Genomic DNA, 56,987 nt, shown 5'->3' with positions numbered 1-56,987 from the left:
GTCGTGCTCACGGTGGCCGAGCTCGAGCAGTAGGGCGCAGCCCGTGGAGCTGCCGCCGATGGGCCCAGCCCGCCCAGTTCGCTGCTGATCGCCGAGTTCGGTTGGTGCACCCGACGAGCTCGACGTTCTGCAACGAACTCGGCGCTCTCGCTCATGAGTCCACAGAGCGAGAAGCATCGTTGAAACGATTGCGCGCATAGGCACGCAGGTCTAGTTTTTTATGCGCAGAGATCACAAGGCGACGGGGCGCCTGATGGACGCACCGTCGCGGACCACCGATGATCGCGCGATGTCGCGCGAAGGAGGACACATGTCCGCAGGATCTGTTCAGCGCAGCAACGGCGTCAACCGCCGCCACTTCGTCCTGGGAGGCGCTGCGCTCGCGAGCACCGCGCTCGCGGGGTTGCAGGCGTTCCGGCCCGCCCACGCGGCTCCCCCGGCCGGCCCACGCCCCGCGATGCCACCGCAGCCCGACGCCGTGGTGGGCAACACCGTGCCCGCCTTCCCCGGCTGCGAGGGCGCCGGCAAGTTCACCACGGGCGGCCGCGGCCACGAGGTCGTGGAGGTGACCACGCTCGCCGACTCCGGCCCAGGATCGCTCCGTGAGGCGCTCTCGGCAGGAAACCGCACGGTCGTCTTCCGCGTCGGCGGCACGATCGAGCTGGAGTCCGGGCTCGACGTCACCGGTGACAACACCACGATCGCGGGCCAGACCGCACCCGGCGGGGGGATCGCGATCACCCGGAACGAGTTCAAGATCAAGGCCAACAACGTGATCGTCCGGTATCTGCGCATCCGCGCGGGTGACGGCTCGCAACCGGGAGGCATCGACACCTTCGGCGGGCGGGCGTTGCGTAACATCGTCGTCGACCACTGCTCGGTGGGGTGGGGCATCGACGAGTGCTTCTCGCTCTACGGCAACTACGACGTGACCGTGAGCAACTGCATCATCCACGAAGGCCTGTCGATGTCCGAGCACCTCAAGGGCCTGCATGGCTTCGGTGGCCTCTGGGGCGGCCAGAACATCACCTACTACGGCAACCTGCTGATCCACCAGGGCGCCCGCAACCCGCGGTTCAGCTTCACCGAGGACATGGAGATGCGGGTCGACCACCGCAACAACGTCGTCTACAACCACGGCTTCAGCTCGCTCTACGGTGCCGAGTGGTGCGAGGGCATCAACGTCGTCGGCAACTACTACAAGCCCGGCCCTGCGACCCTGGCCACGATCGCGCCGCACATCATCGAGCCCTACCGCGGTGGCTCCTGGTACCTGGCCGGCAACGCCGTCGAGGGCTATCCGGACATCACCGCGGACAACACGCTGGGCATCAGCTATCAGGTCGTCGGGCAGGCAGCCGACCCCTCGGTCACGCCGCAGGCGGGCGGCGTCGTCAACACGGCCGGCGGCGGCATCAACCTGCTCGACGAGCCGGCCACGATGACGCAGCCGCTGCCCAGCACGATGACGGCCGAGGAGGCATACGAGCACGTGCTGGCCAACGTGGGCGCCTCGCTGCCCCGCTACGACTCGGTGGACACGCGCCTGCTCGCCGAGCTGCGGGCCGGCACCGGCCGGCTGATCAACAGTCAGTCCGAGGTCGGCGGATACCCCGTGCTCGACGGCGGTGAGCCGCCTCGCGACAGCGACCACGACGGCATCCCCGACACCTGGGAGCGGGCCAACGGCCTCAAGCACAACGACCCCGCCGACGGCGCGCTGATCCGTGAGGACGGCTACAGCAACCTCGAGCACTACCTGGAGTCGATCGTCAGCAACGTGAGCGGGTACCCCTCGGTCACGATGACCGGGCCGGACCCCGACACCGTGCTGTCCGGCCCGGGCACCGAGCAGGCGATCACGGTGACCGCCGAGGCCACCGCCCCCGAGGGTGCCGAGATCACGGCCGTGCAGTTCTTCGCGGACGACACCATGATCGGGGAGGTCATCGCACCGCCCTACCAGGTCACCTGGTCGGCGCCGGTGGGCACCTGGTACCTCTCGGCCCTCGCGATCGACAGCCAGGGAGCCAAGACCCACGCGACCTCGGCTCCGGTGCATGTCAGTCGCACCTCAGACGTCGGCCCCTGGGTGTCCGCGGACATCGGCTCGGTGCCGCTGGCGGGCGCTGCCTTCCGCGACGGAACCACGGGCGACCTCACGATCACAGGCTCGGGGAAGATTCGCGGCCGCACGGACGCGTTCCACTACCTGTACCAGCCGATCCATGCCCCGGCGGACAACGCCGTCGAGATCATCGGGCGGATCGACGACGTGAGCCGGCCCTGGGAGGGCGTCTTCGCCGGGTTCATGTTCCGCGAGTCGCTCGATGAGAACTCCCGCTACTTCGCGGGCGGTCTGCAGGTCATGGGTGACGGCCTCAAGGGACACGTCACCCGTATCCAGTCGCACGGCCCCGGGCCCAGCATCGGCTCCTACCCCTACGACGCGGACGAGCTCCTCGACATCGAACCGCAGTGGTTCAGGCTGATCAGGCGCGGCCTCGAGTTCGAGTGCCACCTCAGCGGCGACTCGTTGCAGTGGACCCGGATCGGCTACGAGCGGATCCCCATGGGCGACGACATCTACGTCGGGCTGGTCATCGACGGGAACAAGGAGAGCAACGCGATCGCGCACCACACCACGGCCACGTTCCACAACGTGAAGATCAACAAGTGATCCACACGGTCTGAGTCTCCGACGGCGTCGCTCTCGCTCACGCGGGAGCGGCGCCTCGGTGCGTCAGGGAAGCTCGAAGTCGGTGCGCAGCACGATCACGATGTCGCCGTCGGCAGCGGACGCGCTCTCCACCAGGTTCGAGATGCCGAGCAGCTCGCCGACGGCCTCAGCCTCGTCGAGCTGCTCGGCGTTGTCGTAGAACAGCGTCGTGCCCGAGGGCTGGGACCGGTTGTAGTCGGCAGCGTTCGCGTCTTCCCAGCCCTCCTCAGTCAGGACGGTGACGGTGTCGGCGGCAAGTCCGCCGACACCGGAACCGTTCAGCACCCAGATCCCGACCGCATAGTCGAGATCCGCTGTCGGCTCCTCGGAGGTCTCGTCCTCCGTGGTGGGCTCCGGCGTGGTGGGCTCCTCGTCGGTGCTGGGCTCCTCGCTGGTCGCCTCGTCCGTGGGCGCCTGGGTGGTGGTCTCAGCACCCGTGGGCGGCTCGTCCCCGCCGTCGCCGCCGGAGATGGCGCGAACCGCGACGAACGCGAGCGTGGGCGCGAGGATCAGGACGATGATGAAGGGCAGCAGCTGGCGCCACCGCGGCAACGGTGCCCGGTGCACGCCCTGCGGCGTCCGGTCTGCCCCGAGCTCGTCGAACTCGTCCTCGGGGTACGGGTAGTCGTCCCTGCTCACATCCGAAGGCTAACCGGAACTACAGGTCGGAGCCGAGACGGCGTGCCGAGCGCTCCCGCTGGCGTGCGCTGCGCATGCGTCGCAGCCGCTTGACCAGCATCGGCTCGGCGGAGAGCGCCTCCGGGCTGTCGATGAGGGAGTTGAGGATCTGGTAGTACCGCGTGGCGTTGAGGTCGAAGAGCTCGCGAATCGCGGTCTCCTTCGCACCGGCGTACTTCCACCACTGCCGCTCGAACGCGAGGATCTGGGCGTCCCGCTCACTGAGCCCAGCGGTCTGCTCCGAGACCTCGTGCGCTACGGGTGCTGCCGCCATCGCTGTCCTCCTAGCTCCGATCGCGTTCTTGGCATCGTAACGGGCAAACGACATCCATGTCATTCGCTGCGTGTCGCGCTCGGGGTGTCGTGCGTCCGCCGACGCGTGCCAGGCTGTCGGGATGAGCACCACGACGCCTCGACCGCTCGCCGACATCGTGGATCCCGGCTGGGCGGCAGCGCTCGCCGACGTCGAGCCAGAGGTCCACGCCATGGGTGAGTTCCTCCGCGCCGAGATCGCTGCCGGCCATGGCTACCTGCCCGCGGGCCCGGACGTGCTCCGCGCATTCACGCGCCCGCTGGCGGACGTGCGGGTGCTGATCGTGGGCCAGGACCCCTACCCCACCCCCGGGCACGCGATGGGGCTGAGCTTCTCGGTCAAGCCCGACGTCACCCCGCTCCCCCGCTCGCTCGCCAACATCTACACCGAGCTCGTCGCGGACCTGGGCGTCGAGCGTCCCAGCAACGGCGACCTCAGCGCGTGGGCCGACGCCGGCGTGCTGCTCCTCAACCGGTCCCTCACCGTGCGGCCGGGCAAGCCCGCCTCCCACCGCGGCAAGGGCTGGGAGCGGATCACCGACGCCGCCATCGCCGCCCTCGTGGCCCGCAGCAGCCCGCTGGTCGCGATCCTGTGGGGCCGGGACGCGCAGTCGCTGCAACCGGCGCTCGGCGACACCCCCGTGATCGCCTCCCCCCACCCTTCACCGCTGTCCGCCCACGGCGGCTTCTTCGGCTCCCGTCCGTTCTCGCGCGCCAACGAGCTGCTGGTGCGGCAGGGCGCGGCACCCGTGGACTGGCGGCTCCCGTGACCCCTCGCTGGTCGAGCTACGTCGCCGTCGGGGACTCGTTCACGGAGGGTCTGTGGGACCCCCGTGGTGACGATCTCGAGGACCTGGTGGGCTGGGCCGACCGTGTGGCCACCTCGATATCCCGACGGCGGATCGAGGCCGGTGAGGACCCGTTGCGTTATGCGAACCTCGCCATCCGCGGGCGCCGACTGTCACGGATCGTCGCCGAGCAGCTGCCCCCGGCGCTGGCGATGCAACCGGACCTGATCTCGATCGTCGGTGGCGGCATCGACGTGCTCCGCCTGGGCGCCGACCCCGACCAGCTCGCCGTGATCCTCGAGGAGGCTGTCGTGCGCGCCCGAACCGCGGGTTGCGATGTACTGCTGGCCACCTGCATGGACACGCGCGACGGCGGCCCCTTGCTCGGCGCGATCCGCCCGCGGATGGCGCTGTACTCCGCGCACATCTGGGCGATCGCGCGCCGGCACGACTGCTATGTGCTCGACCAGTGGGGCCTGACGGCGCTGCAGGACATGCGCATGTGGTCCGAGGACCGCATCCATCTCTCGCCCGAGGGACACCATCGCCTCTCGCAGTCCGCGCTCGTGGGCCTCGGCCTGGATCCGGACGACCCGCACTGGGACGAGCCGCTGGCCACGGCCGACGCGCGTACCCGGCTCGACCGCCTGCGCGAGCACCGCGACTGGCTCCGGCGCGACGTTGCTCCGTGGTTGGGCCGCGGGATCCGCGGCACCTCCACGGGTGAGGGCCGCAGCGCCAAACGCCCCGCCCTCACCGAGGTCGAGCTCGGGGTCTCGGACTCGACCGCACCCGCCGAGCCGTGACCCGCAGGCTCAGCCGGTCCTGGTGTCGAGGACCAGCACCATGTCGGTGTTGCCCTGGGCGCCCACGGGCGGCGTGAAGCTCAGCGTGCCCTCATTGGCGATCGTCGTGGCCGGTGTGAAGTCACCGGTGACCGGGTCCATCCACCGCACCCGGAGCTCACCGCCCGGTAGCACGCCGCTCAGCAGCTCGTACGGACGCTCGGTGAAGCGGTACGCGAACAGGTAGTCCTGCCCGCGGGTCACGATCAGCCGGTCCTTCTGGAATCCCGGGTCTCCCACGATGACGGTCTGGTCGGGGATGCGCTCGAGGTAGGGGTAGTCCAGCAGCAGCCGGTGCAGGTGCTGCAGGTCGTTCGATCCTGGTGCGTCGATGCCCTCGCGCCAGGTCATCGTGATGCCGTAGGCCGGCTGGTACTCCGGCTTGTAGACCTGGATGACGGCGTTCTGGCCGTAGGTGTGGCCGGCGGCACCGGCGAACACGGCCCAGTACGCGAAGCGCCGCGAGTCGTCGTGCCCCCAGTACCCGTGCACGGGGTCGTGCAGGCCGCGCGGCAGGTCCTCGTAGCACGGCTCGCCGTCGACCGTTGGCTTCGCGGGCCAGCGCTGGTAGTCCTGCTCGACGTAGCGCCAGCTGTCAGGCCCCTTCCAACCGGTCGGGTCCTCGCCCCAGGTCTGCTCGTAGTCGCGGTGACCGGACTGGATCATGTTGAAGTCCAGCCACGGCGCGTGGTGGAACCACGTGGACGACTGGCAGCGGCCGAACGGGTGGTACGTGATGAGCCTGCTGGGCTCGCCCGCCCGCAGCGCGGCGCCCGCACGCTGCCAGGCCTCCATCTCCTGGGTGCCGTGGACGTCACCACCGTTGAGCCAGATGATGTTGGGATGGGCGCTGACGCGGCGCGCGAGCCACCCCGCGTACGTCTCCACGTCGGCCGGGCTGAAGGCGCCGCCCTTGAGGTTGCTGCCCCAGATCGGCACCAGCGCGAGGTAGAGACCCGCCTCGGCGGCCAGCGTCAGCACGACGTCGAGATGGTCCCAGAACGAGTCGGTGCCGCTCTCGTCGGGCTGGGTGAGGTCCTCGTCGATGAAGGGCAGCCGGCCTGCGAGGGTGGCTGTCCGGAGGCTGTGGATCACCATCACCTGCGCGATGTTGAAGCCCTTGGACTTGCGGTCCGCGAAGTACTCCTTCACCTCCTCGAGCGTGAGCCGGCTCAGCACCAGCCAGGCCGTGTCTGCCTGCCAGAAGAACGGCGTCCCATCCTCGTGCTGGAAGAAATGGCCGCCCTCGGCGACCTCGAGGGGACCGTGCTCCCACGGCTTGCCGGTACTCATCTCTCGTCCTCTCATGCGGTCTCGGTGTCCGCGAATCTCAGCAGCTGCCACAGCGGGTGCGCGATCACCCACGAGGGGTTCCACGTGTTGCTGAAGCCGCGGTTCTGCCAGTTGGTGACGTAGAAGGCCTCGGCCTGCTCGCCGACGACGTCGAACTCCCACTCGCCCGGGGCGGTGCAGATCCCCTGCCCCATCGCCGAGGTGACGTTGCGCCCCCAGTGCTGCAGCCGTTCGTCCCCGGTGAGCCGGCCCAGCCGCCACATGTCGTAGCTCGGGAAGAACACGTCGAGGTGGTGGTTCTGCACGCTCACGCCGGGCCACCCGATCGCGCTGAAGCCGCGCTCGCGCAGCGACGCCCCGCGATCCTGCACCGGGTTCCAGTGGTACACCCAGGTGAGCAGCCAGTCCGCCGTCACGAGCGCTCGCTGCAGGTACTCGCCGTCACCGGTCAGGTCGTGCAGGGCCATCAGCAGCTCGAGGTAGGCGAGGCCGCCCTCCTTGTCCTCGCAGGCGGCATCGAGGGTCGACCGCGCGAACGGCATGTCGAAGTCGACGCCGAAGAGCCGGTGGTACGCCTCCGCCATCTCGATCGCACGCGCCCGCAGCCGCGGCTCGTCGAGCACCTCAGCGGCCTTCACGACAGCCTGCGCCGCCGGGATGCCGGCGGCGCACACCAGGTCATCGGCGGGCTCGCCGGCCTCCGTCCACCCCAACGGCACGATGCCCGAGGGCAACGTGGTCGCCGAGATGAAGTCCGCGGCCTCGCGCAGCGCGGCCAGCCACGTCTGCGGCACCGGCTTGCTGTAGCGGCGGTAGAGCGTGATCAGGTCGGCGAGGTCGGACATGGTCTCGCCGTGCGCACGCGCCGAGATGATGTGACGCCCGTACAGGTTCTGCCCCTGCCAGCGCCGGTCGTCGTGCACGTAGGAGTTGTGACGCATGCCGGGCACGTTCGTGCCCGAGCCGTTCACGTAGTGCTCGACGACGGCGTGCGCCCGGTCCACCCGGTGCCGCTCGCCCCGTTGCAGACCCACCGAGGCCTCGCACCACGCGAGCCGGAGGCACTGCCCGGTCCAGCCGTAGAGGAAGTCGACCGCCGGCCGCCCGGGATGCCACCGCGGCATACCCCATGCCGGGAACTTCTGGTAGCCGACCACCTCGCCCTCGGTGAAGGCCCGCGCGTCGATCGCAGCGAGCCGCAGGTCGATGTGGCGCTGGTCCTCGAGCGGCCCGCGGATGACGGCGTCCCCACCCTCCCCGAACAGCTCCGCACCGATCCGGACGAGCTCGCGGAAGCCCTGCCCCAGCGGCATCGATCCCGCGACGATCACGAACCGTTGCCGGATGCTCTCGCCGGGCTCGAGCGTGCGGTAGCCCGACGCTGTCGGCTCGGTCCGCGCCTTGTCGACGTAGGTGATGTCAGCCTCGCCGTCGAACATCGTGACCCCGCTGAGCGCCAGCGCCCGCGAGGTCCCGTTCTCGGTGACCGCACCGAGCGAGCCGTAGCGCGCGCGGCCCTCGGCGTCCTCGTCGGGGTCCGGGACCGCGACGAGCGTGACCGTGTCACCGGCCTCGCCCTGCAGGCAGGCCGCCGGGATCGGTAGCCGGTGCAGCTCGGTGACGAAGCCGCCGCGAGCCACGTGCGGGACCGTACGATCCGGCGCCGCCGACGGGTTGTCGTGGTAGATCACCTGCGGGATCGTCACCCGCGCGTTGGCCGGCCCTGGCACCCGCACGCCGACGACGAGATCGGCGATCGTCGTCGCACCAGGGTTGTGCCAGTGCAGGTCCAGCTCGGTCCGGCCGGCAGCGTCCCGCACCCTCGCCCGCACGGCCACGGGGCCCAGGCGACCCTCGATTCGGACCTCGGCTCCGCCGTCGTCGATCTCGACGTCCGTGAGGCCGGGAGCGGCCTCGCGCCACGGTCGACCGACCGAGGCGACGAGCATCTCGCTGAGCTGGGCCGCACCGATGGGCGGCAGAGCAGTCACGCCGTCGTCACGTCCTCGGTGGTGTCAAGAGCTAGGTCGTCGGTGTGCGCGGTGATCCACTCCGGAGCGAGGCGCACGTGCTTGATCGTCTTGCGCAGGTAGGAGTAGGCCACCTGGAGGTAGCCGTCCGACGTCTGCAGCACGGTCGGGTACGAGTAGCCGGCCTGGGCGTCCTTGTACTCGGTGTCGGCCACCTGAAGGTTACGCCAGTGCGGCCATGTGCGGCCGCCGTCCTCCGACATCGCGAGCGTCAGCGGTGTGCGCACCGCCTTCTTGCGCCAGCCGTCACCTGAGGGAACGAAGCGAAACTGGTCGCGCTCGAGCGTGGCGTCGTTGAAGACGACGACCAGCCGCCCGTCGGTGAGCGTGATCTGTTGCAGCGCCGAGTTGTTGTTGGGCAGCTCCGACTTCGTCGGCGCGGTCCAGGTGCGGCCCTGATCGGTGGAGGTCGATGCGTAGATGCGGTCCGAGGCCCGGGAGCGGTAGAACGCCAGCAGGCTGCCGTCGGCCAGCGGCGAGATGCTCATCTGCACGCGGTGGCGGCTGCCGGGGACCTCGCGGATGTCCCAGGTCGCGCCCTCGTCGGTGCTGATCGCCACCACGCTGTACTCGCCCTCGGAGTCCACCTGGTAGGCCGGCAGCAGCCATGCGCCGTCGGGGAGGAACACCGGAGGGTTGCGCAGGAAGAAGCCTGGACCGGGGAACAGCACCTCGGGATCGGACCAGGTGGTGCCATCGGTGGACGTGCGCTTGAGGACACTGGCCGTGGTGCGGTCGTGCGGCTCGTTCGAGGTGTGCAGCAACCAGATCTCGCCGCTGGGCACCCGGAACAGCACCGGGTTCTGCTCGGAGTGCTCCGGGTCTGCTGCGATCAGGTCAGGCGTGGTCCACGTGTCGCTGCCGGCGGGCAGCCGGGAGACGACGACGTTGGTCTCGGCCATCCCTTCGCCTGGCCCGTTGAACCATGCACAGACCAGGTCCCCACCGGTCGTCTCGGCCAGCGTCGCCGCATGGCTGTCGCGAGGATGCAGCACGGGCAGCAGCGCAACGCTCCGGCCGGGGTCGTCAGCAGCCTGCTCGAGCTTGCCGGTGAATCGGGGGTCCATCTAGCGCTCCGTCGTCGGTAGGGGTTTCAACAAGCTGCTGTGCACGTTTCGCTCAGGCGGCGCCGAGCTCGGAGAGCCCGCGCAGGTCGAGCTCCTCGGCGAAGTGGCACGCCACCCGCCGGCCGCTCGAGACTTCTCGCAGCTCGGGCACGTCGCTGGTGCACTTGTCCTGCGCGTAGGCGCAGCGCGTGCGGAACGGACAGCCCGAGGGCACGTTCGTGGGGTCGGCGACCTCGCCCTTCAGGACGATGCGTTCCCGCCTGTCGGCCGCACTCGGATCGGGGTTGGGGACCGCGGACAGCAGCGCCTCGGTGTACGGGTGCAGCGGCCGGTCGTAGAGCTCCTCGGTCGGACCGCTCTCGACGATGTGGCCGACGTACATCACCACGACCTCGTCGGCCATGTACTCGACCATGCCGAGGTCGTGCGAGATGAACAGGTAGGTGAGGTCTTCCTCCTCCTGCAGATCCTTCATCAGGTTGAGGATCTGCGCACGCACCGACACGTCGAGCGCGCTGACCGCTTCGTCCGCGACCACGAGTCGCGGGTCGAGCGCGAGCGCGCGGGCCAGGCCGACGCGCTGCCGCTCGCCACCGCTGAAGGCGTTGGGGTAGCGGTGCAGGTACTCCGGGCGCAGCCCCACCTTGGTGAGGAGCTCGACCACCTTGCCCTCGATCGCCGCCTCGGGCACCACCGTGTTCACCCGCAGCGGCTCTCCGATGATGTCAGCCAGCGTCATGCGCGGGTTCAACGAGGAGAACGGGTCCTGGAAGACCATCCGGATACTCCTCCGGTACGGCTTGAGCTGCTTCTCGGAGAGCCCGGCGAGGTCGACGACGGACCCGTCGGTCTCGCGGAACAGGATCTGCCCGCTCGTAGGCTCGTACGCGCGCAGGATCGTGCGACCGAGCGTGCTCTTGCCGCACCCGGACTCCCCCACCAGCCCGACCGTCTGTCCCTGCTTGATCTGCAGGTCGACGTCGGTCACCGCCTTCACCTCACCGACCTGCTTGCCCCAGGCACCCGTGGTGATCGGGAACTCCTTGGAGAGCTTGCGTGTCTCGAGGATCACATCCGGTCTCATCGTCGGCTCCTTCATCGCTCCTCCTCGTACAGCACGCAGCGGACCTCGTGGCCGTCGTCGTCACGGAGCAGCGGGGGTGGCGCCACGTCGCAGCGGCCGATCTGTGCGAAGTCGCAGCGATCCCGGAACGTGCATCCACTGGGCCGCGCGAACGGGTGCGGCACCATCCCTCGCACCGGCTCGAGGCGGCGGCCGCGGCTCTGACCGAGCTTCGGCACCGACGCCAGCAGCGCGCGGGTGTAGGGGTGCTTCGGGTGGCGGAAGACCTCGGCGAGGTCGCCGTACTCCACGACGTTGCCCAGGTACATCACCGCGATCGAGTCGGCGAGCTGGGCGGCGACGCCCAGGTCGTGGGTGATGATCATGATCGCCATCCCGGTCTCGTCGCGCAGCGACTTCAGCAGCTCCAGGATCTGCGCCTGCGTGGTCACGTCGAGGGCCGTGGTCGGCTCGTCCGCGATCAGCAGCTCGGGGTCGCACGCGAGCGCCATCGCGATCATCACGCGCTGCCGCATGCCCCCACTGAGCTCGAAGGGGTAGGCGTCCACGCGCTTCTCGGGCGCGGCGATGCCGACCCTGCGCAGCAGCTCGATCGCACGCTTGCGGGCGTCCTCCGTGGTGACCGGCTCGTGCAGCAGGATCGTCTCGGCGATCTGGTCGCCGACCTTGTGTACCGCGGACAGCGAGGTCATCGGCTCCTGGAACACCATGGAGATCCGCTTGCCGCGCACGGCGCGGAGGATCTCCGGGTCGGAGGCCAGCAGATCGACCATGCCCTCGGGCGCGTCGGGGTCGGTGACGACCGGGATCGTCGGGGCCTTCTTGCGTGAGAAGAGCCCTCGACGCCGCTTGGCGGTCTCGGGATCGATCGGTGGCACCGGCACCCACACCTGGCCGCCCACGATCTTGCCGGGCCTGTCGACCAGCTGCAGGATCGAACGAGCCATGACGCTCTTGCCGCAGCCGGACTCCCCGACGACGGCAAGGGTCTCGCCTCGGCGGACCTGGAGCGTCACACCCTCGACGGCTCCCACCACGCCGTCCTCGAGCTGGAACTCGGTGCGCACGTCGCGCACGTCGAGCACGTACGGTGCGTCGGTGTCGAGGACGCGACGCCCCGTCGGCTCACTTGTACGGGTCTGCTGCATCGCGCAATCCATCTCCGACGAAGTTCATGGACAAGACCGTGACGAACAGGGCGAGCCCCGGCAGCATCAGCCACGGCGACGTCTCGATCGTCCGGAGGTTCTGGGCGTCCTGGAGCAGCACGCCCCAGCTGACCGCGGGCGACTGCAGCCCCAGTCCGAGGAAGCTCAGCGCTGTCTCACCCAGGATCATCCCGGGTACCGACATCGTGAGCGAGGCGATCAGGTGGCTCGAGAACGAGGGCACCATGTGCCGGAAGATGATCCGGGGCTTGCTGGCGCCGTCGAGCTGCGCCGCCATGATGAAGTCCTCTTCGCGCAAGGACAGGAACCTGCCGCGGACCTGTCTGGCCATGCCGGTCCACCCGAGCACGGAGAGGATCGCGGTGATCGCGAAGTAGCGTTGCAGCGGCCCCCACGATGTCGGTATCGCCGCTGACAACGCGAGCCACAGCGGCATGGTCGGGATCGACATCAGGAACTCGATGAGCCTCTGGATGATCGTGTCCGGCTTGCCGCCGTAGTAGCCGGAGATGCCACCGAGCGCGATGCCGAGGATCAGGCTGAGCGCCACGCCGACCAGACCGATCGACAGCGAGACCCGTGAGCCGTAGATGACCCGTGTCAGCAGGTCGCGCCCCGCTCGGTCCGCACCCCACAGGTAGAACGGGTCCTCCGGGTTCTCGGCTGCGATGAGGTGGGTGTTCATCGGGAACAACCCCCACATCGTGTACTCCTCGCCGTCGACGAAGAGACCGACCGGGATGTAGGACGACTCGTCGACCTCGAACTCGTTGGCGAACGTCTCCTCGTTGCGCTCGACGATGAAGCCGTGGACGTAGAGCCCCCAGCCCTCGGTCTCGTGGTAGACGTGCAGCTGTTGCGGGGGCGCGTAGGTGTAGGTCGCGTTCTGGTGCGCGGGCGTGCTCGGTGCCAGCACCTCGGCGAACGCGACGACCAGGTAGATCGCGACGACGACCCAGACCGAGACGTAGGCGATCTTGTGCCGGCGGAACCTCTTCCAGATCAGGGTCCACTGCGACGCCGTGCCGCGTGCGGTGTCCTTGGTCCGCCTCCTGCCCTTGCGTGGCGCGCCACCGGCGGGCGCCGGATCCGGCGTGGGCCGGTCGTCGAGCGCGGAGGCAGCGCCGCCGCTCCGGCTCTCGAGCTGGTTCTCAAGCTCCTGCATGGTCGGTCAGCTCCCCTGGTAGCTACGTCGGATGCGGGGGTCCCACCACGCGAGGGCGAGGTCGCTCAGCAGGGTCCCGACCACGGTCAGCGCACTCAGGATGAGGATGAAGCTGCCGACGAGGTACATGTCCTGACTGAGCGTCGCCCCGTAGAGCAGCGGACCCGTGGTCGGCAGGCTGAGCACGATCGAGATGATCGTCTCGCCGCTGATCAGTCCGGGCAGGAGCCAGCCGACCGTGCTGAAGAACGGGCTCAGGGACATCCGCACCGGGTACTTGAGCAGCAGCTTCCACTCCGGCAGCCCCTTGGCACGCGCGGTGATGACGTACGGCTTGTAGAGCTCGTCCAGCAGGTTGGCGCGCGTGATGCGGATGAGGCCCGCGGTGCCCGAGATGCCGATGATCAGCACCGGCAACCACAGGTGCGAGAACAGGTCCATCAGCTTGCCGATGTTCCATGCCGCGTCGACGTACTCCGGTGAGAACAGGCCGCCCGCGCTCTGGCCGAAGTATTTGACGCCGATCCACATGAAGACGAGCGCGAGCATGAACTCCGGGATCGCCATGCCGACGAATCCGAAGAACGTGGCCACGTAGTCGCCGGGCGAGTACTGCTTGACGGCGGAGTAGATGCCGATCGGGAACGAGATCGCCCACACCATCAGCAGCGTGCTCACAGACAGGAAGAACGACAGCCCGACACGGTCCCAGATCAGCGTCGAGACCGGTCGGTTCCAGGCGAAGGAGTCACCGAAGTCGCCGCGGAAGATGATGTTGCTGATCCAGTTCCAGTACTGCACGAGGAACGAGTCGTCCAACCCGTAGCGTGCGCGCATCGCCGCCATCCGCTCCGGGCTGATGACTTCGCCGCGCGCCTCGGCCTGAGCGACGAGGGTCGAGACGTAGTCGCCAGGAGGCAGCTGGATGATCCAGAAGGTCACGAAGGAGATGGCGAGCAGGGTGACGAGCATGAGGCCTACGCGCCGAAGCATGTACCTGCCCATGACGAAGTCCCTCCGATCGATCGGTCTGTGGCTTGCCCGGCCCGCGGGCGCTGAGACGGGTGGTCACGCAGCGGCGCGACTGGGACCGCGCCGCTGCGTGCAGGACTGTCGTGACCTCAGGCGTCCGACGCAGTCGTGAAGAAGTACTGCTCCGGGTTCGTCGGTCCCGGCGGCTGGTAGCCGTTCGAGCCCGGGATGAACTCCGGCACGTTGGTGGCGAAGTCGTTCTTCACGATGCCGTAGCCATCGGCCTCGGTGCAGACACCGATGTAGTAGAACTGCTCCTTCGTGATCTCGAGGATCTCCACGGCCAGCGCCGTGGCCTCGTCGGAGTCATAGGTGTTGCGCATCTGGTCGAAGAGCTCGAGCTGACGCTTGACCTCGGCCGGTGGCTCCTCCGAGAGCTCACCGCGGTACCAGAGCGCCCACTTGTTGCCGTAACGCGAGGCACCGCGGGGGTTGGACGGCACGTAGTAGTGGTTCGAGCCCTGGGTCGCACGGATCTCGAAGCCGCCGCTGGTCCAGGTCGAGGCCTCGGCCAGGTTGGCCTCGACACGCTCCCAGTACAGCGTCTCGGCGAGCACGCTCACGTTCGTGTCGACACCGACCTCTGCCCAGTCCTGCTTGATCAGCTCGAAGGCGTCGATGTGGTCGGGGAACGTCGAAGGCACCAGCACCGTGACCGTGATCCGCTTGCCCTCGGCCATGCGGAACCCGTCGCCGTCTCGCTCCGTGAAGCCGGAGGCATCGAGCGCCTCGTTGGCCTTGTCGACCGAGTACTCGAGGTACTGGGTGGCCAGCTCCTCGTTGTACGCGGGATGCTCCTCGCGAGGGGCGCACTGCCACGGCTTGGTCTGCCCGGCGTACACCGTCTCGATGATCCGGTCACGGTTCATGGCGTAGGACAGACCGACGCGGAAGTCGCGGTTCGAGTAGATCGATCGCAACCGGGCGTCGTCCATCGTCTGGTTGAAGCCGATGACCATGGCGTTCGGGCTCTGCGGCCCCACCGTGAACATCCGGTAGTCCCCGCGCTCACGTGCATCCGCGACAACCGGGAGGTTCCGGACCGTGGCGAAGTTGCGCATCTGCATGTCGAGCTCGCCGTTGGTGATCTTCAGCAGCTCGACCTCGATGTCCTGCACGATCTCGCAACGGATGGAGTCGACGTAGGGCAGCTGGCTGCCGTCAGGATCGACCTTCCAGTAGTACGGGTTGCGCTCGGCCGTGACGTAGCTCCCGTCACCGAGGGCGGCCGTCAGCTTCCACGGGTGGAGCGAGGGCATCTCGACATTGGTGAACGGCTCGTTCTTGGCCTCCCAGAGCTGCGTCCAGTCGGTGAATCCAGCCTCCTCGACCAACGCGTCGAGGTCGGGGTTGTGGTCGGGGTGGAACTGCTGCAGGTAGTGCTTGGGGATGCACATGTCGCGGTTCGCTGCGAGCTCTTCGAGGAACCCGGGCTTGGGCTCGTCGAAGACGTAACGGATGACGTTCCCGTCGCTCTCGAACCGGCCGGGCTTGTCCTCGTCGTTCGGGTTCGTGAAGAGTCCGTAGAAGCCTCCGGGGTGCAGCTCGGGGTTGAGCCCGATGTCCTCGAAGCGGAAGCGGAAGTCCTCGGCGGTGAGAGGCTCGCCGTCCGACCACTTCATCCCCTCGCGCAGCGTGAACTGGAAGACCTTGCCTCCTTCCAGCTCCTCGAACTTCTCGGCGATGTTCGGGATGATCTCGCTCGTGCCCGGAGCGCCGGTCCACTCGGGGATCCACCGGATCAAGGGCTCGTAGCCGATCGCCTGCGTCAGCCAGGTGCGGTCTTCCTCGGTCACGATGGCCGATCGCCAGGTGCCGCCGTACTGGCCGATCTCGGCATGTGGCTCGACGACGAGAGGGTTGCTCGGCAGCCGCTCCTCGACGGGAGGGAGCTCGCCGGCCTCCACCTGCGCGGCGAGCGACGGCGCTTCGGGCCCCTTGGGTCCGGTCGACCCGACTCCGTCATCGCTACCCGCTGGGTCGGTCTCGAAGAACGAGCACCCGGCGAGGGTCACCGCTGCTAGTCCGGTTCCGCCCAGCAGCAACGATCGCCTGCTGATCGTGTTGGTGCCACGGCTCTTCGAGGCATGGGGAAACATCATCGTTCTCCTGTCGTGGTGAGGGGATGAACCGACCGGGAGGGTCGGCGGTCAGACGCCGACGAGGGCGTCGTGCTCGAGGCGGCGCAGCAGTGGTAGCGCACGCTCCGCGAGGTGCTGACGTGCCTCGGCGGACAACGGTGCCTGCGGTGCTGCAGACACCTCCGATGCGATGACTCCCATGTCCGCCAGCACGGACTTGAAGGCAGCCATGGTCAGACCGGGCGTCACCAGGACACCCGGCGGGCGGAGCAGTGCGATGAGCTCTTCGCTCTGCTCCTGACAGCTGAGAACCTGGCTCCAGTCCTGGGCCTCGGCCGCCGCGTGCTGGCGCACGAGATGGCGAGGAGCGACGTTGGCGAGCGAGCTGACAGAACCGACGGCGCCGAGCATGTAGCCGATGTCGGCGACGCTCGAGCCGCCGGTCAGCAGCGCGATCGGCAGCTCGGCCTCACGCAGCCGCCGGGCCAGCTGGCGGAACCACACCACGTCCGAGCTGCTGTCCTTGGCACCGCACACCACACCCTCGGCCGCCAGCTCGACGATCGAGTCGATGCTGAGCCCGACCGGCGCGAACTGCGGCAGGTTGTAGGCGAGCACGGGGCGCTCCGCGGCATCGGCGATGGCACGGAGATGATCCTTCAGCTCGCCCTGGGTGAAGCCCACGAGGTAGGGAGCCAGCACGGCGAGGTGGTGCGCACCGGCCGCGATCGCGTCCCTGGCATGCCGCACCGCGAGCGCGGTGGACGTGTCGCCGACGTGCGCCACGACCGGCACCCTGCCGTCGACGGCCTGGACGAACTCGCGCACGGCTCCGGTGCGCGCCTCGGGGTCGAGCCCGTAGAACTCCCCCGTGGTGCCGTTGACCCAGAGGCCGTGCACCCCGCCGTCCAGGAGGTGGCTGACCAGCCGACCGAGCGACGCGGTGTCGACCGCCCCCGCCCCCGTCATCGGCAGGAGCACGGGCGGGAACACCCCTCGCAGCTCGGGGGACCTGATCGTCATCGATGTGAATGCCAGTGGCATGCAGGTAGTAGACCCCTTCGGCTGGAACATGTCAAGCCAGGCATGGGCAGATATGCAGCACGCGGCGTGTGGCGCGCCGATTCCTGGTCGGCTGGTGGCATACCATCGTGCGCGCAGCGTGGTGACACCGCTGCCCGGTCGCAGTAGGGTGACCGGCCTGCACGCGCGACGAGAAAGAAGGCCGACGTGACTGCGACGGTGAACGGCACGACGGCCAGAGCCGCGACGGCGGAGACGTCGCTGGAGAGCTCGGCGCACCAGGCCCTGGTGACCTGGCTGACCGAGACGCACCCACAGCCCGGCACGCCGGTGCCGATCCGGGAGTTCGCGCGTGTGCTCGGCATGAGCCGGACTCCGGTGCGTAGTGCGGTGAGCCGGCTGCACGAGCGGGGGCTGCTGTCCTACGACCCGTCGGTGGGCTTCACGGTGGCGGTCCCCTCACCGACCTCGCTCTACGAGCTGTTCGACCTGCGCCTCATGATCGAGTCGCACAGCCTGCGCCGCTTCACCGAGCAGGAGACCTACCGGGCGCCCGCAGCTCTCCACGACCTGGTGACGGAGGCGTCCGACCTTGCGGACCGGGTGGTCGACGACCCCGACCAGTACATGGCGTTCCGCGACAACGACAGCCGCTTCCACAAGATGCTGGTGCAGATGTCCGGCCTCCCGCGGCTGATCGCGCTGCACGAGGAGCTCGACCTGAGCATCCACGTCACCCGCGCCGGCCGCGAGGCGCCGCTCAACCGGCAGCGCCTCGACAGCTCGGTCGCCGAGCACCAGGCGGTCGTGGACGCGCTCGACCGCGGTGACGCGGTGGGGGCCCGCGAGGCGCTGGAGTCACACATCCTGCGAGTGCGCGACCAGACGATCGTGTTCCTCTCGCGCCCCCGCCCAGTCAGCCTCTGAAGCTCACTCCGCCGCGGCGACCGGCAGGTGGGTCTCCCACCAGCGCAAGATTTGCTCGAACCGCGCGATGCGGTGCTTCGGGCTGCCCGAGCGGGACAGCTCGTGCCCCTCGCCGGGGAACAGCAGCAGCTCGGTGGGGACTCCCTGACGCTTGAGCCCCACGTACCACCGCTGGCCTTGCTCCACCGGGCAGCGCCAGTCGTGCTCCGAGTGGATGACCAGGGTCGGGGTCGTGACCTCCGAGATCCTCGCCATCGGGCTCTGCGCCGCCACGAGGTCGGCATCCTCGCCGAGGTACTTGATGCCGAAGAACCAGCCGATGTCGCTCGATCCCACGAAGCTGACCGGGTCGAGGAACCCGCGCTCGACGATCGCGCCCGCCCACCGGTGGTCCTGGGTGGTGAGCCACGCCGTCATGTAGCCGCCGTAGGAACCACCCATGACGCCGACGCGGGAGGCGTCGAGCTCGGGGTGCTCGGCGAGCGCCCCCTCGAGGAACTGCAGCACGTCGGCTGCATCGCGCTGGCCGAAGCCGCCGATGATCGCGCGCCCGTGCTCCTGCCCGTAGCTGCCGCTACCGCGCGGGTTGCAGAAGACCACCGCGTAGCCGGCCTCCGTGTAGGTCTGCACCTCGTCGAAGAACGTCGGCTGGTAGGCCGCGAACGGGCCACCGTGGATGAGCAGCAGCACCGGGTGCGGGCCCTCGCCCGCGGGCACGGTGACCCAGCCGTGGACCGGGTAGCCGTCGTCGGCGGCCACGCGCAGCTCGGCGGGCTCGAACAGCCCCGCTTCCTCACGCAGCCGCGCCGACAGGTCTGTCAACGGGCGCTCGGTGCCGTCGGCGCTCAGCAGCGAGGCGTCGCCGATGCTCCCGACACCTGCGCTGATCACCAGCACCGAGCCGTCGGCTCCCACCGGCTCGGCCGCGAAGACCTCGCGATCACCCTCGACGAGCACCTCCAGCTCGCCGTCGTGCCAGCGCACGAGCTGCACGGTGCCCTGGTACCCGCGCGTGAGCAGCACACCCTGCGCCGTCGGCGTGAGCACCGCACCCGAGAGCGACTCGGTCGTCGGGTCGGTCAGCCGCTCCACGTCGCTCAGGCCCGAGTCCCCGAGCCTCCCCCGGTACAGCGCGGCGGACTTGCCGATGAAGTCGAAGCCGTCGTCGCCGTAGTCCACGAGCATCAGGTAGATGGTGCCGTCGGGGCCGACCGCGACGTCGTCGGGTCCCTCCCCCGGCGTCTCGATCTCGCTGGCCTCCGCCCCCGGCTGCGCGGGGACGCGCAGCAGCGTCGAGGCCATGCCGTCGACGATGTCGCGCCGCACCAGCAGCTCCTGGTCGTCCAGCCACACCGGGCCGTAGTGGCCCAGCTCGCCCGTGGTCACCTGGATCGGCGCCACCCCCGTGGTCACGACAGCACCCGACGGCGCAGCCTCGTCCTCGCCGTCGTCGTCCTTCTCCTTCTGGGGGATGTCAGCGGTCGGGTCCGCGGGTGCGGGCACCTCGATGACGAACACGTGCTGCGGGCGGTCGAGGCGGAACCCGAGGCCGTCGATGCGGTACGAGAAGTCCGTGATCAGCCGGGGCGCCTCGGCACCCGGCCCGACCTCCTTGTCGGTGCCGTACCGGCCCTTCTCCGCGATCCGGGAGGTGTAGGCGATCCGGCTCGAGTCGGGCGAGAACTCCGGCCGGCCCGAGACCGCGCTCGCGTGGTCCGTGAGGAGCCGCGGCTCACCGCCGGTCGTCGACATCAGCGCCAGCTGCGGCTTCGCGCCCTCACCACCGCGCACGAACGCCACCCAGCGGCCGTCCGGGGAGATGACGGGCGAGCCGTCGGAGGTCCCGTAGGTGAGCTGGCTGAGCTCGCCCGAGGCCAGCTCGAGGCGCCAGAGGTTGGTGACGTACCGGTCGCCCTCGACGTCGGTGCGGGTGATCGGCAGCACCGCCCAGGTGCCGTCGGGATGGACAGCCGGTCGCCCGGGCTGACGGAACAGGGAGAGGTGCTCAGGACGCATGCCGTCAGCCTAGACACACCTGTTGCGGTGTGATTCCGACGCACGTGGTACGTCGGAAGCGCACCGTAGTGGCCCAGCCGAAAAGAGAGCCGCGTGTCGGATTCGAACCGACGACCCTCCGCTTACAAGGCGGACGCTCTGGCCAACTGAGCTAACGCGGCAGGCTGGCCCGGTCGAGCCGGGCCCGAACATCGTAGCCGCGACGGGTGTCGGCAACGGCCGAGCGCGACGGTCCCCGGCTACGCGCGCGGCAGCGGAAGCGGAAGCCCTCAGGCCAAGGCAGCAGTGACGGCGTCCGCCAGCGCGCCGGGCACGGTCCAGTCCGCGGTGAGCTCGGCGCCGTCGAGGCGGAGCGTGGGGGTGGTCTCGACGCCGTCGCGTACGGCCTGGTCGGTCGCGGCCAGGAACCAGTCGTCGAACAGGAGGTCGGTGAACTGGTCGACGACCTCCTGCGGGACGCCGACCCCGAGCGCGAGCTGCTCCAGGTCGGGGTCGTTCAGCTGGTCCGCCCCCTCGGCGCGCATGTCGAGGCCGGCGTCGAGGAAGGCCAGGAACTGCTGCGGCGACCGGTCCGCGACCACGACGGCGGCCTCGCCGGCGCGCGTGGAGGTGCCGGCGGCGCCGCCGTCGACGAGCCCCACCAGATGCACCCAGAGCGAGATCGTGCCGTCGGCGTTGAGGTCCTGCAGCGCGTCGCCCTGCATCTGCCAGAACGCGACCGACTCCGCGGACTGGATGTCGAGGTAGACATCGAGCCTCGGTGCGGAGCCCGCCACCCCGGCGGTGCCGTCGGCAGCGACCGGGATGCCGCCGCTGGTGTCCGCACCGTGGGGCGTGCGCTCGACGTCGTCGAGGTAGCTCGCCTGCGAGCCCTTCCAGATGATGAAGCTCGCGAGCAGGATCGTCACGACCAGCAGCACGGCGCCACCGACCAGCAGGCCGCGGTTGCGTCGCTGCGCTCGTTGAATACGTTCCGCCTCGGTCCGCGCAGCCTCACGCCGCGCGGTCGCGCTCAACGTCCGGCGTCGAGACATCGATCAGCCGGCGGCCCGCACTGCCTCGAGGAGATTGCCGGGCTCGCTCCACTCGCCCTGCGTCCCCCAGCGGGAGCCATCGAGGAAGGTGGTCGGGGTGCCGGTGACGCCGTCGTTGCGCGCCTGGTCAGAGGCCACAGCGACCCACTCGCTGTAGATGCCGTTCGCGAACGTGTCGGCGACCTCTTGCGGCACACCTGCCTCGACGGCGATGGTGGCGATCTCCTCGTCGGTGAGCCCCTCTGTCTGCTCCGCCGGCTGGTTGTCGAACAACGACTCGAGGAAGTCGAGAGCTGCCTCGGGCGCATCGGTCGCGGCCGTGGCGAAGGCGTTCGCGGCCCGCGTCGAGTAGTTCGTGCCCATCGAGTACTGGTCCAGGTAGTTCAGCGGGTGGTACACCACGGTGGCGTCGCCCTCGGTCAGCATCGTGCGGATGTCCTCGCGGTTGACCTCGTCGTAGGTGCCGCAGACCGGACACATGAAGTCGACATAGATCTGCACCTCGGCCGCCCCCTCGGTCGTGGTGCCCGCCACCGCACCCGCCCCGAACGTGATGCCCCCGCTGTCCGTGGAGGCAGCCGGTCGCGCACCCTCGAAGTCGGTCAGCAGCGTGCGCTGCGACTCCTTCCAGATGAAGAAGCCGGCCACGCCGATGAGCGCGACCACGAGCACCGACGCGACGAGGATGACGAGCCGGTTCCGCCTCTCGGTCGAGGCCTGCTTGGCAGCGAGCCGCTCGGCCTCCTTGCGTGCGGCCTCACGGCGGTCAGCCTTGGTCTTGCGGGGCTCGTTGGCAGGCATTCGCACTCGTCTTCCACTGCTGGTCGACGAGGACGTCGACGGCGGACTGATCGGTCTCGTGGCCGGGCATCGCCGCGCAGCGGCGGACCGGGCGGGGTGAGTCTACGAAACGAAACTGGGGATCGGCGGCACGGGTAGCGGAGCCCACACCGGGACGGGCCCGGCGAGCAGCGCTGCCGCGCCGGTCGCGGTGGCGACCGAGAGCCCGATGATGATCCAGATCCACACGCTGCCGCGGCTCGGCGCGAGCGAGTCCAGGACCGCCCAGATCCCCTCGCGGGCGGTCGCGCTCGACGGGGTCCACCACACCAGCAGCGTCAGCGTGGCGATCACCACCAGCATGACGAACGAGTCGACCCCCGAAGGAGCCAGCAGGCCCCACAGGATGCCACCGCCCAGCACGCCGACCAGGATCCCGGGCAACAGCATCAGCATGGCCAGCACGGTGTGCACCGGGCTCGAGAGCGAGGCCACCGCGACGTCGGAGCGCCGCAGCCCGTGCTTGAGCCTACGGTTGCGCATCGCCCGCGCCGAAGCGCCCACGGTGCCGCCGACGACCATGACCACCCCGAACGCGATCAGGGTCCAGCCCGGCCAGAGCATGCCCGCGCCGACAGCGGCCAACCACCAGGCGAGCGTGATCCCCGGCCGAGAGCGCGCGGGAACCGCCCATGCCGGCCAGTCGCCGACGGCGCTCTCCTGCTCACCGCGCTGCTCGACCTGCTGACCGACGGGCGGCGGGTGCACGGGCTGCGGCGGGTGCACCGGCTGGGGGTGGACGGGCTCGAGATGGTGCGGCACGGCGGCGACCTCGGCGACCGGCTCGCCCCAGCCGTGCTGGATCGGGGGCGCATAGCTCGGCGGCAGCGGCTGGGTACCGGGTCGAGCGGGCCCATGACCGTCCTCGCCCGTGAGCGCGACGACCTGCGTGACCTCGCGGCCGTGGAGATGGTCATCGAGCGCCTTGATGACCGACTGCGGGCTCAGCCGGAGGTCCGGCTCGGGGTGCAGCGCGCGCCGCAGCACCTGTCCCACCCGCGGCGGCAGACCATCGACGTCGGCGCGCCCGGTCTCGACCCGCGCGAGCACCGCAGCCAGCGGGCCGGTGCCGAAGGGCGGCCGGCCGGTAGCGGCGAACAGGAGCACGGCCGCCCAGCCCCACCAGTCCCCCCGGGTGTCCGGGGTGCCGCCGGCGAGGACCTGCGGGTCGACGTAGCCGGGTGTCCCGGTGACCAGCCCGGTCTGGGTGAGGCGGGCGTCCTCGGCCAGCTGTGAGATCCCGAAGTCGATGACGACGGGCCCGTCGTCGGTCAGCATCACGTTGCCGGGCTTCATGTCGCGATGGACCACGCCGACGGCGTGGATCTGCGTGAGCGCGCTCGCCAGCCCGCCGGCGAGGTCGTGGAGCTCCTCGGCATCCAGGGGGCCGTGCTGGCGCACGGAGTAGTCGAGGGACTCGCCGTCGATCAGCTCGGTGACCACGAACGCCTCGTCGGCGTCGGCCTCGGCGTCGAGCACCCGCGCGACCCGGGCGCCGCGGACGCGGTGCAACGTCGCGACCTCGCGCCGCAACCGCGCGCGCGCCGCGTCGTCGGTGCTGAACGCGGGGTGGAGCAGCTTGAGCGCGACCCGGCGGTCGTCGGCGTCGATCGCCTCGTACACCGTGCCCATGCCGCCGGAGCCGAGCACGCGCACGAGCTCGTAGCCGCCCACCGAACGCCGCACGGGCGCAGGGGCGGTCTCGCTCTCGGACCCCTCCACACAGGCAAGTTACGCCACGGGCAGCGCTGGACCGCCGATGACGGGCAGCTGTACTCACTTCGTTACCCTGGCGACCATGGGCCCCGGCAGAGATCTCGTCGTCGTCGCGAATCGTCTCCCCGTCGAGGAGACGACCGATGAGCACGGAAACACCGAATGGTCACGCGCGCCGGGCGGCCTGGTCACCGCGCTCGCCCCGATCATGCAGAAGGGCAACGGCGTGTGGGTCGGCTGGGCCGGCAAGCACGGCCGCGATCTCGAGCCATTCACCGCCGACGGCATCGACATGCACCCTGTCGCGCTGAGCAAGCATGACCTCAAGCGCTACTACGAGGGCTTCTCGAACGCCACCATCTGGCCGCTCTACCACGACGTGATCGTCGACCCCGAGTACCACCGCGACTGGTGGACCAGCTACGTGGAGGTCAACACCCGGTTCGCCGAGGCCACGGCCAAGGCCGCGCCCGAGGGCGCGTTGGTCTGGGTGCAGGACTACCAGCTGCAGCTCGTGCCGCGGCTGCTGCGCCAGCTCCGGAACGACCTGCGCATCGGCTACTTCCACCACATCCCGTTCCCGCCCGTGGAGCTGTTCGGCCAGCTGCCGTGGCGCAACGAGGTCGTCAGCGGGCTGCTGGGCGCCGACCTGATCGGGTTCCAGCGCACCGGCGACGAGGCGAACTTCCTCCGCGCCGTGCGCCGGTTCAGCGAGCACACCACGCGCGGCCCGATCGTGACCATGAAGCGCCGCAGCCGCCCCGATCGCACGGTGCGGGCGAAGGCCTTCCCGATCTCGATCGACAGCTCGGGCTTCGCCGAGCTGGCTGCCACGCCCGAGGTCGAGCAGCGCGCGCTGGAGATCCGCGCCGAGCTCGGCTCGCCGGACGTGCTCATCCTCGGCGTCGACCGCCTCGACTACACCAAGGGCATCCGCCACCGCATCAAGGCCTACGGCGAGCTGCTCGGCGAGGGCAAGCTGCGCGCCCCGGGCACCACGTTCGTGCAGATCGCCAGCCCGAGCCGCGAGCACGTGGAGCAGTACGCCACGCTGCGCCGCCAGGTCGAGGTGATGGTCGGCCGCATCAACGGTGACCACTCCGCGCTGGGACGCCCCGCGATCCACTACCTGCACCACTCCTACCCGGCCGAGGAGATGGCCGCGATGTTCCGCGCCGCCGACGTCATGCTCGTCACCGCCCTGCGTGACGGCATGAACCTCGTGGCCAAGGAGTACGTCGCCGCCCGGGCGGACCTCGACGGCGCGCTGGTGCTGTCGGAGTTCACCGGCGCCGCCGACGAGCTCACCCCGGCGCTGCTGGTCAACCCCCATGACATCGAGGGCCTCAAGAGGACGATTCTCGCCGCGATCGACATGCCCCGCAGCGAACGGCGCCGCCGCATGCGCGCGATGCGACGCAAGGTGATGCACAACGACGTCGATCGGTGGGCCGAGCGGTTCCTGGACTCGCTCGCCCGCAGCGAGGTCGCCAGGTAGCCGCCATGACTCTCCATCCCGATCTCGACGCCGCCCTGGTCGCCTTCGCCGCCGCACCCGAGCGAGTGATCGCCCTCGACTTCGACGGGGTGCTCGCCCCGATCGTTCCCCGCCCCGAGGACGCGGCACCGCTGGCTGCCACCCGCGCCGCGCTCGAGCGTCTGGCACAGGACCCCACGGTCCATCTCGGGCTGGTGTCCGGCCGCGCCGCAGGCGACCCGGCGCTGCTGCGCGCCGCACCACCGTCGACCGCGATCATCGGCTCCCACGGGGCCGAGCAGGGCTTCGTCCAGGAGGACGGCCGGCTCGAGGTGGTGCCCCCGGTGCTCGGTGAGGAGCAGCAGGCCCTGCTGGAGCGGCTGCGCGAGCGCACGGCCGAGCTGACCGCAGCTGTCCCGGGCAGCTGGGTCGAGGAGAAGCCCACGGCGATCGTGGTGCACACACGACCGGTCCCCGACGCCGCCGCAGCGGCCGCGCTCGAGCAGGACACGCTCGCGCAGCTGGGCAGCCTCACCGGTGTGCGGGCGATCGCCGGCAAGCGCGTGGTCGAGCTGAGCGTCGCGCACGCCACCAAGGGCGACGCGGTGACGCTGCTGCGCACAGGCTTCCCTGCGCGCACGCTCCCGGAGGGGACCCCGCTGCTCTACGGCGGCGACGACGTGACCGACGAGGATGCCTTCGCGGCGCTGGTTCCCGGTGACCTGGGCATCAAGGTCGGCGACGGCGAGACCAGGGCGACGTTCCGCGTCGAGGATCCTGCCGCCGTCGGGCAGGTCCTTGCTCGTCTCGCCGAGCTCGCTGGTATGTGACCCGCGTCACGGACGCCCCGCAAGGTGTGCGACACTGTGAGCGGCTCGCAGGAGCGGGCCGTGTCAGATTGCTCTGACACCTTCACAACGGATCGTCCGGCACGTACCTGCCGGTGGAGGGATTCACCACCATGGCATCAGTCACTTTCGACCACGCCACACGCATCTACCCGGGCTCTGAGACCCCGGCCGTGGACCAGCTGAACCTCGAGGTCGCCGACGGCGAGTTCCTCGTTCTCGTCGGCCCGTCCGGCTGCGGCAAGTCCACCTCGCTGCGCATGCTCGCCGGCCTGGAGGATGTCAACGCGGGTCGCATCCTGATCGGTGACCGCGACGTCACCGACGTGCAGCCGAAGGACCGGGACATCGCCATGGTGTTCCAGAACTACGCGCTCTACCCCCACATGTCCGTCGCCGACAACATGGGCTTCGCCCTGAAGATCGCCGGCACCCCGAAGGCAGAGATCCGCCAGCGGGTCGAAGACGCCGCGAAGATCCTCGACCTCTCCCAGTACCTGGACCGCAAGCCGAAGGCGCTCTCCGGTGGTCAGCGTCAGCGCGTGGCCATGGGTCGCGCGATCGTGCGTCAGCCCCAGGTGTTCCTCATGGACGAGCCGCTGTCGAACCTCGACGCCAAGCTTCGCGTCCAGACCCGTACGCAGATCGCGTCGCTGCAGCGCCGCCTCGGTGTCACCACCGTCTACGTCACGCACGACCAGACGGAGGCGCTGACCATGGGTGACCGCATCGCGGTCCTCAAGGATGGTCTGCTCCAGCAGGTCGGCACCCCGCGCGAGATGTACGACACCCCGGAGAACGTGTTCGTCGCGGGCTTCATCGGCTCCCCGGCCATGAACCTCGGCGACTTCAAGGTCGCCGATGGCAAGGCCAACCTCGCCGAGACCCACATCCCGCTGTCGCGCGCCACGCTCGACGCACTCACCCCGGACGACAACGGCCACATCACGCTGGGCTTCCGCCCGGAGTCGCTCGACACCACCACGCAGGACGAAGAGGGTTCGTTCCCCGTGACCGTGAACCTCGTCGAGGAGCTCGGCTCGGATGCGTTCGTCTACGGCCAGCTGGCCAACGCGGAGGCGGCAGAGGCCATCACCTCCGGGGCCGGCGAGTCGCAGATGATCGTGCGTGTCGACCCCCGCCGTCCTCCCCTCAAGGGCGACACGATCTGGGTCAAGATCCGCCAGGGCGAGCAGCACCACTTCTCCCCCGCCACCGGCGAGCGTCTGCCCAGCTGACCTCGTCGCATGACGTGAGAGGGGCGGGCCCGGACGGGTCCGCCCCTCTTCGTCTTTGTGACCTCTCGTACATCGCGCCCGCGGCAGTAGGTGCTCGCGCTCGGCGCCTGACAGACTTGGTGACATGCCGGCAGCGCTTCAGATCACCGCAGCCGCGCCCGACCCGGCGCTGCTCGATCTGCCGTGGCACATCCCCCTCGAGGAATGGCCCGAGGACCTGCTCGCCGCCCTGCCCCGAGGGATCTCGCGGCACGTGGTGCGGTTCGTGCGGATGTCGGGCAGCGTCATCGCGATCAAGGAGATCGGCGAGTCGGTCGCGTACCGCGAGTACGCGCTGCTGCGAGATCTCGACAGGCTCGACGTGCCCTCGGTGGAGCCGGTCGGCGTCATCACCGGCCGGACATCGCCCACCGGCGAGCCGCTGGACTCGGTGCTGATCACCAAGCACCTGAAGTTCTCGCTGCCGTACCGGGCGCTGTTCTCCCGTCAGCTGGCCCCCGACATGGCCACGCGGCTGATCGACGCGCTCGCCGTGCTGCTTGTGCGGCTGCACCTGATCGGCTTCTACTGGGGCGACGTGTCGCTCTCGAACACGCTGTTCCGGCGTGACGCCGGAGCGTTCTCGGCCTACCTCGTGGACGCCGAGACCGGTGACATGCACCAGCAGCTGACGCGCGGTCAGCGCGAGTACGACCTCGAGATCGCGCGCGTCAACATCATCGGCGAGCTGATGGACCTCGAGGCAGGCGGGCTGCTGCAGGACGTCGAGGACACCGTGCTCATCGGCGAGATGCTCGTGCAGCGCTACAACGAGCTGTGGCGCGAGCTCACCCAGGAGGAGGAGTTCTCCTCGGAGGACCGCTGGCGGGTGTCCGCCCGGATCCAGCGGCTCAACGAGCTCGGGTACGACGTCGGTGAGCTGCAGATGACCACCGACTTCGACGGCACCACCGTGCACATCCAGCCGAAGGTGGTCGACGCCGGGCACCACCACCGCCGGCTCATGCGGCTCACCGGGCTGGACGTGCAGGAGAACCAGGCCCGCCGCCTCCTCAACGACATGGACACCTACCGAGCGGACACCGATCGGCTCGGCGACGACGAGGAGTACGTCGCGCACGACTGGCTGAACGAGGTGTTCGAGCCGGCGATCGCCGCGATCCCCCGGAACCTGCGGCGCAAGCTCGAGCCCGCTGAGGCCTTCCACGAGATCCTCGAGCACCGCTGGTACCTCGCCGAGAAGGCCGGGCACGACATCCCGACCGCCGACGCGGTCGCCTCCTACGTGAGGAACGTGCTGCCCGACCGCCCCGACGAGGAAGCGATCCTCGAGCTCGACACCGCCACCCTCCGGGCGATCAGCGACACCGACACCCAGATCGGCAGCTGACCCCGCCGGGCGGCGGCGCCGAGCGACTCATCGCTCGAGGAAGATCAGCCGGTTGCCGGCCGGATCGCCCACCGTGACGGACAGCCCCCACTCCTGCCGCTCGAGGCCCGGCCGGGCGTAGCGGTACTCCTTGGCTGCGAGCTCACGCTGCAGCGCAGCGGCGTCCGCGACGTCGATGATCACCGCGCTGCCCGGCGTCGCGTCGCCGTGGTGCTCGGACAGGTGCAGTCGCACGAGGTCCCGCTCGACCTCCACGTACAACGGCATCCCCTCCTCGAACCGGTGCTCCCAGGCCACTCGGAACCCGAGGAAGCCGACATAGAACTCGAGGGTCCGCTCGACGTCGAACATCCGGAAGATCGGGATCGCGCCCGGCGACCGCCCGGGCGAGCGCTCGGGGGCCGGCGGAGGCACCACCGGCACCGCCGCCATGGTGTTCCAGTTCGCGTGACCATGCTGGTGCGCGACCAGCTCCAGCGCCTGCCCGTGCGTGACCTCGAGGCCACGCTCGGCCAACTCGGCACGGAGCCGCTTGGCCATCTGCTTCGGATCGTTGTTGCTCATGACTCACCCTCCGGCGGTCCCACGCGTCACCGGTGCCTGCGTTGCCGGCCGGGCCGCCATCGGCAGTCAGGGCCTGATCGATCCATGCGTTCCCGGGGTTCACCATCGTGGCAGGCGGCAGGCCCACCGGGGCCTGCGGACGAGTGTACGACCGGGGCTAGAGGTCGCGCCGCAACCGGGGCGCGAGAAAGACAGCGGTGTTGACCACGGCATCCACCAGCAGCAGCACGCCGCCGATGCCGAGCACGCGCTCCCCCGCGCTGGTGCCGGTCCCGAGCCGGGCGCCCCGGCCGGCGCGACGCAGCGCCAGCAGCCCGAGCGTGGCCTCCACGGCCGCGACGGCAGGGGTCCACCACGACTGGCGGATCGGGACCACGACCTCCTCGGTGAAGGTCTCGGCGGCGTCGAAAGCGGACTCGGCGCGCACGCGCGCTGCTTCGGCACGCTCACGCACCTGCTCGGTGTGCTCACGCATCTGCTCGGTGTGCTCACGCACGCTCTTGGTCATCTGTGCCTGCGCATCGGTCACCGCGCGGGCGAAGGCCTGCCCGAACCCGTCAGGCTGCAGAATGGTCGCGTCGGCGAGGTCAGGTGTGTCGCCGTGCGCGAGATAGTCGGTCAGCTCCGCGGGCAGCCCCAGGGCGTCGATCAGGCGCTGCGGACCTGACGAGGTGGCCTCGAACGCTGCGCGCACAGCGCGGGGGTCCGCCTCGGGCAGCAGGGCGGTGACCCTTTCCGTGAGCCCGCCGATCCCCAGGGTGGCGTCGATGAAGTCGTGGGCGATGGTGGCGGCGGCGGGCTCGCTGGGGACCTCCTCGACCACCAGGTCCCAGGTGTGCACGTACGCGGTGTCGCCGTCGATGACCGCGGCCGCCGGGTACGCGGCACCCTGCTCGACCACGAGGGCAGGCTTGAGCGCATCGGACCAGTCCACGGCGCTGAGCGCCGGACCGTCGGTGACGAGCACGAGGTGGCCCTCACGATGCGGCGCCACGAGCACCGGCATGTCGATCGCGCTGACCAGCGCGCCGAGCTCGGTCAGGGCCGCCCGGGTGTAGACCACGGCACGGTCAGGAACGTACGCCGAGGAGATGTCGATCTCCGGGTCGAACGGGTCGCTCCGGTCGAGCTGCTCAGCGAGGTCGTCGCCGACCACCATGTCCTCGAAGGCGACCTCGGCATCGCAGGCGGCCGAGAGCGCCTCGGCCAGCTCGGTGAGCGTGGGACCCGCGGTGATCATGCTGCGAGCGTCGTCGACGACGGCGACCCGATCCTGCTCGTCGGTGGCCACCGTGACGCCCACCATGTCGGGAGCGTCGGGCTCCGACTCGACGAGCGCGATCACGAGCGCCCCCTCGAGGAACCCTCGCGCGCGGTCGGCATGGGCCGCGTCACCGGTGACCATCCCGGACCGGCGCTGCCAGTTCGTCATGGTCAGACCCTACCGATCGGACTCGCGACGGCGGCGAGCCACCTCGTACAGGGCGATCCCCGTGGCGGTGCCTGCGTTGAGCGACTCGGTGCTGGCGGCGATCGGGATCGAGGCGATCACGTCGCACGTCTCCCGCACGAGCCGGGACAGCCCTTTCCCTTCCGAGCCGCAGACGAGCACGAGCGCCTCGTTCGCGACCTCGAGCTCGCCGATCTCGACGCTGCCGCCGGCGTCGAGACCGACGATGAAGCAGCCGGCCTCCTGATAGGTCTTGAGGGCACGAACCAGGTTGGTCGCACGCGCGACCGGCACCCGGGCCGCCGCCCCGGCCGAGACCTTCCACGCCGAGGCCGTGACGCCCGCGGCACGCCGCTCGGGCACCACGACCCCGTCGGCGCCGAACGCGCCGGCGGAGCGGAGCGCGGCACCGAGGTTCCGGGGGTCGGTGACGCCGTCGAGCGCGACGATCAGCGGCCTGCGTCCGAGCGCGTGCGCGTCGTCGAGGAGGTCTTCGGGCTGCCGGTACGAGTACGCGGGCACCTGCATGGCGACGCCCTGGTGGACGGCACCCTCGGTGAGCTTGTCGAGCTCGGGCTTGCCCACCTCGAGCAGCGGCACGCCGCGCGAGGTCACCTCGCGGAGGATCTCGCGGGTGCGGTCGTCCGCCTCGATCCGGCTCGCGAGCCAGACCGTGGTGGCCGGGACCCCGGCGCGCAACGCCTCCACCACCGCGTTGCGCCCCGCCACGATCTCGTGGGTGCGCTCACCGCTACGGCGCGGTGCGCGGCTGCGTTGCGCAGGCGCGCGGGAGGCCTCTCGCTCGGCCGACTTCTTGCGCTTGTGGGCGACGTGATAGGGCCGGTCCTCGGCCTTGGGCGTGGGGCCCTTGCCCTCGAGCCCTCGGCGCCGCTGACCGCCGGAACCGACGGTGGCGCCCTTCTTGCTGCCGGACTTGCGTACGGCGCCCTGACGACGTGAGTTACCTGCCACCGCCTGATCGTCTCATGTCAGCGCAGCGACCACCGTGCGCCGTCGGCCCCGTCCTCGACGAGGACACCGGCCTCGGCGAGCCGGTCGCGCAGCGCGTCCGCGCGTGCCCAGTCCTTCTCCGCGCGTGCCCGTGCACGCTCGTCGAGCACCGCCCGCACGAGCACGTCCAGGGCGGCGCGCGAGGCGTCGGAGCCGCTGGCGGCCGCCCAGTGCGGGTCGAGCGGGTCCAGCCCGAGGACGTCGAGCATCCCGCGCGCCGCGAGCGCCTCCTGCGTGGCGGCGGCACCGGCCGCGAGCGCGCTGTTGCCGGCCCGGACCGTCTCGTGCACGACCGCGAGCGCGGCCGAGACGTTGACGTCGTCGTTCATCGCGCTCGCGAAACCCTCGGGGAGGGCGACGTCCGCGACGGGCCCGGCCGCGCCGTCGTCGATCTGGATGGCGCGGGAGACGAACCCCGTGATGCGCTCCCAGGCGGCCCCGGCCTCGATGAGCGAGACGCCGGGGGTGTACTCGAGCGTGGAGCGGTAGTGCACGGCGCTGAGCGCATAGCGCAGCAGCACCGGGTCCGCCTCGCGCAAGACCTCGCCGACGATCAGCGAGTTGCCGAGGGACTTGCTCATCTTCTCGCCGCTGACCGTGACCCAGGCGTTGTGGAACCAGTGGCCCGCGAAGCCCCAGCCCGCGGCTCGTGACTGCGCCTGCTCGTTCTCGTGGTGCGGGAAGCGCAGGTCGATGCCGCCGGCGTGGATGTCGAAGCTCTCACCGAGGTACTTGCGCGCCATCGCGGAGCACTCGAGGTGCCAGCCGGGGCGCCCGCGACCGTAGGGGGTGGGCCAGGCCGCGGTCTCGGGCTCACCGCCCTTCGGGGCCTTCCAGAGCGCGAAGTCGAGCGGGTCGCGCTTGTCGGCCGGTGGCTCGACCCCATCCTCCTCGGAGACGAGGTTCTCCGGCCGTTGGTGGGTGAGCTCGCCGTAGTCGCTCCAGGAGCGCACGTCGAACCAGACGTTGCCCGGGTCACCGGGGTAGGCGTGGCCGCGATCGACCAGGCTCTCCATCAGCTCGACCATCTCGGTGATGTGCCCGGTGGCTCGGGGCTCGTAGGTGGGCGGCCGCACGTTGAGCGCGGCGTAGGCCTCGCTGAACTCGCGCTCGTACCTGTGCGCCCAGGCCCACCAGGGCTGCCCGGCGTCGGCAGCCTTGGCGAGGATCTTGTCGTCGATGTCGGTGACGTTCCGGATCAGCGTGACCCGCTGCCCGCTGCGTTCCAACCAGCGCCGCAGGATGTCGACGGCGATGCTCGATCGCAGGTGCCCGATGTGCGGGCTGCCCTGCACGGTCGCGCCGCACAGGTAGATCCCGACCTCACCAGGTGTCTTCGGGTGGAAGGGTCGGACGGCGCGGCTCGCCGTGTCGTAGAGGTGCAGTCCCACGGTGGGGAGTCTAGTGAGGTCATCTCAGCAGCCGGACGCGGCCGGCGACCATCCCGCGTGCTGAGCGGTCCGCCGTCACGAGATATATGTGTGCTACACATATATTCGTGTCCGACGACCTCTCCCGGCTGGACGAGCTCGTGGTGCGGCTGCTCCGCCAGCGCCGCAGCCCCTCCTACCGGCGGCTGCTGCTCCGCGGCATGCCCGAGGGGGTGGGGATCGCCGGGCTGCGCGTGCTCCGCACGGTCGAGCGGATCGCGGCGGGCGGAAGCACCCCGACCGTCAAGGATGTCGCGGTCGACCACGCGATCGAGCAGTCGACGGCGAGCCGAGCCGTGCAGGCGATGACCGCGGCGGGCCTCATCACCAAGTCGACCTGTGGCGACGACCAGCGCAAGGCGAGGCTCGACCTCACGGAGGCCGGGCGCGACGCGCTCGCGCAGGCCACCGCCAATCGCCAGGAGCTGCTCGCGCAGATCACCTCGGGCTGGCACGACGACGACCTCGCCCGGCTGATCGAGCTGATGGGACGGCTGACCGAGGGGTACAGCGCCGAGCTGGCGGCCCGCCGATGACAGCCGACGCGACCGCTGCCTCCCAGATCGCGGCGCCCGCTCCCCGGGGCACCCTGCGGCTGCTGCTCGACCGGGACTTCGGCGGGCTCTTCTGGGGAAAGATCATCGGCATCATCGGTGTCTGGGCCTTCAGCGTGGCCGCCGCGATCTCGGTCTTCGACGCCACCGGCTCCACGCTGGCGGTCGGGGTGGTCGCCGGCGCGCAGTTCGTGCCGCAGCTCATCCTCGCGCCGCTGAGCGGGACGTGGGCCGACCGCGGCGACCCCGTGCGGCAGATCGTGCTGGGCCGGGTGGTCTGCATCATCGGCGCAGGTGGGCTGGCCGCATGGGTGTGGTTCCTGGATCCGACCGGATGGTCGCTCGCGACAGCGGTGCTGATCGGATCGCTCACGGTGGGGTTCGGGTTCGCGATCGGCGGCCCCGCGATGCAGTCGGTCACTCCCCGGCTGGTCACCCGGGACGAGCTGCCGCGCGCGATGGGGCTCAATACCGCCCCGATGACCGTGGCGCGCGTGGTCGGCCCGGTCGTGGGGGCCTCGACCGTGGCAGCGGTGGGTCCGGCCGCAGGGATCGCCATCGCGGCGCTCGGCCAGGTGGCTTTCCTGATGCTGCTGATCGTCGTGCGGATCCCCGCCAACGAGCCGCGCAAGGCCGGCACCGACTACTCCGTGCGCGCCGCATGGCAGCACGTGCGCTCCGACCCGGGCCTGCTGCTTCTGCTGCTCGCGGTCATCGCGGTCACCTTCGGTGCCGAGCCGAGCATCACGCTGGCACCCGCGCTCGCTGCCGACCTGGGCTCCGGACCCGAGATGGTCGGAGCGCTGACCTCGACCTTCGGCATCGGATCGGCCGTCGGGCTGCTGCTCGTGACCTGGCTCAGCAAGCCCGAGCGCACGATCGCGCTGCTGCTGACCGGTCTGGGCTGCCTGACGGTCGGCATGGGCACGGTGGCCGCGCTGCCCTGGGCAGCTGGCGCCCTGGGCGGCTTCGCGGTCGCCGGTGCCGGCTTCATCATCGCCGTCACCAGCGTGAGCACGGCGGTGCTGCTGCGCGTCCCCGAGCATCTTCGTGGCCGTGTGATGGCGTTCTGGATGATCTGCTTCGTGGGGTTCCGGCCGGTGGCCTCCGCGGTCGTCGGCACGGTCGCGGATGCCGCGAGCGTCCGTTGGGCGATCCTCGCGATGGTGCTGGTGACCGCCGTCGCGGTGGTCGCGATCGTGCGCCGCCGTGGCCTGGTGAGCGGCTGAGGCGAGCATTTCTGTGGACGCGCCGCCCAGGACCGGAGAGGGTGGTCGGCGTGACGAAGGACATCTGGAACCTGCCGCAGCGCGACCTGTGGGACGAGCAGGCCGCGCAGGGCTACGAGAACGGCGGCTCGGCGATGTTCGCGCCCGAGGTGCTGGGACCGACCGTGGCGACGCTCGCCGAGCTGGCCGGTGAGGGTCGCGCGCTCGAGCTCGCCGTCGGCACCGGCCGGGTCGCGATCCCCCTACGTGAGCACGGGACCGAGGTGCACGGGATCGAGCTCTCGCCCGCGATGATCGCCGAGCTGCGCACGCGCGTGGACGCCGAGACGCTGCCGGTGACCGAGGGCAGCATGGTCGAGGCTCGGGTCGCGGGTGAGTTCTCCCTCGTCTACCTGGTCTTCAACACGATCTCGAACCTGTACTCCCAGGCCGAGCAGGTCGCCTGCTTCCGGAACGCGGCGGCCCACCTCGCACCGGGTGGCCGGTTCGTCGTCGAGCTCTGGGTGCCGCGGCCCCAGCCGGTGGGCAGCGCGCACGCGCAGGTGTTCAGCACGCGCGAGGGATACATCGGGATGGACGTGCTCGACCTGTCCACGCAGCGCGGGGTCTCGCACCACATCCACTACTCGCCCGACGGCGAGGCCCGGGTCTCGTTCAGCCCGTTCCGTTACGTGTGGCCCGGCGAGCTGGACCTGATGGCCGAGCTGGCGGGCATGGAGCTCGAGCATCGCTGGGCCGACTTCACGCAGGCACCCTTCACCTCGGAGTCCACGTCCCACGTGTCGGTGTACCGGCTGCGATGACGCAGCTGTCGGATTCGTTCAAGACAAGCCAGGCTCCGGCGGGCACGCTGGGACCATGACGACAACCGCACCAGTCACCGAGCTCATCGCCTTCACCATCGACACGCCCGACGCCTCCGCGCTGGCCACGTTCTACGGTGCGCTGACCGGGGGTGAGGTCACCGACTTCCCCGAGTACGGCGTCGCGAGCCTGCAGGCCCTCGGTTCCACGCTCTACTTCCAGACCGTGGAGGACTACACGCGCCCGGAGTGGCCCAGTCAGCAGCACCCGCAGCAGTTCCACCTCGACCTGCGCACCGGTGACCTCGACGCGGCGGTTCGCTCCGCCGTCGAGCTCGGTGCGAGCGTCGCGGACGAGCAGCCGAACCCCACGATGTCGACCGTGATGATCGACCCCCACGGGCACCCGTTCTGCCTCTGCCCGCCGAAGCAGGACTGATCGCCCGGCACACCCACCGACGGGGCCCTGTGCACCACAGTCGTGGCCAGATGCGTGATTCGCGCTCTTGTGGGCTTGCCTGAGCCATCTGGCCACGACTGTGGTGCACGTTCCAGCCCACGTCCCCGCCGCGGTGTCGGAGCCGGGTGGCAGGATCGGGTCATGCAACGGCACCACCTCCAGACGCCGATCGGTGAGCTGGTGGCGATCGCCGATGGGGATGGGCTGCGGTCGCTGCTGTTCCCCGGCCACCGTATGCCGCCCTCTCTCGAGGAGATCCCGCTGGCCGCGCGGGGTTTCGAGGCACTCACCGAGCAGCTCACGGAGTACTTCGCGGGCGAGCGACGGGACTTCGACCTGCCGTTGGCGCCACGCGGCACGGACTTCCAGCGCCGCGCGTGGGAGGCGCTGCGCCGCATCCCCTACGGCGAGACCCGCAGCTACGGGGAGCAGGCAGCGATGCTGGGCGGGCCGGAGGCCGGTTACACGCTCGCCCGCGCGGTCGGGCTGGCCAACAACCGCAACCCGATCTCGATCATCGTGCCGTGCCACCGGGTGATCGGCGCCGATGGCAGCCTCGTCGGCTACGGCGGCGGACTGCCGACCAAGCGCTACCTGCTCGACCTGGAGTCCTCCGCCACGCCGCTGTTCTGAGCGGATCTCAGGCGAGCACGAGGTCCTGCTTGCCGGCGAGGTCGGCGTACTCGCCACCGAGTGCGACGAGCTCGGGATGCGTGCCCTTCTCGACGATGCGCCCCGCGTCGAGCACGGCGATCTGATCGGCATCCGCGATCGTGGAGAGCCGGTGCGCGATCGTGATCGTCGTCCGACCGACCGCCAGCGCGTCGAGCGCCTCCTGCACCGCACGCTCGGTGGCGTTGTCGAGCGCCGAGGTGGCCTCGTCGAGCACGAGCACGAGCGGGTCGCGCAGGATCGTGCGGGCGATCGCGATGCGCTGCTTCTCACCGCCCGAGAAGCGGTGACCGCGCGAGCCGACGATCGTGTCGTAACCCTCCGGCAGACCCACGATGAGATCGTGGATCTGGGCCGCGCGTGCCGCTTCCTCGATCTCGGCGTCGGTCGCCTCGGGCCGGGCGTAGCGCAGGTTCTCCCGGATGCTCGTGTGGAGCAGGTAGGTCTCCTGCGAGACCACGCCGACCACGGTGCTCAGCTCCGCGAGCGCGAGGTCGCGCAGGTCGATGCCGTCGATGCTCACCCGGCCCACGCTCGGGTCGGCGAGGCGGGCGACCAGCGAGCCGAAGGTCGACTTGCCCGACCCGGTGTGGCCGACCAGCGCCAGCGATGAACCGGCAGGGATGCTCAGGTCGATCTCGGCGAGTGCGGCGCGGTCTGCGCCGGGGTAGCTGTAACCGACGCCCTCGAATCGGACGTCGCCACGGAGCGTGGCGCGGTCGAGCGCGACGGGATCCGCCGGGTCGTCGATCTCGACGACGAGATCGAGGTACTCGAAGACGCGGCTGAACAGCGCCATCGAGCTGATCACCTCGACGCCGACGTTCAGCACACCCATCAACGGGCGGAACAGCGCGGCCTGCAGACCCGTGAACGCGACCAGCGTGCCGATCGTCATGCCGTTGGAGGTGGCCGGCAGCCCGGCGATCAGGTAGATGAGCGCGGGGATCGCCGCGAACACGATGCTCATGGTGGCCATGCGCCAGCGGCCGGCGAGCTGTGACCTCACCTCGAGGTCCATCAGCTCGTTCGAGGTGGTCGCGAAGGTGGCAGAGGTGGTCGGGCCGGTCCCGAGGACCTTGCCGAGGATCGCGCCGGAGACCGAGAGCGATTCCTCCACCTGGCCCTGCAGATCGGCCATCGCGCGCTGCCGCTTGGCCGTGACCTCGCGGCGCATGGTCGCGACCTTCCGCATGATCCAGATCGACGGCGGTAGCACGACCAGCGAGAGCAGCGAGAGCTGCCAGGAGAGGGCGACCATCGCGACGGCGGTGCCGACCGCCGTCGTGATGTTGGAGGCGACCGAGGTCGCGGTCGAGGTGACCACACCCTGCATGCCCTGGATGTCCTGGGTGAGGCGCGACTGCACCTCACCGCCGCGAGTGCGGGTGAAGAAGTCGACCGACTGGCGCTGCAGGTGCGTGAACACATCCGTGCGCAGGCGGTGCATGACCTTCTGGCCGATCGTCGTCGAGAGCCAGGTCTGCACGACGCCCAGCACCGAGGAGATGACCGTGACCGCGAGGAGCCCTCCCACGAGGAGGAGCAGCAGCGAGACGTCCTGGTTCGGGATGGCGTCGTCGATGAGGTGCTTGGTGATGAACGGGGTCGCGAGCCCGACCAGCGACGTCGCCACGATCAGTGCGGTGACGACGGCGAGAGGGCCTCGGTAGGGGTGGAACAGCGCGCCGATGCGACCCAGGCTGACCGGGTGCTCAGCGAGCTGCGCCCTGTCGGCGGGGTCGACCTTGGCGACCATGGGACCACCAGGACCGCCGCCACCGCGCGGGGCGCCGTGGCCGCCACCCGGGGAGTCGGCTGGCCTGCGGGTGCGGGAGGGAGTGTCGTCGGGCGCTGTCATGAGCACCACCTGCTTTCGATCTTGATGCTGAGGTTACCTCACAATGAGGCTTAACAGCCATCGCGGCTACAGTATTCCGGTGACCTCGCCCGAGCCCGACACCAGCGAGCTGATCGTGCGCACCGCCCGCCAGCTGCGGCGCCGCTGGATGGCTTCGCTGGAGCCCTGGGGCATCACGCCCCACGAGTTCCGCGCCCTGCACGCGAGCACGCACGGCGAGGCACCTCGCCTCTCGGAGATCGCCGAGCGGCTGCGCATCGCACCACGATCGGCCACCGAGGTGGTGGACAGCCTCGAGTCCAAGGGCCTGGTCCAACGCATTCCGAGCCCGGCCGACCGCCGCGCCGTGCTGGTCGAGCCGACCCCGGCCGGCCGAGCCCTTGCCGAGGAGGTCGCGCAGCGGCGGACGACCCTCGGCGCCCTCATGCTCACCCCCCTCGACGACGACGAGGTCGCCCACCTGCGCGCCCTGCTGTCGCGCATCCTCGAGGCGTCCGAGGAGCCGGGCGACCGGTGACAGCGACCCCGCGACCTGCGTAGGGTGGTCGCGGGCTCGCCGACCCGGCGGCCTCGCGCACGGGGGCACGAGGAGTTTGTTATGCGTCACGTCAGTCGTCGAGCCGTCCTGACCGGTGCGGGGGCGACAGCCCTGGCCGCCGCCCTGCCCCGACCACAGATCGCGTTCGCCGCGAGCTCGGGTTCCGCCGATCCCGAAGCCGGCACGGCGACGCTGCTCGCCAACGTCGTCGCGGGCCTGGCCGGCACCGAGGGCACCAACGCCGCGCCGGCCGTGCAGCCGAAGCTGGCCGCCATGCACCAGACCGCCACGCGGCACCTGGCCGCGCTCGACCCGGCCCCGGCCGGCGGGTTGTTCGCCGACCTCCCGCTGGGCACCGACGACCGCTACCTCACGAGCACCTTCCTGCGGCTGTACGAGATCGCCGTCGCCACCGCGATGCCGGTCCCGGCCGGCTCGACCGTGCCCGCGGACCTCAGCGGCGACGCCCAGGCGCAGCAGCGGGTCATCGCTGCCCTGCGCTGGCTCTACGAGCACCACGTCAGCGACCAGGAGGCCGGCTACTACGGCAACTGGTACAACTGGGAGATCGGCATCGCGACCCACGTGAGCCGCACGCTCGCGCTGCTGCGGGACGCGCTGGCCACCTCCGACGCCGAGCTCACGGCGCTGTACGTCGATGCGATGGACGCCTATCTGCGCAACGGCAAGGACGGCGACGTCGACCTCGACTCGCGGTTCCACACCGGTGCCAACCTGGCCGACATCACCACCAACCGCATCGTGCAGGGTGCGGTGCTGGGCGACGGCGACCGCATCGCGAAGGCGATCAGCGACCAGCTCACCGTCTACCGGGTGATCGACCCCTACGACCTGCAGCACGGCGTCACCGACGGGTTCTACGCCGACGGCTCGTTCATCATGCACTCCTCGGTCGCCTACACCGGCAGCTACGGCATCGGCCTCCTCGACCGGGTCACCACCACGATCGCGATGCTCGACGGCACGCCGTTCGCCACCGACCCCGCCCTGCAGGACCGCATCAACACGTGGCTGCGGACCTCCTTCGCCCCGGTGATCGTCGAGGGCTGGATGATGGAGATCATCAAGGGGCGCAGCGTCTCGCGCACCACGACCGGCTACCAGAACGCGACGAACGTCGTGGAGTCCGTCGTCCTGCTCGCGTCGTACGCCAGCGCCGAGGGCGCCGCCGAGCTGGACGCCTACGTGGCCTACCTGCACGGCATCGAGCAGATGAGCATCACGCCGTCCTCGTTCGGCGACCCTGCTGCCATCGTCCGCTACGCGGAGATCGTGACCGACCCCTCGATCACCCCGGCTGATCTGCTGCCCGAGGCGGCGACGTTCGCGTACAACGCCATGGACCGCCACGTGCACCACCGCCCCGGCTACACCTTCGCGCTGGCGCGCAGCTCGGAGCGTGTGAGCAAGTACGAGTACATGAGCGGCGAGAACCTCCGGCCCTGGTTCCAGGGCGACGGTGCGCACGACCTCTACCTCGCCGGGGACGACCAGAGCCAGGCGTTCGGCGTCGACTACGTGACGGCGGTCGATGCGCACCGGCTGGCCGGCGTGATCGCGCCGGACGAGGAGCGCCAGACGATCCCGGAGCTGTACGGGCAGCCGTTCTACGACAACCCAGCCGAGGACTTCACCTCCTCCTCGGTCAAGCAGAACACCTACGTCTACTTCCCGCTGGGCACCAACGCCTGGTCCGGCGGCACCACGCTGGGCACGTACGCGGTCGCCGGGATGCAGGCCTCAGACGACGCCGCCTACGCCGCGAAGCAGGCAGGCGAGCTGCCCGAGGACTTCGTGGTCTATGCCAACGCACGGTCGTCGCGCTCGTGGATCATGCTCGACGACGAGATCGTCGCCCTCGCCTCCGGCATCGATGACGATCACGGCCGGGCCACGCTCGTCACGCTCGACAGCCGGATCAGCGACCCCGACGACGACGTACGTATCGTGGGCCGGACCCGTGACGGCGAGGTGGTGACCGGGCCGGGCAGCGTCACGGACCTGGCCTGGCTGCGCTACGAGAACGTCACGCGCGGCACCGCGGTCGGCTACCTGGCGCTCACGCCCGGCACCCTGGACGTGCGGCTGGAGACGGTCGAGCGCTCACGGCGCTACGTCCGCACCTCCAACAGCGCGACGCCGATCGCCAAGACGGTCTTCGACGTCTCGTACACGCGCCCCGCCGGGAGCGGCGCCGCGTCGATCGCGTGGGCGATCGTGCCGGGTGTCGACGAGGTCGCGCTCGCCGAGCACACCCGTCCCGAGATCGTCGAGCACTCCGACGACGCCCACGCCGTCCGCCATCGGGCTCTGCGGCTGCTCGCGGCGAACACCTTCACCGAGGGCACGCACCACCTCGGCAACCTCGAGGTCGACGGACCCGCATCGTTGCTCGTGCAGGACGCCCCTCGCGGCGGGACCGTGCTCGCGGTCTCCGACCCCACCTTCGCGCGCGAGGTCGTCAGCGTCACGGTCCCCGGTCGCCGTGCCGTCCTCGAGGGTGACCCACGCGTCAGCGCGCATCACGTCCGCGGCGGCACGCGGCTCGAGTTCCGCACCCACCAGGCCTACGGGGCCACGATCACGGTGACGGTCCGCGGCGGCGGTCTGAGCTGAGCGGGTCGTCGAACGCGCGGCCGGTGCCGGGGGCCTGCTAGGGGGCGAGGACGAGCGCGGTAGCGATCGCGGCCAGACCCTCGCCACGACCGGTGAGGCCGAGCCCGTCGGTGGTGGTCGCGGACAGCGAGACAGGCGCTCCCGCCGCCTCCGAGAGCCGTCGCTGCGCCTCGTCGCGGACGCGGGCGAGCTTGGGGCGGGGTCCGATCACCTGCACGGCGATGTTCCCGACCTCCAGGCCGGCCGCCCGGACACGGGCGGCGGCCTCGCCGAGCAGCCGGGCGCCGCTGGCGCCGGCCCACTCCGGGTCGTCGGTGCCGTACTGGGAGCCGAGGTCGCCGAGGCCCGCTGCTGAGAACAGCGCGTCGGCGGCGGCGTGGGCTGCGATGTCGCCATCGGAGTGGCCCTCGAGCGCCCGCTCGTCGGGGAACTCCATGCAGGCGAGCCGGAGACCGAGCCGGCCATCCTTGGCGAACGCGTGGACATCCACGCCGATGCCGATCCGCGGGGTCATGCCCACTGCCCGCTCGCCAGCATGGCCTCGGCGAGCGCGAGGTCGACCCGTGTGGTGATCTTCATGGCCTGATCCTCTCCTGCCACGACGGCGACCGCCACGTCGCTGTACCGCTCGACCAGGCCGGCGTCGTCGCTGATGGCCGTCGCTTCCGTGGCCGCGAGGTCGGCGCCGCGCTCGTGCACCTCGACGAGGAGGTCCCTCGCGAAGCCCTGCGGGGTCTGGACGGCGACGAGCTCGCGGCGGTCCAGGGTCTGCGCGACGGCGCCTGCGGCGACCCGCTTGATCGTGTCGACGACGGGCAGGCCCGGGATCACGGCCCGCTCCCCCGCGGCCAGCGCGGCGAGCAGCCGTTCGATCAGACCGGAGGAGGCCAGCGGCCGGGCGGCATCGTGCACGAGCACGACCTCGGCGCCCGGAGCGAGTGCCGCGAGACCGGCCGCGACCGAGGCCTGTCGGGTCACGCCGCCCGCGACGCAGCGGACCGGTAGGTCCGCGAGAGCGCTGGTGACCTCGCCCTCCCGCCCCGTTGGGCAGGTGACGACGATGTCCTCAACACCCGCGGCACGCAGCCTGCGTGCGGCGTGAACGACCAACGGGTCGGCGCCCAGGCGCACGAGCGCCTTGGGGGCAGCCGACCCGAGTCGAGTGCCCGACCCCGCGGCTGTCAGGATCGCGGAGACGCGCACAGGTGATGTCCGGTTACGAGGCGAGGACCTCGTCGAGGATGGCCTCGGCCTTCTCCTCCTCGGTGTCCTCAGCGAGCGCGAGCTCGCTCACCAGGATCTGGCGGGCGCGAGCGAGCATGCGCTTCTCACCTGCGGAGAGGCCGCGATCGGCATCGCGGCGCGAGAGGTCGCGGACGACCTCGGCGACCTTGATGACATCGCCCGAGGCGATCTTCTCGACGTTCGCCTTGTACCGACGCGACCAGTTGGTCGGCTCTTCGGTGTACGGGGCGCGCAGCACCTCGAAGACCTTTTCCAGGCCTTCGTGATCCACCACGTCGCGGACGCCGACGAGGTCGCAGTTCTCGGCCGGCACCTCGATCGTCAGATCACCCTGGGCCACCTTGAGCTTGAGATAGAGCTTTTCCTCGCCGCGGATGACGCGCTTCGAGATCTCTTCGATGAGGGCCGCACCGTGATGCGGGTAGACGACGGTCTCGCCGACTGTGAAGGTCATGAGTTTGGCACTCCCCTTTCCAACGGTTGAGTTTATCATGAACCGCACCACCGACAGACCGGCGCCGAGGACGTTTTCGCAGGTCACCGGCTCGGAGGTCGCGGTAGATATCGGCCCCGCGGCCGGAGCGACCGAGCGCCGCCCACCCGGCAGTAGGCTTCGTGCGACAGACCCGTGGTCGGATTCACGAGCCTTGAGGAGCGCAGGACATGGCAGGTCGGACCGGAGCCGGACACGCACGGCGGATGCGGCGCACCCTCGCCGCGCTGGCGATCGGGGCCGCAGCGGCCGCCGGCGTCGGTGCGTGCTCGCCGATCACCACCGATCTCCAGTACTCCCCCAGCGACGGCAGCCGCGTCGAGGTCGGCGACGAGGTCACGGTCTCGAACCTGCTGGTCCTCGGCACCGCGGCAGGCGAGCCGGCGCTCGTCGTCGGCGGCGTGACCAACCACTCCTCCGAGGCCACCACGGTCACGCTCGAGCTCGCCGGCTCCGCGGGCGAGCCGGAGACCGTGACCGTGCAGGTGGCCGGCCGCAGCACCACGCTGCTCGACCCCACCCACGAGAACGGCGAGACCGTCACGCTCTCCGCCAGCCCCGCCGCACCCGGCGCGAACCTCACGGTCACGGTGTCGACCCCGACCGCCGGCTCAGCCACGATGAACGTCATGATGCTCGACGGGACGCTGGCGCCCTACGACACCTACATCGAGTACATCGAGGGCTGAGCCGACGGCGAGCGGGCGACCTCAGCCGACCAGCTTGTAGCCGAGCCCTCGCACCGTGACCAGCACCCGCGGGTCGGATGGGTCGGTCTCGATCTTGCCGCGGATCCGCTTGACGTGGACGTCGAGCGTCTTCGTGTCGCCGACGTAGTTGCTGCCCCAGACGCGGTCGATCAGCTGGCCGCGCGTCAGCACCCTGTCGGGGTTGCGCAGGAACATCTCCAGCAGCTCGAACTCACGCAGCGGCAGCGCGACCTCGTGGCCGTCGACGGTCACCTCGTGCCGGTCGGTGTCCATGCGGATGGTCCCGACGGCGAGGACCCCGACGCCGTCGTCGTCATCCCCCGCGACGTCACCACCGCGGCGGAGCACGGCGCGCACGCGGGCGAGCAGCTCGCGGAAGGAGTAGGGCTTGGTGACGTAGTCGTCGGCTCCCAGCTCCAGGCCCACGACCTTGTCGATCTCGCTGTCCTTGGCGGTGACCATGATCACCGGGACGTTGGAGCGCTGTCGCAGCGCGCGGCAGACCTCCACGCCCGACATGCCGGGCAGCATCAGGTCGAGCAGCACCAGGTCCACGGTGTTGTTCTCGAACGCCTCGAGAGCCTCGGTCCCCGAGGCCACCGCCACGACCTCGAAGCCCTCGCGGTTCAGCTGGAACGTCAACGGGTCGCGGTAGGCGTCCTCGTCCTCGACCACCAAGATTGTCGTCATGCCACTTCCTCGTCGTCGGGTCGCGGGGCACTGGAGCCCTCGACCTCGGGTATCCGTAGTGTGAACGTCGACCCGCGTCCGGGGGCCGACCAGAGCCGCACGTCGCCGCCGTGCCGGCCGGCCACGTGCTTGACGATGCTGAGACCGAGGCCCGTGCCGCCGGTCTCGCGAGACCGTGCCGGGTCGACGCGGTAGAAGCGCTCGAAGACCCGCTCGACCTCGGCCGGCGCGATGCCGATGCCCTGATCGACGACGGCGATCTCGACCACGCCCTCGCGCGCGCGCACCCCGACGCTGACCGAGGTGCCCTCGGGCGAGTACCGCAGGCCGTTGTCGAGCAGGTTGCGCAGCGCGGTCACCAGCAGCGCGTGGTCGCCGTAGACCCGCAGACCCGACGGCGCACCCACGACGATGCTGGAGCTGCGGGCACCCGCCTGCACGCGCACCCGGTCCACAGCCTCGGCGATCACGTCGTCGACGGCCAGATCCACCAGCGCGGTCTCGCCCTCGGGCGCCTGCAACCGCGACAGGTCGATGATGTCGGCGACCAGCAGGGACAGCCTCGAGGCCTCCTTGCGCATCTGCTCGCTGAAGCGGCGCACGGTGGCGGGGTCGTCGGCGGCGTCCGCGATCGTCTCTGCGAGCAGCGAGAGCGCCCCGACCGGCGTCTTGAGCTCGTGGGAGACGTTCGCCACGAAGTCGCGACGCACCTCCTCGAGCCGCCGGGCCGCCGTCGTGTCCTCCGCGAGCACCAGAACCCGCCCACCGGACAGCGGCGCCACGATCACGTCGAAGATCAGCCGGTCCGAGGTCGCGAGCGCTGAGCGGGAGATCGTCACGCTCTCACGAGCGGCGCTGCCGCTGCTGCGGACCTGCGAGACCAGCAGGGACACCTCCGCCGACGGGATGCGGCCGTTGCGGACCAGCCCTTTGGAGTAGGCATCGGCACTGACCCGCAGCACCTCCTCGTCCGGACCGAGCAGCACGGAGGTCGCCGTCAGCGCGGCGAGCACCTGAGCGACGTCGTCGTGCACCGGTGGCGGCGGTACCGACAGCGGCACAGTGCGCTGGCTCCGCTCGCTCGACAGGAACGCCCCCACGCCGGCGGCGCCGACCGCGACGCCCACCAGGGCGACGACGACGAGCAGCCAGTTTTCCTCCACGTTTCCACAGCGTAGGCGGCACGACGCCCTGCTCAGCGCCCAGATAGGCTCTATCCGCCGGGAGCAGTGGCGTTGTTCACCAGGATGCCACCACTCGTTCACCGGCCGGTGCCACCGTGTGGCGCGGGCAAGTCACACAGATCCGCAGATCTATAGATCACTGCGACAGCAGGTCGTCGACGTCAAGGAGCAGGCAGGGTGCGAGCAATCTTCGACCAGGAGCTGGAGCAGGTGGGCAACGACCTGCTGCAGATGGCCAAGCACGTCGCGGACGCGATCAGCAACGCGTCGAAGGCGCTGACAACCGGTGACCTCGAGCTCGCCGAGCGGGTGATCGAGGCGGACGCCAGGATCGACGAGCTCGAGCGCACGCTCGACGAGCGGTGCATCATGCTGCTGGCGCGGCAGCAGCCCGTGGCGACCGACCTGCGCATCATCGTCTCGTCACTGCGCATGAGCAGCTCGATCGAGCGCATGGGCGACCTCGCCCGGCACATCGGCCAGGTCGTGCGCCTGCGCTACCCCGAGGCAACCATCCCGGACTCGGCCAAGCCCGTGTTCGCGGACCTCGCCACGGCCGCGATCAAGGTCGCGAACGACATCGTCGAGCTGCTCGAGACCCACGACCTGCAGCTCGCAGCGGCCGTGGAGCGCGACGACGACGTGCTCGATGCGCTGCACACGGAGACCTTCAAGATCACGCTGGCCGACTCCTGGCGGGGCTCGGTCGCCCAGACGGTCGACGTGACGCTGCTGGCGCGGTTCTTCGAGCGCTTCGGCGACCACGCGGTCTCGGTGGCCCGCCGCATCACGTACCTCGTCACGGGCGACCTGGTCCAGGGCAACGGCAACGCCGACGGCTGATGTGATGCAGTCGACAGGTGTATCTCGGATCTGAGATATACCATCGACGGTATGACGCTGACGCTCGACGACTCCGGCACCACGCTCGCCTCTCTCAGCGAGATCGGTGCCCTGATCCGCTCCACCCGCCAGGCCAGAGGGATCACGCAGTCCCAGCTCGCCGACCAGCTCGGCACGAGCCAGAGCGCGATCGCGCGCATCGAGTCCGGCGGGCAGAACCTCTCGGTCGAGATGCTCACCCGGATCAACGCCGCGCTGCACGCCGACCTCGTGACGATCGGCACCAAGGGCCCGACCCACCTGCGCGTCACCGGCGGCCAGCAGCTCTCGGGCAGCATCGACGTCAACTCCTCCAAGAACGGCGCCGTGGTGCTGCTGTGCGCGGCGCTGCTCAACCGTGGCCGCACCGTGCTGAAGAACGTCGCCCGGATCGTCGAGGTCGAGCGGATCGTCGCGGTGCTGGTCTCGATCGGCGTGCAGGCGACCTGGTCGAGCAACGGCCGCGATCTCGAGCTCGTGACGCCCGAGCATCTCGACCTCGACGCGATCGACGTCGACACGGCGGCCCGGACCCGCAGCATCATCATGTTCCTCGGCCCGCTGCTCGGCCGCCTCGACACCTTCTCGATTCCCTACGCCGGCGGCTGCGACCTCGGCAACCGCACCGTCGAGCCCCACATGATCGCGCTGCGCCACTTCGGCCTCGACGTCGTGGCGACGCAGGGCGCCTATCGGAGCACCGTCACCCGCGACCGTGCGGGCGACCTCTCCGTGGTGCTCACCGAGCGCGGCGACACCGTCACCGAGAACGCCATCATGGCTGCCGCGCGGCACCCCGGTGTCACCACGCTGCGCAACGCCTCGCCCAACTACATGGTCCAGGAGCTCTGCTACTACCTGGAGCTGCTCGGCGTGCAGATCGAGGGCATCGGCACCACCACGCTGCGCATCCACGGCGTCACAGAGATCGACGCCGATGTCACCTACACGCTCGCCGAGGACCCTGTCGAGGCCATGAGCCTGCTCACCGCGGGCATCGTCACGTGCTCCAAGATCACCGTGGCCCGGGTCCCGATCGAGTTCATGGAGATCGAGATCGCGACCCTCGCCGAGATGGGGCTGCACTACGAGCTGAGCGCCGAGTACACCTCCGGCAACGGCCGCACCCGGCTCGTCGACATCACGGTCCACCCGAGCGAGCTCCACGCGCCGATCGACAAGATCCACCCGATGCCGTTCCCCGGCCTCAACATCGACAACCTGCCGTTCTTCGCTGTGATCGCCGCATGCGCGTCAGGCTCGACGATGATCCACGACTGGGTCTACGACAACCGCGCCATCTACCTCACCGATCTCAACCGACTCGGCGCGAACGTGCGCCTGCTCGACCCGCACCGACTCGACATCACCGGCCGCACCCACTGGTCCGGCGCCGAGGTGAGCTGCCCTCCCGCGCTACGCCCCGCCGTCGTGATCCTGCTCGGCATGCTTGCCGCCAAGGGAACCTCGGTGCTGCGCGGCGTCGACATCATCGCGCGCGGCTACGAGCACCTCGCCGACCGCCTGATCTCGCTGGGTGCGCAGATCGAGACGTTCCACGACTGAGCGCCGACCGCGCGGTGGGGCCTACTTGCCCTGGTTCGCGACCGCGGCGATCGCCTCGGCTGCCGCGTCGGGGTCGAGGTAGCGCCCACCCCGCGTGACCGGCTTGAGGTCCTCGTCGAGCTCGTAGACCAGCGGGATGCCGGTGGGGACGTTGAGGCCGGGGATCGTCTCCTCGTCGATGTCGTCGAGGTGCTTGATGATCGCGCGCAGCGAGTTCCCGTGCGCGGCGACCATCACGGTCTTGCCGGCGCGCAGGTCGGGCACGATCTCGCTGTCCCAGTACGGGAGCGCACGCTCGAGCACGTCCTTGAGGCACTCGGTGGTCGGGACGGGCTCGCCGGCGTAGCGCGGGTCGCCGTCCTGGCTGAACTCCGAGCCGGGCTCGATCGGCGGCGGCGGCACGTCGTAGCTGCGGCGCCAGATCATGAACTGCTCCTCGCCGAACTCGTCGCGGATCTGCTTCTTGTCCTTGCCCTGCAGCCCGCCGTAGTGGCGCTCGTTGAGACGCCAGCTCCGCTTCACGGGGATCCAGTGACGGTCGGCGGCGTCGAGCGTGAGGTGCGCGGTCGTGATCGCACGGCGCAGCAGCGAGGTGTGCAGCACGTCGGGAAGCACGCCGGCGTCGGTGAGCAGCGTGCCGCCGCGCACCGCCTCCTCGCGCCCCTTCTCGGACAGCGGCACGTCCACCCAGCCGGTGAACAGGTTCAGGGCGTTCCATTCGCTCTCGCCGTGGCGGAGCAGCACCAGGGTGTAGGTCATGCACGCCAGTCTGCCGCATCGGCAGGGCGCCTCAGAACGCTCAGCGCACCGGCACCAGGCACATGGGCGCGGGAGCCGCGATCGTCTCGGCGACCTCACCGACGGTCGAGCCGTCCTCGCCCGGCACGACCGGGTGCACGCCGATGAGATCGGCCTTCTCCCCCGCCACCAGCACCGCGCCGTCGAGCACGGTCAGGTGTCGCGGCCACGTCACGGTGAGGACCTCGGCGAGCAACCGGTCGGCCACGCCGTCGGTCAGCCCGACCACGGCCAGCTGGTCGGCACCGCGCACGCCGACGACCAGGGTGCGCTCGTCGAGCAGCTCGAGGTGCGAGAGGGTGTTGCCCTCGCCGGTGCGCGCGGTCCTGGTCACCGTGGGCGCGGAGCCGACCACCTGGCCGAGCCCCGAGGCCTCGTCCCAGCGCACCGTGACCACGGCGCAGCTGAGCTCGCAGGCCACGTGCACCAGGTCGCCGGCCACCACCGCGTGCCGCGGGCCGCTGCCGGGAGGAAACGTCGTGAGCACCGGGGCGCCGACCGGGCGGCCGTCCTCGAGGCGGTAGGCGCGAAGCTCGTCGGTCCCGAGATCGGCGACCACGAACCAGCCGCCCTCGGGCGTCACCCACGAGGAGTGCGCGTGCGAGCGCTCCTGGCGGTCGGCGTTCGGTCCGCTGCCGGAGTGGGGCAAGGTCACCGAGGCACCGGTGAGGTCGCCGGCTGCATCGAGCTCTAGCGCGGCGGCGACGCCGTCGCCGTAGTTCGTCACGTACAGCCAGCCGCCGGCCGGGTGCACCGAGAGGTGGCACGGGCCGCTGCCGCCGCTGGCGGCCGTGCTGGTACGACGCAGCGAAGCACCCTGGATCTCGAACGCCGCGACGGACCCGGCAGCGGACTCGTCGACGGCGTAGAGGCGTGCCGCACCGGGGTGGAGCGCCAGGAACGCCGGCCTCTCGGCGTCCGCCGCTGCGGACAGCCGAGAGCCGGTGAGCCTGGAGATCTGCGGGGTGCTGCTACCCACCCAGAGATCGGTCATCAGTGAGCCGCGTCGTACGCCTCACGGACGTCGGCCGGGACGCGGCCGCGGTCGCTGACCTTGAAGCCGTTCTCGCGAGCCCACTCGCGGATCGCGGCGGTGTCGCCACCCGTGGCACCCGTGGAGCGACGGCCCGTGGCGGCGCGACGGCGACCACCGGAGCGGCGTGCGTGCCCGATCCACTTGGCGAACGCCTCGCGAAGCTCGCCCGCGTGCTCGGCGTTCAGGTCGATCTCGTAGGAGACACCATCGACCGCGAACGAGATCGTCTCGTCAGCGTCGCTGCCATCGAGGTCATCGATGAGGAGAACCTTGACCTTTTGCGCCATGATCGGCCTTTCTTCGTGAGAGGTGATGAGTCGCCCTGAAGCGTTCGAAGTCGATCTCCGCTACCAGGAACCGAAATCCTTGCACTGCTGAACGCGATATGTCAAAGCGTGCCATTGGCGCGCCCTATCAGGAGGGCGTTTCGGATTCGTTCTTCTTGGCACGACGCTCGGCGATTTCTGCGTCGATCTTCTGCCGCGCGACTCGCTCGCGCCGGTCCGCCAGGACGAGTCCGCGAATCACGACGACGAAGAACGCGAGCACCACGATCGGCGGCACCACTGCCGCAAGAATCTCGCTCATCGCGGCTTCACCAACGGGAATAGGATCGTCTCGCGAATGCCTTGTCCGGTGAGGGCCATGAGCAGTCGGTCGAGCCCCATACCCATGCCGCCCATCGGTGGCATCCCGTGCTCCATCGCCTCCAGGAAGTCCTCGTCCACGCGCATCGCGTCGTGGTCGCCCTTGGCGGCGAGCAGCGCCTGCGCCTCGAAGCGCTGCCGCTGCACCACCGGGTCGACGAGCTCGGAGTAGCCCGTGGCCAGCTCGAAACCGCGCACGTACAGGTCCCACTTCTCCACGACGCCCGGCCTGCTGCGGTGCGCCCGCACCAGCGGCGAGGTGTCCACCGGGTAGTGGAGCACGAATGTCGGTTCGTGCAGATGGTCACCGACATAATGCTCGAAGAGCAGCTCGGCGACCTTCCCCTCGATGACGTGCTTGGGATCGATCTTCAGGCCGGCCACATCCGCGTGCGTCAACAACTCTGCGAGCGGAGTATCGGGCGTGATAGTCGCGCCCATAGCCTCCGAGGTCACCGTGTACATGTCGAGCTGCGGCCATTCGCCGCCCACGTCGTATGTCGTGCCGTCCGCGAGAGTGACCGCCGTCGTCCCGAATGCAGCCATGGCCGCCGCCTGAACAAGTTCACGTGTCAACCTTGCGACAGACATGTAGTCGCCATATGCCTCGTAGGACTCGAGCATCGCGAACTCGGGAGAGTGCGTGGAGTCCGCACCCTCATTCCGGAAGATCCTGTTGAGCTCGAAGACCCGCTCGATGCCCCCCACCACGGCTCGCTTGAGGAACAGCTCGGGCGCGATCCGCATGTAGAGATCGATGTCGTAGGCATTCATGTGCGTCATGAACGGCCGTGCCGAGGCCCCTCCGTGCTGGGTCTGCAGCATCGGGGTCTCGACCTCGGTGAACCCTCGCTCATGGAGCTCGGACCGGATCGATCGCACGACGGCGGAGCGCACCCTGACCATGTCCCTCGCCACTGGGCGCGCGATCAGGTCGAGGTAGCGCTGCCGCACGCGCGCCTCCTCCGAGCTCTCCTTGTGGAGGGTCGGCAGCGGGCGCAGCGCCTTGGAGGCCAGCCGCCAGGAGTCGGCAAAGACCGAGAGCTCCCCGCGGCGGGAGCAGATGACGCGGCCATGGGCGAACACGTGGTCGCCGAGATCGACGTCGGACTTGAACGCGTCCAGCTCCTCCTGCCCGACCTCGGCCAGCGAGAGCATCACCTGGAGGCGCTCGCCCGCACCGTCGGCGAGCGTGACGAAGCACAGCTTGCCCGTGTTGCGCAGGTGCACCACGCGCCCGGCGACGCCCACGACGTCGTCGGTCTCGGCACCGGGCTCGAGATCGGGGTGCTCCGCACGGACCCGCGCGATCGTGTGCGTGACCGGGACCGCGACCGGGTACGGCTCGCGCCCCTCGGCGAGCAGCCGGTCCCGCTTCTCCCGGCGCACGCGGTACTGCTCGGGGAGGGACGAGGTCTGGTCGTCGTGCTCTGTGCTACCGCTGCCGCTACTCACCGGGATAGTCAATCATCGCATTGTCGATCAGCCGAGTCGGGCCGACCCTGGCAGCCACCAGAAGCAGTGTGGCGTTGGTCCCATCCGAGCTCTCCGGCGCACGCATCGTGGCGGGGTCCACGAGCGCGAGGTAGTCGACCTCGACCAGGTCGCCGGCGCCGTCGAGCACCTCCTGCGCCGCGTCCTGGACCGCCTGCGGGCCACCCGCGGCAGCGCCGGCGCCGGCCCGCATCGCCCGTGAGAGCACGAGCGCGGCCTGGCGCTCCGCGGCGCTCAGGTACACGTTCCTGCTCGAGCGGGCGAGCCCGTCCGGCTCCCGCACGGTCGGCTCGCCGACGATCTCGACGGCCAGGTCGAGATCGGCCACCATGCGGCGCACGAGCGCAAGCTGCTGGGCGTCCTTCTGGCCGAAGATCGCGACATCCGGTGCGGTCAGGTGCAGCAGCTTGCTGACCACGGTGAGCACACCGTCGAAGTGCCCGGGGCGCGAGGCGCCCTCCAGCACCTCGCCCATCGGGCCTGCGCTGAGCGTGACGAGCGGGGCGCCGTCGGGGTACAGCTCGGCTGCCGACGGCGCGAACACGATGTCGACGACGCCGGTCTCGGTCAGCTTGGCCAGGTCGGCATCGAGCGTCCTCGGGTACCGCTCGAGGTCCTCCCCCGCCCCGAACTGCAGCGGGTTGACGAAGATCGTGACCACGACCTCCTCGGCGAGCAGCGCTGCGCGGCGCACGAGCGCCAGGTGGCCCTCGTGCAGGGCGCCCATCGTCATCACGACGGCGCGGCGGCGCCGGGTGAGCGCGGCCCGTAGCTCGGCGATCGTGCTGACCAGCCGGGGCGGCGCGCCGCCTGGGCGGGTCGCGTGGCCGTCGAGGACGGTCAGCACCTCGGCGAGCTGGGCTGCGGACAGCCGCCCGGCGCGGGAGGCGCGTTCCGCCGTCGCGGTCGCGAGTGCCTGGTAGCTGGGCAGCAGGTCGGGCTGGCCGCCGACGCCGGAGAGGGCTTCGAGGTGCTCGGCGACCGTGCCCGCGTCGCCGCGCGAGACGGGACCGGTCAGCGCCGCGTCACCGCGATGCACGGCGCCGTCGAGCGCCGCCTGGGCAAGGGGTCCGAGCACGGCGGGGTCCACGCCGTCGATCGTGGCCAGCACCGAGCGGGCCTGCGCGATGAGCGTGACGAGATGGTTCGAGGCGTGCGAGAGCGCCGCGTGGTAGCACACCCGCGCCTCCTCGGGCAGCACGACTGGCTCACCGCCGAGCTCCACGACCAGCGCGAGCGCGATCGGCAGCGTGGCCTCCTCGGCCGTGACCGCGAACGGCGCACCGGTCAGGCGTGCCACGTCGGAGGCGGTGCCGCTGAACGTCATCGCCGGGTGGATCGCGAGCGGGATCGCGCCGGCCGCGCGGGCGGGCGCGAGCACCTCGGTCCCGTAGCGACCTGCGGTGTGCAGCACGATCTGGCCCTCGTGGAACCGGCCGAGCGAGGCGAGGCCCTGCACGAGGGGCGCCAGGGCGTCGTCGGGCACGGTGAGCATCACGAGCTCGGCGCGCTCCACGACCTGCTCGACCTCGAGCACGGGCACACCGGGCAGCAGCTCGGCGATCCGGTCCCGGCTCGCGGCGGAGACGCCGCTGGCGCCGATCACGGCGTGCCCGGCGCTGCGCAGCACGTGGGCGAGCACAGCGCCCACGCGGCCGGCACCGACCACGCCCACCCCGAGCCGGCCGGGCCGGCCGGTCACTGCGCGCTCCGGTCCGGCGTGCTCGGCAGCACCCCCGCGTAGCCAGCTCGCAGGAACGCGGGCGCCACGGGCTGCTCCGCCTGCGCCATCCACCGCTCGGGAGCGGCGTGGCGGCGAGCCTCCCGGCTCCGCTCGGCCAGGTCGAGAAGGAGCTCGCGGGCGACGTCCACGTCCAGGTGGTAGGCCTTGGAGAGCACCGGTCCGGTGGTGGAGTGGAACTCGAGGTCGGCGAGACCGACGCGCCGCTCCACCGGGCCCTGCTTGATCCCGAGCGACTGCGTCCGCTCGTGCGGCACGATCGCCAGGTAGCGCCACCACACGCCCGAGCGCAGCAGCACCGCGGTGCGGGTGACGCGGATGCCCTGCCGGCGCCAGGCGAACGGGTCGAGGAACCGCGCCCGGCGCGGGGTGGTCACGAAGCCGTGGTCCTCCCCGGTACCGGTCAGGGCGGCGTCGAGCGTCTCCACCGGGGAGTCGGTGCCGAGGTCCGGCAGCACGAGCGGCAGGATCTGCCGCACCTCCTGGGTGGTGGCCACCGGGAACAGCACCGTGGTGGCGTCCTGGCCCGTCTCGCCGCCGTAGCCGGCGACGTTCATGCGCAGCCGCCACCAGTCCTTGCCGCGCCACAGCAGCGGCTGGGAGAGCGAGATCGCCTGGACCCGGCCCGGCGGCACCGTGCGGGCCTTGGCCTCGAGCAGCCCGTGCCGCAGGCGGATGCCGTCGGCAGAGATGCCGATGCGGAACGAGAACTCGCCGGCGAACCGGGACCACACGTAGCCCGCTGCGGCGACGACGCCACCGATCGAGCCCGCCGCGTACCGGAAGGTGTCGGTGACGATCACGGCGACCACCACCGCGACGACGGCGAGCGCCGCGATGATGACGCCGGCCGAACGGAGCAACGAGGCCAGCAGCCGGCCCGAGGACAGCTCAAGGAGCTGTCGCTCCGGGGCGGCCTCCGCCTCGACCGGCGGGCCTCCCTCGGGCTGCTCACGCTGCTTGACGCCGGCGGCGCGAGCGAGGATCTCGTTGCGGACGCGCTGCGCCTCGTCGTCGGTCAGGTAGGACAGCGTCAGGTTGGATCCTGCCCCTCCAGCGGACTCGATCTTGAGCGAGGAGAACCCGAAGAGGCGCGCGAGCAACGGCTGCGTGACGTCGACGGCTTGCAACCGGTCCAGCCGCACGTGCCGCTGCTGCCGCCAGAGCACCCCGGAGTGCAGGAACACGGACTCGTTGCTGATGCCGTACTGAGTGCGCCGCCAGGCGAGCGCGCCGTAGCCCAGGCCGACCAGGGCACCCAGCACGATCGCCCCGATGACGAACAGGGCCTTCTGCAGCACCGGCAGCTCGAGCTCGGCGAGCGCCTCGCTGTAGTTCCAGACGGCGATGCCCAGGAGGACCGCGGCCGCCTTCCACGCGTTGAGCAGCGGCGTCACCTTGTGCAGGCGGCGCCACTCGATCGGCGCGGTCGCGTGCTCGGGCGCGTCCGGCGGCGGCTGCACGCCGGGCGGCGGCTGCACGCCGGGCGGCGGCTGCTCGCCGGGCGCGTGGACACCAGGAGGCGGGCTCCAAGGAGCGGTCACAGGCCGGCCAGCCTCGCCTCGCCGGCCTCGGACAGCCGGTCACGCAGCCGCGCGGCCTCCGCCTCGGGCAGGCCCGGGATCGCGGCGTCGGTGCCGGGCGACGCGGTGTGCAGCTGCACCTGCGCGATCCCGGCGCGCCGGGTCAGCGGGCCGGCCTGGACGTCGACGAACTGCATCCGGCCGTAGGGCACCACCACGATCGAGCGGAACATCACGCCCTTGCGGATCAGCAGGTCCTCCTCGAGCTCGGCGTAGCCGATCGCGCGGACCTGCCGCGGGATCAGCCAGAACGCCCAGACGAGGAACGCCGCGAACACGGCCGGCGCGATCCACACGGCACCGCCGAAAATCACCGCGGGGACCGCGGCGATGACCAGCGGCAGGCCCAGCCAGATCCCGGTGGTCAGCCGGCGCACCCCGATCAGCTTGTCGGAGACGCTGCTCCAGGTCACACCGGGTATGTCGAACGCTGCTGACTCCATACGGCCATTCTCCCCTGCTGATCAGTGTGCTGGTGGCGGGGCGCGGTCGGCGAACAGGCCGTCGCCGTCGTCGTCGTCGGGCGGCACCCTGCAGCACCACTGCGTGATCATGCCCGCGACCGTCATCGCGACGGCTGCCAGCAGGCAGATCCCGGAGGAGACGGCCACCGCACGCGGGTCCGGCGCCTCCAGCCGCATCGCGGCCAGCGCGAGCGAGGCGGTGAGGTAGCCGCCCACGGCCGCGCCCGCGAGCGCGGCGGTCTGCCCCAGCACCAGCGTGCGGGTGGCGCCGGGGCCGTCGAGCAGCTCGCCACGACCGACCCAGCGCTTCACCCGCAGCCCGAGCAGCAGCGTGGTCGCTGCGACGAGCCCCAGCAGCAGCGCGAGCGCCAGCGGCATCAGCGGCAGGTCACCGCCTCGGCTCTGCCACCAGCGCAGCGCGACCGCGCTCAGGGTGCCGACGACGAGGAAGACCGCCCCCAGCGTTGACCACC

General features: G+C 70.4%; 53 protein-coding genes and 1 tRNA gene (2 of these 54 cut by a window edge). 19 read left to right on the top strand and 35 right to left on the bottom strand.

Annotated features, from left to right (window positions below; all coding sequences use genetic code 11):
- Positions 1–33: the 3' end of a glycoside hydrolase family 15 protein gene (locus GPA03_RS08780; protein ID WP_156251617.1), read on the top strand. It extends 1,269 nt beyond the left edge of the window; only the last 33 of its 1,302 coding nucleotides appear in the window; its start codon lies off the left edge, out of view; it ends in the stop codon at positions 31–33.
- Positions 34–310: 277 nt separating this feature from the next.
- A complete protein-coding gene (locus tag GPA03_RS08775; protein WP_156251616.1) occupies positions 311–2,680 on the top strand; it encodes an Ig-like domain-containing protein in 2,370 nt (789 codons plus the stop codon).
- Positions 2,681–2,743: 63 nt separating this feature from the next.
- Here the strand turns inward: GPA03_RS08775 and GPA03_RS08770 are convergent, their stop codons facing one another.
- Both GPA03_RS08770 and GPA03_RS08765 read right to left on the bottom strand, forming a co-directional pair.
- Positions 2,744–3,358, bottom strand: coding sequence for a LytR C-terminal domain-containing protein (locus tag GPA03_RS08770; protein ID WP_156251615.1), 615 nt, complete (start codon positions 3,356–3,358; stop codon positions 2,744–2,746).
- 19 nt (positions 3,359–3,377) lie between these two features.
- Entirely contained in the window at positions 3,378–3,671 is a 294-nt protein-coding gene (locus tag GPA03_RS08765) for a DUF3263 domain-containing protein (protein WP_156251614.1), read from the bottom strand.
- 121 nt (positions 3,672–3,792) lie between these two features.
- Here GPA03_RS08765 and GPA03_RS08760 point away from each other — a divergent pair, with 121 nt between their 5' ends.
- Both GPA03_RS08760 and GPA03_RS08755 read left to right on the top strand, forming a co-directional pair.
- Complete coding sequence (locus GPA03_RS08760; protein WP_156251613.1) at positions 3,793–4,479, top strand: uracil-DNA glycosylase; 687 nt, start codon at positions 3,793–3,795, stop codon at positions 4,477–4,479.
- Entirely contained in the window at positions 4,476–5,303 is an 828-nt protein-coding gene (locus GPA03_RS08755) for an SGNH/GDSL hydrolase family protein (protein WP_241681177.1), read from the top strand. Before GPA03_RS08760 ends, GPA03_RS08755 begins: the two co-directional genes overlap by 4 nt.
- A 9-nt stretch (positions 5,304–5,312) precedes the next feature.
- On the opposite strand, the gene GPA03_RS08750 is transcribed toward GPA03_RS08755, so the two are convergent.
- The 9 genes from GPA03_RS08750 to GPA03_RS08710 form a co-directional block, all read right to left on the bottom strand.
- Positions 5,313–6,635 (bottom strand): glycoside hydrolase family 140 protein, encoded by a 1,323-nt coding sequence (locus GPA03_RS08750; RefSeq protein ID WP_162458311.1) that lies wholly within the window; start codon positions 6,633–6,635, stop codon positions 5,313–5,315.
- 11 nt (positions 6,636–6,646) lie between these two features.
- Positions 6,647–8,626, bottom strand: coding sequence for a YyaL domain-containing protein (locus tag GPA03_RS08745; protein ID WP_156251611.1), 1,980 nt, complete (start codon positions 8,624–8,626; stop codon positions 6,647–6,649).
- Positions 8,623–9,732 carry a sialidase family protein gene (locus GPA03_RS08740; protein WP_156251610.1) on the bottom strand — a complete coding sequence of 370 codons (1,110 nt, stop codon included), beginning with the start codon at positions 9,730–9,732 and terminating at the stop codon, positions 8,623–8,625. Before GPA03_RS08740 ends, GPA03_RS08745 begins: the two co-directional genes overlap by 4 nt.
- Positions 9,733–9,784: 52 nt before the next feature.
- Positions 9,785–10,816 carry an ABC transporter ATP-binding protein gene (locus GPA03_RS08735; RefSeq protein WP_206673495.1) on the bottom strand — a complete coding sequence of 344 codons (1,032 nt, stop codon included), beginning with the start codon at positions 10,814–10,816 and terminating at the stop codon, positions 9,785–9,787.
- A gap of 11 nt (positions 10,817–10,827) precedes the next feature.
- Positions 10,828–11,964, bottom strand: coding sequence for an ABC transporter ATP-binding protein (locus tag GPA03_RS08730; protein WP_156251608.1), 1,137 nt, complete (start codon positions 11,962–11,964; stop codon positions 10,828–10,830).
- A complete protein-coding gene (locus tag GPA03_RS08725; RefSeq protein WP_156251607.1) occupies positions 11,942–13,150 on the bottom strand; it encodes an ABC transporter permease in 1,209 nt (402 codons plus the stop codon). The genes GPA03_RS08730 and GPA03_RS08725 overlap by 23 nt, the downstream gene beginning before the upstream one ends.
- A 6-nt stretch (positions 13,151–13,156) precedes the next feature.
- Positions 13,157–14,155 carry an ABC transporter permease gene (locus tag GPA03_RS08720; RefSeq protein ID WP_156251606.1) on the bottom strand — a complete coding sequence of 333 codons (999 nt, stop codon included), beginning with the start codon at positions 14,153–14,155 and terminating at the stop codon, positions 13,157–13,159.
- 116 nt (positions 14,156–14,271) lie between these two features.
- A complete protein-coding gene (locus GPA03_RS08715) occupies positions 14,272–16,284 on the bottom strand; it encodes an ABC transporter substrate-binding protein (RefSeq protein ID WP_156251605.1) in 2,013 nt (670 codons plus the stop codon).
- A gap of 48 nt (positions 16,285–16,332) precedes the next feature.
- Positions 16,333–17,286, bottom strand: a complete 954-nt coding sequence (locus GPA03_RS08710; RefSeq protein WP_162458310.1) for a dihydrodipicolinate synthase family protein — start codon at positions 17,284–17,286, stop codon at positions 16,333–16,335.
- A gap of 207 nt (positions 17,287–17,493) precedes the next feature.
- Here GPA03_RS08710 and GPA03_RS08705 point away from each other — a divergent pair, with 207 nt between their 5' ends.
- A complete protein-coding gene (locus GPA03_RS08705; RefSeq protein ID WP_156251603.1) occupies positions 17,494–18,213 on the top strand; it encodes a GntR family transcriptional regulator in 720 nt (239 codons plus the stop codon).
- A gap of 3 nt (positions 18,214–18,216) precedes the next feature.
- On the opposite strand, the gene GPA03_RS08700 is transcribed toward GPA03_RS08705, so the two are convergent.
- The 5 genes from GPA03_RS08700 to GPA03_RS08680 form a co-directional block, all read right to left on the bottom strand.
- A complete protein-coding gene (locus GPA03_RS08700; protein ID WP_156251602.1) occupies positions 18,217–20,229 on the bottom strand; it encodes a S9 family peptidase in 2,013 nt (670 codons plus the stop codon).
- Positions 20,230–20,316: 87 nt separating this feature from the next.
- Positions 20,317–20,390: transfer RNA gene (locus GPA03_RS08695), tRNA-Thr, on the bottom strand.
- Positions 20,391–20,498: 108 nt separating this feature from the next.
- A complete protein-coding gene (locus GPA03_RS08690) occupies positions 20,499–21,263 on the bottom strand; it encodes a DsbA family protein (RefSeq protein WP_156251601.1) in 765 nt (254 codons plus the stop codon).
- A 3-nt stretch (positions 21,264–21,266) separates the two neighbouring features.
- A complete protein-coding gene (locus GPA03_RS08685) occupies positions 21,267–22,064 on the bottom strand; it encodes a DsbA family protein (RefSeq protein ID WP_156251600.1) in 798 nt (265 codons plus the stop codon).
- A gap of 102 nt (positions 22,065–22,166) precedes the next feature.
- On the bottom strand, positions 22,167–23,825 hold the full coding sequence (locus tag GPA03_RS08680; protein ID WP_156251599.1) for a serine/threonine-protein kinase: 1,659 nt from the start codon (positions 23,823–23,825) through the stop codon (positions 22,167–22,169).
- Positions 23,826–23,901: 76 nt separating this feature from the next.
- On the opposite strand from GPA03_RS08680, the gene GPA03_RS08675 reads away from it, so the two are divergent.
- From GPA03_RS08675 to GPA03_RS08660, 4 genes are all read left to right on the top strand, one after another.
- The gene (locus GPA03_RS08675; protein ID WP_156251598.1) at positions 23,902–25,317 is read left to right on the top strand and encodes an alpha,alpha-trehalose-phosphate synthase (UDP-forming); all 1,416 of its coding nucleotides are present in this window, start codon (positions 23,902–23,904) and stop codon (positions 25,315–25,317) included.
- Positions 25,318–25,322: 5 nt separating this feature from the next.
- Positions 25,323–26,126 (top strand): trehalose-phosphatase, encoded by an 804-nt coding sequence (otsB, locus tag GPA03_RS08670; RefSeq protein WP_156251597.1) that lies wholly within the window; start codon positions 25,323–25,325, stop codon positions 26,124–26,126.
- Positions 26,127–26,257: 131 nt separating this feature from the next.
- Entirely contained in the window at positions 26,258–27,382 is a 1,125-nt protein-coding gene (locus GPA03_RS08665) for an ABC transporter ATP-binding protein (protein WP_156251596.1), read from the top strand.
- A gap of 124 nt (positions 27,383–27,506) precedes the next feature.
- Positions 27,507–28,772, top strand: coding sequence for a DUF4032 domain-containing protein (locus GPA03_RS08660; protein ID WP_156251595.1), 1,266 nt, complete (start codon positions 27,507–27,509; stop codon positions 28,770–28,772).
- A gap of 27 nt (positions 28,773–28,799) precedes the next feature.
- Here the strand turns inward: GPA03_RS08660 and GPA03_RS08655 are convergent, their stop codons facing one another.
- The 4 genes from GPA03_RS08655 to cysS all read right to left on the bottom strand — a co-directional run bounded on the left by GPA03_RS08655 (position 28,800) and on the right by cysS (position 33,188).
- Entirely contained in the window at positions 28,800–29,336 is a 537-nt protein-coding gene (locus tag GPA03_RS08655) for a glyoxalase superfamily protein (RefSeq protein WP_156251594.1), read from the bottom strand.
- Between the two features lie 157 nt (positions 29,337–29,493).
- Positions 29,494–30,768: a hypothetical protein gene (locus tag GPA03_RS08650; RefSeq protein ID WP_156251593.1), complete on the bottom strand. Its 1,275-nt coding sequence runs from the start codon at positions 30,766–30,768 to the stop codon at positions 29,494–29,496.
- A 9-nt stretch (positions 30,769–30,777) separates the two neighbouring features.
- On the bottom strand, positions 30,778–31,758 hold the full coding sequence (gene rlmB / locus GPA03_RS08645) for a 23S rRNA (guanosine(2251)-2'-O)-methyltransferase RlmB (RefSeq protein ID WP_156251592.1): 981 nt from the start codon (positions 31,756–31,758) through the stop codon (positions 30,778–30,780).
- A gap of 17 nt (positions 31,759–31,775) precedes the next feature.
- Positions 31,776–33,188, bottom strand: a complete 1,413-nt coding sequence (gene cysS / locus GPA03_RS08640; RefSeq protein WP_156251591.1) for a cysteine--tRNA ligase — start codon at positions 33,186–33,188, stop codon at positions 31,776–31,778.
- 107 nt (positions 33,189–33,295) lie between these two features.
- On the opposite strand from cysS, the gene GPA03_RS08635 reads away from it, so the two are divergent.
- The 5 genes from GPA03_RS08635 to GPA03_RS08615 all read left to right on the top strand — a co-directional run bounded on the left by GPA03_RS08635 (position 33,296) and on the right by GPA03_RS08615 (position 36,906).
- A complete protein-coding gene (locus GPA03_RS08635) occupies positions 33,296–33,763 on the top strand; it encodes a MarR family winged helix-turn-helix transcriptional regulator (RefSeq protein WP_162458309.1) in 468 nt (155 codons plus the stop codon).
- Positions 33,760–35,010 (top strand): MFS transporter, encoded by a 1,251-nt coding sequence (locus tag GPA03_RS08630; RefSeq protein ID WP_156251589.1) that lies wholly within the window; start codon positions 33,760–33,762, stop codon positions 35,008–35,010. Before GPA03_RS08635 ends, GPA03_RS08630 begins: the two co-directional genes overlap by 4 nt.
- 50 nt (positions 35,011–35,060) lie before the next feature.
- On the top strand, positions 35,061–35,813 hold the full coding sequence (locus tag GPA03_RS08625; RefSeq protein ID WP_241681175.1) for a class I SAM-dependent DNA methyltransferase: 753 nt from the start codon (positions 35,061–35,063) through the stop codon (positions 35,811–35,813).
- Positions 35,814–35,868: 55 nt separating this feature from the next.
- Complete coding sequence (locus tag GPA03_RS08620) at positions 35,869–36,252, top strand: VOC family protein (RefSeq protein ID WP_156251588.1); 384 nt, start codon at positions 35,869–35,871, stop codon at positions 36,250–36,252.
- A 162-nt stretch (positions 36,253–36,414) separates the two neighbouring features.
- A complete protein-coding gene (locus tag GPA03_RS08615; protein WP_156251587.1) occupies positions 36,415–36,906 on the top strand; it encodes a methylated-DNA--[protein]-cysteine S-methyltransferase in 492 nt (163 codons plus the stop codon).
- A gap of 7 nt (positions 36,907–36,913) precedes the next feature.
- Here GPA03_RS08615 and GPA03_RS08610 read toward each other — a convergent pair whose 3' ends face one another.
- Positions 36,914–38,806, bottom strand: a complete 1,893-nt coding sequence (locus GPA03_RS08610) for an ABC transporter ATP-binding protein (RefSeq protein ID WP_156251586.1) — start codon at positions 38,804–38,806, stop codon at positions 36,914–36,916.
- Between the two features lie 79 nt (positions 38,807–38,885).
- Here GPA03_RS08610 and GPA03_RS08605 point away from each other — a divergent pair, with 79 nt between their 5' ends.
- Positions 38,886–39,323 (top strand): MarR family winged helix-turn-helix transcriptional regulator, encoded by a 438-nt coding sequence (locus tag GPA03_RS08605; RefSeq protein WP_156251585.1) that lies wholly within the window; start codon positions 38,886–38,888, stop codon positions 39,321–39,323.
- Positions 39,324–39,404: 81 nt separating this feature from the next.
- Positions 39,405–41,981 (top strand): polysaccharide lyase family 8 super-sandwich domain-containing protein, encoded by a 2,577-nt coding sequence (locus tag GPA03_RS08600; RefSeq protein ID WP_156251584.1) that lies wholly within the window; start codon positions 39,405–39,407, stop codon positions 41,979–41,981.
- A gap of 37 nt (positions 41,982–42,018) precedes the next feature.
- Here the strand turns inward: GPA03_RS08600 and ispF are convergent, their stop codons facing one another.
- Genes ispF through GPA03_RS08585 form a run of 3 tightly spaced genes read right to left on the bottom strand, consistent with a single transcriptional unit; the run spans position 42,019 to position 43,680 of the window.
- A complete protein-coding gene (gene ispF / locus GPA03_RS08595; RefSeq protein ID WP_194239507.1) occupies positions 42,019–42,495 on the bottom strand; it encodes a 2-C-methyl-D-erythritol 2,4-cyclodiphosphate synthase in 477 nt (158 codons plus the stop codon).
- Positions 42,492–43,184, bottom strand: coding sequence for a 2-C-methyl-D-erythritol 4-phosphate cytidylyltransferase (ispD, locus tag GPA03_RS08590; RefSeq protein ID WP_156251583.1), 693 nt, complete (start codon positions 43,182–43,184; stop codon positions 42,492–42,494). Before ispD ends, ispF begins: the two co-directional genes overlap by 4 nt.
- A 13-nt stretch (positions 43,185–43,197) precedes the next feature.
- Entirely contained in the window at positions 43,198–43,680 is a 483-nt protein-coding gene (locus GPA03_RS08585; protein WP_156251582.1) for a CarD family transcriptional regulator, read from the bottom strand.
- 209 nt (positions 43,681–43,889) lie between these two features.
- Here GPA03_RS08585 and GPA03_RS08580 point away from each other — a divergent pair, with 209 nt between their 5' ends.
- Complete coding sequence (locus tag GPA03_RS08580) at positions 43,890–44,408, top strand: hypothetical protein (RefSeq protein WP_156251581.1); 519 nt, start codon at positions 43,890–43,892, stop codon at positions 44,406–44,408.
- Positions 44,409–44,429: 21 nt separating this feature from the next.
- Here the strand turns inward: GPA03_RS08580 and GPA03_RS08575 are convergent, their stop codons facing one another.
- Both GPA03_RS08575 and GPA03_RS23015 read right to left on the bottom strand, forming a co-directional pair.
- Positions 44,430–45,119, bottom strand: coding sequence for a response regulator transcription factor (locus tag GPA03_RS08575; protein ID WP_156251580.1), 690 nt, complete (start codon positions 45,117–45,119; stop codon positions 44,430–44,432).
- Complete coding sequence (locus tag GPA03_RS23015) at positions 45,116–46,282, bottom strand: sensor histidine kinase (RefSeq protein WP_156251579.1); 1,167 nt, start codon at positions 46,280–46,282, stop codon at positions 45,116–45,118. Before GPA03_RS23015 ends, GPA03_RS08575 begins: the two co-directional genes overlap by 4 nt.
- Before the next feature lie 198 nt (positions 46,283–46,480).
- Here GPA03_RS23015 and phoU point away from each other — a divergent pair, with 198 nt between their 5' ends.
- Positions 46,481–47,146 (top strand): phosphate signaling complex protein PhoU, encoded by a 666-nt coding sequence (phoU, locus tag GPA03_RS08565; protein WP_156251578.1) that lies wholly within the window; start codon positions 46,481–46,483, stop codon positions 47,144–47,146.
- Positions 47,147–47,197: 51 nt separating this feature from the next.
- Positions 47,198–48,751, top strand: coding sequence for a helix-turn-helix domain-containing protein (locus GPA03_RS08560; RefSeq protein WP_156251577.1), 1,554 nt, complete (start codon positions 47,198–47,200; stop codon positions 48,749–48,751).
- A 21-nt stretch (positions 48,752–48,772) separates the two neighbouring features.
- On the opposite strand, the gene GPA03_RS08555 is transcribed toward GPA03_RS08560, so the two are convergent.
- From GPA03_RS08555 to GPA03_RS08515, 9 genes are all read right to left on the bottom strand, one after another.
- Positions 48,773–49,510: a phosphoglyceromutase gene (locus tag GPA03_RS08555; protein ID WP_156251576.1), complete on the bottom strand. Its 738-nt coding sequence runs from the start codon at positions 49,508–49,510 to the stop codon at positions 48,773–48,775.
- A 40-nt stretch (positions 49,511–49,550) separates the two neighbouring features.
- Positions 49,551–50,528: a lactonase family protein gene (locus GPA03_RS08550; protein ID WP_206673493.1), complete on the bottom strand. Its 978-nt coding sequence runs from the start codon at positions 50,526–50,528 to the stop codon at positions 49,551–49,553.
- 14 nt (positions 50,529–50,542) lie between these two features.
- Positions 50,543–50,872 (bottom strand): histone-like nucleoid-structuring protein Lsr2, encoded by a 330-nt coding sequence (locus GPA03_RS08545; RefSeq protein WP_156251574.1) that lies wholly within the window; start codon positions 50,870–50,872, stop codon positions 50,543–50,545.
- 127 nt (positions 50,873–50,999) lie between these two features.
- Positions 51,000–51,173 carry a hypothetical protein gene (locus tag GPA03_RS08540; protein WP_156251573.1) on the bottom strand — a complete coding sequence of 58 codons (174 nt, stop codon included), beginning with the start codon at positions 51,171–51,173 and terminating at the stop codon, positions 51,000–51,002.
- On the bottom strand, positions 51,170–52,687 hold the full coding sequence (gene lysS, locus GPA03_RS08535) for a lysine--tRNA ligase (protein WP_206673492.1): 1,518 nt from the start codon (positions 52,685–52,687) through the stop codon (positions 51,170–51,172). Before lysS ends, GPA03_RS08540 begins: the two co-directional genes overlap by 4 nt.
- Positions 52,680–54,428, bottom strand: a complete 1,749-nt coding sequence (gene panC, locus GPA03_RS23100) for a pantoate--beta-alanine ligase (protein ID WP_162458308.1) — start codon at positions 54,426–54,428, stop codon at positions 52,680–52,682. The genes lysS and panC overlap by 8 nt, the downstream gene beginning before the upstream one ends.
- Positions 54,425–56,011, bottom strand: a complete 1,587-nt coding sequence (locus tag GPA03_RS08525; protein ID WP_241681173.1) for a PH domain-containing protein — start codon at positions 56,009–56,011, stop codon at positions 54,425–54,427. Before GPA03_RS08525 ends, panC begins: the two co-directional genes overlap by 4 nt.
- On the bottom strand, positions 56,008–56,493 hold the full coding sequence (locus tag GPA03_RS08520; protein WP_156251570.1) for a PH domain-containing protein: 486 nt from the start codon (positions 56,491–56,493) through the stop codon (positions 56,008–56,010). The genes GPA03_RS08525 and GPA03_RS08520 overlap by 4 nt, the downstream gene beginning before the upstream one ends.
- A 21-nt stretch (positions 56,494–56,514) precedes the next feature.
- On the bottom strand, positions 56,515–56,987 hold the 3' portion of the coding sequence (locus GPA03_RS08515; protein WP_156251569.1) for a DUF3180 family protein. It continues 31 nt past the right edge of the window; only the last 473 of its 504 coding nucleotides appear in the window; its start codon lies off the right edge, out of view; its stop codon occupies positions 56,515–56,517.

It is taken from the genome of Pseudactinotalea terrae (assembly GCF_009733845.1).
GTDB lineage: Bacteria > Actinomycetota > Actinomycetes > Actinomycetales > Beutenbergiaceae > Pseudactinotalea > Pseudactinotalea terrae.
This window is presented reverse-complemented; position numbering and strand designations above follow the sequence as displayed.

Bases quoted from the DNA above. Each gene is read 5' to 3' on its own strand.
- GPA03_RS08725 (WP_156251607.1), bottom strand. From the start codon at position 13,150: ATGCAGGAGCTTGAGAACCAGCTCGAGAGCCGGAGCGGCGGCGCTGCC.
- GPA03_RS08710 (WP_162458310.1), bottom strand. From the start codon at position 17,286: ATGACGATCAGGTCCCCCGAGCTGCGAGGGGTGTTCCCGCCCGTGCTC.
- GPA03_RS08655 (WP_156251594.1), bottom strand. From the start codon at position 29,336: ATGAGCAACAACGATCCGAAGCAGATGGCCAAGCGGCTCCGTGCCGAG.
- GPA03_RS08665 (WP_156251596.1), top strand. From the start codon at position 26,258: ATGGCATCAGTCACTTTCGACCACGCCACACGCATCTACCCGGGCTCT.
- GPA03_RS08540 (WP_156251573.1), bottom strand. From the start codon at position 51,173: ATGAGCGAGATTCTTGCGGCAGTGGTGCCGCCGATCGTGGTGCTCGCG.
- GPA03_RS08730 (WP_156251608.1), bottom strand. From the start codon at position 11,964: ATGCAGCAGACCCGTACAAGTGAGCCGACGGGGCGTCGCGTCCTCGAC.
- GPA03_RS08735 (WP_206673495.1), bottom strand. From the start codon at position 10,816: ATGAGACCGGATGTGATCCTCGAGACACGCAAGCTCTCCAAGGAGTTC.
- GPA03_RS08700 (WP_156251602.1), bottom strand. From the start codon at position 20,229: ATGCGTCCTGAGCACCTCTCCCTGTTCCGTCAGCCCGGGCGACCGGCT.
- GPA03_RS08660 (WP_156251595.1), top strand. From the start codon at position 27,507: ATGCCGGCAGCGCTTCAGATCACCGCAGCCGCGCCCGACCCGGCGCTG.
- GPA03_RS08765 (WP_156251614.1), bottom strand. From the start codon at position 3,671: ATGGCGGCAGCACCCGTAGCGCACGAGGTCTCGGAGCAGACCGCTGGG.
- GPA03_RS08585 (WP_156251582.1), bottom strand. From the start codon at position 43,680: ATGACCTTCACAGTCGGCGAGACCGTCGTCTACCCGCATCACGGTGCG.
- GPA03_RS08620 (WP_156251588.1), top strand. From the start codon at position 35,869: ATGACGACAACCGCACCAGTCACCGAGCTCATCGCCTTCACCATCGAC.
- GPA03_RS08555 (WP_156251576.1), bottom strand. From the start codon at position 49,510: ATGACCTACACCCTGGTGCTGCTCCGCCACGGCGAGAGCGAATGGAAC.
- otsB (WP_156251597.1), top strand. From the start codon at position 25,323: ATGACTCTCCATCCCGATCTCGACGCCGCCCTGGTCGCCTTCGCCGCC.
- GPA03_RS08685 (WP_156251600.1), bottom strand. From the start codon at position 22,064: ATGCCTGCCAACGAGCCCCGCAAGACCAAGGCTGACCGCCGTGAGGCC.
- GPA03_RS08520 (WP_156251570.1), bottom strand. From the start codon at position 56,493: ATGGAGTCAGCAGCGTTCGACATACCCGGTGTGACCTGGAGCAGCGTC.
- GPA03_RS08760 (WP_156251613.1), top strand. From the start codon at position 3,793: ATGAGCACCACGACGCCTCGACCGCTCGCCGACATCGTGGATCCCGGC.
- GPA03_RS08675 (WP_156251598.1), top strand. From the start codon at position 23,902: ATGGGCCCCGGCAGAGATCTCGTCGTCGTCGCGAATCGTCTCCCCGTC.
- GPA03_RS08715 (WP_156251605.1), bottom strand. From the start codon at position 16,284: ATGATGTTTCCCCATGCCTCGAAGAGCCGTGGCACCAACACGATCAGC.
- GPA03_RS08690 (WP_156251601.1), bottom strand. From the start codon at position 21,263: ATGTCTCGACGCCGGACGTTGAGCGCGACCGCGCGGCGTGAGGCTGCG.
- GPA03_RS08615 (WP_156251587.1), top strand. From the start codon at position 36,415: ATGCAACGGCACCACCTCCAGACGCCGATCGGTGAGCTGGTGGCGATC.
- GPA03_RS08545 (WP_156251574.1), bottom strand. From the start codon at position 50,872: ATGGCGCAAAAGGTCAAGGTTCTCCTCATCGATGACCTCGATGGCAGC.
- GPA03_RS08750 (WP_162458311.1), bottom strand. From the start codon at position 6,635: ATGAGTACCGGCAAGCCGTGGGAGCACGGTCCCCTCGAGGTCGCCGAG.
- GPA03_RS08575 (WP_156251580.1), bottom strand. From the start codon at position 45,119: ATGACGACAATCTTGGTGGTCGAGGACGAGGACGCCTACCGCGACCCG.
- GPA03_RS08650 (WP_156251593.1), bottom strand. From the start codon at position 30,768: ATGACGAACTGGCAGCGCCGGTCCGGGATGGTCACCGGTGACGCGGCC.
- GPA03_RS08580 (WP_156251581.1), top strand. From the start codon at position 43,890: ATGGCAGGTCGGACCGGAGCCGGACACGCACGGCGGATGCGGCGCACC.
- GPA03_RS08630 (WP_156251589.1), top strand. From the start codon at position 33,760: ATGACAGCCGACGCGACCGCTGCCTCCCAGATCGCGGCGCCCGCTCCC.
- GPA03_RS08720 (WP_156251606.1), bottom strand. From the start codon at position 14,155: ATGGGCAGGTACATGCTTCGGCGCGTAGGCCTCATGCTCGTCACCCTG.
- GPA03_RS08560 (WP_156251577.1), top strand. From the start codon at position 47,198: ATGACGCTGACGCTCGACGACTCCGGCACCACGCTCGCCTCTCTCAGC.
- ispF (WP_194239507.1), bottom strand. From the start codon at position 42,495: ATGACCCCGCGGATCGGCATCGGCGTGGATGTCCACGCGTTCGCCAAG.
- GPA03_RS08600 (WP_156251584.1), top strand. From the start codon at position 39,405: ATGCGTCACGTCAGTCGTCGAGCCGTCCTGACCGGTGCGGGGGCGACA.
- GPA03_RS08740 (WP_156251610.1), bottom strand. From the start codon at position 9,732: ATGGACCCCCGATTCACCGGCAAGCTCGAGCAGGCTGCTGACGACCCC.
- GPA03_RS08775 (WP_156251616.1), top strand. From the start codon at position 311: ATGTCCGCAGGATCTGTTCAGCGCAGCAACGGCGTCAACCGCCGCCAC.
- GPA03_RS08610 (WP_156251586.1), bottom strand. From the start codon at position 38,806: ATGACAGCGCCCGACGACACTCCCTCCCGCACCCGCAGGCCAGCCGAC.